Origin of the sequence: Belnapia rosea, assembly GCF_900101615.1 — a bacterium.
Classification (GTDB): Bacteria; Pseudomonadota; Alphaproteobacteria; order Acetobacterales; family Acetobacteraceae; genus Belnapia; species Belnapia rosea.
On sequence record NZ_FMZX01000019.1, the window covers coordinates 1 to 55,866 of the forward strand.

52 protein-coding genes (1 of these 52 only partly in view) are annotated in these 55,866 nt (G+C 70.3%); 34 read left to right on the top strand and 18 right to left on the bottom strand.

All coding sequences use genetic code 11. The annotated features are described in order from the left end of the window. The 3 genes from BLR02_RS22050 to BLR02_RS22060 form a co-directional block, all read left to right on the top strand. Positions 1-292 (top strand): transposase (locus BLR02_RS22050; RefSeq protein ID WP_176849735.1); only part of this gene is annotated, 292 nt, incomplete at its 5' end. A gap of 160 nt (positions 293-452) precedes the next feature. Then, positions 453-1,799 (top strand): oxygen-independent coproporphyrinogen III oxidase, encoded by a 1,347-nt coding sequence (gene hemN / locus BLR02_RS22055; RefSeq protein ID WP_090664666.1) that lies wholly within the window; start codon positions 453-455, stop codon positions 1,797-1,799. A 678-nt stretch (positions 1,800-2,477) separates the two neighbouring features. Beyond that, entirely contained in the window at positions 2,478-3,500 is a 1,023-nt protein-coding gene (locus BLR02_RS22060; RefSeq protein WP_090664667.1) for an LLM class flavin-dependent oxidoreductase, read from the top strand. Between the two features lie 273 nt (positions 3,501-3,773). Here BLR02_RS22060 and BLR02_RS22065 read toward each other — a convergent pair whose 3' ends face one another. Further along, entirely contained in the window at positions 3,774-4,724 is a 951-nt protein-coding gene (locus BLR02_RS22065) for an MYG1 family protein (protein WP_090565905.1), read from the bottom strand. A 274-nt stretch (positions 4,725-4,998) separates the two neighbouring features. Next, positions 4,999-6,486 (bottom strand): phospholipase D-like domain-containing protein, encoded by a 1,488-nt coding sequence (locus tag BLR02_RS22070; RefSeq protein ID WP_245704898.1) that lies wholly within the window; start codon positions 6,484-6,486, stop codon positions 4,999-5,001. 230 nt (positions 6,487-6,716) lie between these two features. On the opposite strand from BLR02_RS22070, the gene BLR02_RS22075 reads away from it, so the two are divergent. From BLR02_RS22075 to BLR02_RS22090, 4 genes are all read left to right on the top strand, one after another. Continuing rightward, positions 6,717-7,034 (top strand): hypothetical protein, encoded by a 318-nt coding sequence (locus BLR02_RS22075; RefSeq protein ID WP_143018236.1) that lies wholly within the window; start codon positions 6,717-6,719, stop codon positions 7,032-7,034. Between the two features lie 49 nt (positions 7,035-7,083). Further along, a complete protein-coding gene (locus BLR02_RS22080; RefSeq protein ID WP_090664669.1) occupies positions 7,084-7,662 on the top strand; it encodes a glutathione S-transferase family protein in 579 nt (192 codons plus the stop codon). Between the two features lie 29 nt (positions 7,663-7,691). Continuing rightward, positions 7,692-8,228: an MOSC domain-containing protein gene (locus tag BLR02_RS22085; protein ID WP_090664670.1), complete on the top strand. Its 537-nt coding sequence runs from the start codon at positions 7,692-7,694 to the stop codon at positions 8,226-8,228. A 127-nt stretch (positions 8,229-8,355) separates the two neighbouring features. Next, the gene (locus BLR02_RS22090; RefSeq protein ID WP_090664671.1) at positions 8,356-9,552 is read left to right on the top strand and encodes a CaiB/BaiF CoA transferase family protein; all 1,197 of its coding nucleotides are present in this window, start codon (positions 8,356-8,358) and stop codon (positions 9,550-9,552) included. A 40-nt stretch (positions 9,553-9,592) separates the two neighbouring features. On the opposite strand, the gene BLR02_RS22095 is transcribed toward BLR02_RS22090, so the two are convergent. The 6 genes from BLR02_RS22095 to BLR02_RS22120 form a co-directional block, all read right to left on the bottom strand. Next, positions 9,593-11,164 carry an ABC transporter substrate-binding protein gene (locus tag BLR02_RS22095; RefSeq protein ID WP_090664672.1) on the bottom strand — a complete coding sequence of 524 codons (1,572 nt, stop codon included), beginning with the start codon at positions 11,162-11,164 and terminating at the stop codon, positions 9,593-9,595. 31 nt (positions 11,165-11,195) lie between these two features. Next, complete coding sequence (locus BLR02_RS22100; protein WP_090664673.1) at positions 11,196-12,614, bottom strand: amidase; 1,419 nt, start codon at positions 12,612-12,614, stop codon at positions 11,196-11,198. 453 nt (positions 12,615-13,067) lie between these two features. Then, positions 13,068-14,549: a class I adenylate-forming enzyme family protein gene (locus tag BLR02_RS22105; protein WP_218128025.1), complete on the bottom strand. Its 1,482-nt coding sequence runs from the start codon at positions 14,547-14,549 to the stop codon at positions 13,068-13,070. Further along, positions 14,546-15,787, bottom strand: a complete 1,242-nt coding sequence (locus tag BLR02_RS22110; protein WP_090664674.1) for an acyl-CoA dehydrogenase family protein — start codon at positions 15,785-15,787, stop codon at positions 14,546-14,548. The genes BLR02_RS22105 and BLR02_RS22110 overlap by 4 nt, the downstream gene beginning before the upstream one ends. Positions 15,788-15,789: 2 nt before the next feature. Beyond that, on the bottom strand, positions 15,790-16,572 hold the full coding sequence (locus tag BLR02_RS22115) for an alpha/beta fold hydrolase (protein ID WP_090664675.1): 783 nt from the start codon (positions 16,570-16,572) through the stop codon (positions 15,790-15,792). Continuing rightward, positions 16,569-17,606 (bottom strand): M29 family metallopeptidase, encoded by a 1,038-nt coding sequence (locus tag BLR02_RS22120; protein WP_090664676.1) that lies wholly within the window; start codon positions 17,604-17,606, stop codon positions 16,569-16,571. Before BLR02_RS22120 ends, BLR02_RS22115 begins: the two co-directional genes overlap by 4 nt. 140 nt (positions 17,607-17,746) lie before the next feature. On the opposite strand from BLR02_RS22120, the gene BLR02_RS22125 reads away from it, so the two are divergent. Beyond that, a complete protein-coding gene (locus tag BLR02_RS22125; protein WP_176849736.1) occupies positions 17,747-18,214 on the top strand; it encodes a MarR family winged helix-turn-helix transcriptional regulator in 468 nt (155 codons plus the stop codon). A 168-nt stretch (positions 18,215-18,382) separates the two neighbouring features. Here BLR02_RS22125 and BLR02_RS22130 read toward each other — a convergent pair whose 3' ends face one another. Further along, on the bottom strand, positions 18,383-19,414 hold the full coding sequence (locus tag BLR02_RS22130; protein WP_090664678.1) for a hypothetical protein: 1,032 nt from the start codon (positions 19,412-19,414) through the stop codon (positions 18,383-18,385). 100 nt (positions 19,415-19,514) lie between these two features. Here BLR02_RS22130 and BLR02_RS22135 point away from each other — a divergent pair, with 100 nt between their 5' ends. From BLR02_RS22135 to BLR02_RS22145, 3 genes are all read left to right on the top strand, one after another. After that, positions 19,515-20,498, top strand: coding sequence for a Bug family tripartite tricarboxylate transporter substrate binding protein (locus BLR02_RS22135; RefSeq protein WP_176849737.1), 984 nt, complete (start codon positions 19,515-19,517; stop codon positions 20,496-20,498). Positions 20,499-20,618: 120 nt separating this feature from the next. Continuing rightward, positions 20,619-20,846, top strand: coding sequence for a hypothetical protein (locus BLR02_RS22140; protein WP_143018237.1), 228 nt, complete (start codon positions 20,619-20,621; stop codon positions 20,844-20,846). 52 nt (positions 20,847-20,898) lie between these two features. Continuing rightward, complete coding sequence (locus BLR02_RS22145) at positions 20,899-22,032, top strand: MFS transporter (RefSeq protein ID WP_245704899.1); 1,134 nt, start codon at positions 20,899-20,901, stop codon at positions 22,030-22,032. A 61-nt stretch (positions 22,033-22,093) separates the two neighbouring features. Here BLR02_RS22145 and BLR02_RS22150 read toward each other — a convergent pair whose 3' ends face one another. After that, positions 22,094-23,725, bottom strand: coding sequence for a GMC family oxidoreductase (locus BLR02_RS22150; RefSeq protein ID WP_090664681.1), 1,632 nt, complete (start codon positions 23,723-23,725; stop codon positions 22,094-22,096). Positions 23,726-23,831: 106 nt separating this feature from the next. Between BLR02_RS22150 and BLR02_RS22155 the strand changes: the two genes are divergently transcribed. Next, positions 23,832-24,815, top strand: a complete 984-nt coding sequence (locus BLR02_RS22155; RefSeq protein ID WP_090664682.1) for a Bug family tripartite tricarboxylate transporter substrate binding protein — start codon at positions 23,832-23,834, stop codon at positions 24,813-24,815. A 15-nt stretch (positions 24,816-24,830) separates the two neighbouring features. On the opposite strand, the gene BLR02_RS22160 is transcribed toward BLR02_RS22155, so the two are convergent. Further along, complete coding sequence (locus BLR02_RS22160; protein WP_090664683.1) at positions 24,831-25,739, bottom strand: LysR family transcriptional regulator; 909 nt, start codon at positions 25,737-25,739, stop codon at positions 24,831-24,833. 151 nt (positions 25,740-25,890) lie between these two features. Here BLR02_RS22160 and BLR02_RS22165 point away from each other — a divergent pair, with 151 nt between their 5' ends. The 4 genes from BLR02_RS22165 to BLR02_RS22180 are packed head-to-tail and all read left to right on the top strand — an operon-like array spanning position 25,891 to position 30,503. Continuing rightward, positions 25,891-26,505 (top strand): glutathione S-transferase family protein, encoded by a 615-nt coding sequence (locus BLR02_RS22165; protein ID WP_090664684.1) that lies wholly within the window; start codon positions 25,891-25,893, stop codon positions 26,503-26,505. Further along, a complete protein-coding gene (locus tag BLR02_RS22170) occupies positions 26,495-27,478 on the top strand; it encodes a pyridoxamine 5'-phosphate oxidase family protein (RefSeq protein ID WP_090664685.1) in 984 nt (327 codons plus the stop codon). Before BLR02_RS22165 ends, BLR02_RS22170 begins: the two co-directional genes overlap by 11 nt. A 54-nt stretch (positions 27,479-27,532) precedes the next feature. Beyond that, positions 27,533-29,197, top strand: a complete 1,665-nt coding sequence (gene mdoH / locus BLR02_RS22175) for a glucans biosynthesis glucosyltransferase MdoH (protein ID WP_090664686.1) — start codon at positions 27,533-27,535, stop codon at positions 29,195-29,197. 31 nt (positions 29,198-29,228) lie between these two features. After that, complete coding sequence (locus BLR02_RS22180; RefSeq protein WP_090664687.1) at positions 29,229-30,503, top strand: phospholipase D-like domain-containing protein; 1,275 nt, start codon at positions 29,229-29,231, stop codon at positions 30,501-30,503. Here BLR02_RS22180 and BLR02_RS22185 read toward each other — a convergent pair whose 3' ends face one another. Both BLR02_RS22185 and BLR02_RS22190 read right to left on the bottom strand, forming a co-directional pair. After that, positions 30,504-31,931, bottom strand: coding sequence for an enolase-like domain-containing protein (locus BLR02_RS22185; protein ID WP_090664688.1), 1,428 nt, complete (start codon positions 31,929-31,931; stop codon positions 30,504-30,506). After that, positions 31,928-32,749 (bottom strand): sugar phosphate isomerase/epimerase family protein, encoded by an 822-nt coding sequence (locus BLR02_RS22190; protein WP_090664689.1) that lies wholly within the window; start codon positions 32,747-32,749, stop codon positions 31,928-31,930. Before BLR02_RS22190 ends, BLR02_RS22185 begins: the two co-directional genes overlap by 4 nt. Before the next feature lie 539 nt (positions 32,750-33,288). Here BLR02_RS22190 and BLR02_RS22195 point away from each other — a divergent pair. Then, complete coding sequence (locus BLR02_RS22195; RefSeq protein ID WP_090664690.1) at positions 33,289-33,984, top strand: family 16 glycosylhydrolase; 696 nt, start codon at positions 33,289-33,291, stop codon at positions 33,982-33,984. A 253-nt stretch (positions 33,985-34,237) separates the two neighbouring features. After that, positions 34,238-34,582, top strand: a complete 345-nt coding sequence (locus BLR02_RS22200; RefSeq protein WP_090664691.1) for a hypothetical protein — start codon at positions 34,238-34,240, stop codon at positions 34,580-34,582. Between the two features lie 116 nt (positions 34,583-34,698). On the opposite strand, the gene BLR02_RS22205 is transcribed toward BLR02_RS22200, so the two are convergent. Continuing rightward, positions 34,699-37,020: a xanthine dehydrogenase family protein molybdopterin-binding subunit gene (locus tag BLR02_RS22205; RefSeq protein WP_090664692.1), complete on the bottom strand. Its 2,322-nt coding sequence runs from the start codon at positions 37,018-37,020 to the stop codon at positions 34,699-34,701. A 169-nt stretch (positions 37,021-37,189) separates the two neighbouring features. Here BLR02_RS22205 and BLR02_RS22210 point away from each other — a divergent pair, with 169 nt between their 5' ends. Both BLR02_RS22210 and BLR02_RS22215 read left to right on the top strand, forming a co-directional pair. Beyond that, positions 37,190-38,242, top strand: a complete 1,053-nt coding sequence (locus BLR02_RS22210; protein ID WP_090565977.1) for an LLM class flavin-dependent oxidoreductase — start codon at positions 37,190-37,192, stop codon at positions 38,240-38,242. Positions 38,243-38,249: 7 nt separating this feature from the next. Then, a complete protein-coding gene (locus tag BLR02_RS22215) occupies positions 38,250-39,233 on the top strand; it encodes a Bug family tripartite tricarboxylate transporter substrate binding protein (protein ID WP_176849738.1) in 984 nt (327 codons plus the stop codon). 236 nt (positions 39,234-39,469) lie between these two features. Here the strand turns inward: BLR02_RS22215 and BLR02_RS22220 are convergent, their stop codons facing one another. Together BLR02_RS22220 and BLR02_RS22225 are read right to left on the bottom strand one after the other, a co-directional pair. After that, complete coding sequence (locus tag BLR02_RS22220) at positions 39,470-40,597, bottom strand: FAD-dependent oxidoreductase (protein ID WP_090664694.1); 1,128 nt, start codon at positions 40,595-40,597, stop codon at positions 39,470-39,472. A 164-nt stretch (positions 40,598-40,761) separates the two neighbouring features. After that, positions 40,762-42,033, bottom strand: a complete 1,272-nt coding sequence (locus BLR02_RS22225) for a UbiH/UbiF/VisC/COQ6 family ubiquinone biosynthesis hydroxylase (RefSeq protein ID WP_090664695.1) — start codon at positions 42,031-42,033, stop codon at positions 40,762-40,764. A 197-nt stretch (positions 42,034-42,230) separates the two neighbouring features. Between BLR02_RS22225 and BLR02_RS22230 the strand changes: the two genes are divergently transcribed. The 5 genes from BLR02_RS22230 to BLR02_RS22250 all read left to right on the top strand — a co-directional run bounded on the left by BLR02_RS22230 (position 42,231) and on the right by BLR02_RS22250 (position 48,112). Continuing rightward, the gene (locus BLR02_RS22230; RefSeq protein WP_090565988.1) at positions 42,231-42,569 is read left to right on the top strand and encodes a P-II family nitrogen regulator; all 339 of its coding nucleotides are present in this window, start codon (positions 42,231-42,233) and stop codon (positions 42,567-42,569) included. 37 nt (positions 42,570-42,606) lie between these two features. Further along, positions 42,607-43,938: an ammonium transporter gene (locus BLR02_RS22235; protein WP_090664714.1), complete on the top strand. Its 1,332-nt coding sequence runs from the start codon at positions 42,607-42,609 to the stop codon at positions 43,936-43,938. An 85-nt stretch (positions 43,939-44,023) separates the two neighbouring features. After that, positions 44,024-44,833 (top strand): TorF family putative porin, encoded by an 810-nt coding sequence (locus BLR02_RS22240; protein WP_090565991.1) that lies wholly within the window; start codon positions 44,024-44,026, stop codon positions 44,831-44,833. 133 nt (positions 44,834-44,966) lie between these two features. After that, positions 44,967-47,510, top strand: coding sequence for an FtsK/SpoIIIE family DNA translocase (locus BLR02_RS22245; protein ID WP_090565994.1), 2,544 nt, complete (start codon positions 44,967-44,969; stop codon positions 47,508-47,510). A 29-nt stretch (positions 47,511-47,539) separates the two neighbouring features. After that, entirely contained in the window at positions 47,540-48,112 is a 573-nt protein-coding gene (locus BLR02_RS22250) for a DUF4412 domain-containing protein (protein ID WP_218128026.1), read from the top strand. Here the strand turns inward: BLR02_RS22250 and BLR02_RS22255 are convergent. Beyond that, entirely contained in the window at positions 48,042-49,142 is a 1,101-nt protein-coding gene (locus tag BLR02_RS22255; RefSeq protein ID WP_090664697.1) for a hypothetical protein, read from the bottom strand. The genes BLR02_RS22250 and BLR02_RS22255 overlap by 71 nt on opposite strands. Positions 49,143-49,275: 133 nt before the next feature. On the opposite strand from BLR02_RS22255, the gene BLR02_RS22260 reads away from it, so the two are divergent. The 6 genes from BLR02_RS22260 to BLR02_RS22285 all read left to right on the top strand — a co-directional run bounded on the left by BLR02_RS22260 (position 49,276) and on the right by BLR02_RS22285 (position 53,836). Then, positions 49,276-49,920 carry a LolA family protein gene (locus tag BLR02_RS22260; protein ID WP_090566125.1) on the top strand — a complete coding sequence of 215 codons (645 nt, stop codon included), beginning with the start codon at positions 49,276-49,278 and terminating at the stop codon, positions 49,918-49,920. A gap of 69 nt (positions 49,921-49,989) precedes the next feature. After that, a complete protein-coding gene (locus tag BLR02_RS22265) occupies positions 49,990-50,763 on the top strand; it encodes a gamma-glutamyl-gamma-aminobutyrate hydrolase family protein (RefSeq protein ID WP_090664698.1) in 774 nt (257 codons plus the stop codon). Positions 50,764-51,119: 356 nt separating this feature from the next. Then, complete coding sequence (locus BLR02_RS22270) at positions 51,120-51,806, top strand: fumarylacetoacetate hydrolase family protein (RefSeq protein WP_090566004.1); 687 nt, start codon at positions 51,120-51,122, stop codon at positions 51,804-51,806. 109 nt (positions 51,807-51,915) lie between these two features. Next, a complete protein-coding gene (locus BLR02_RS22275; protein WP_090664715.1) occupies positions 51,916-52,743 on the top strand; it encodes an exodeoxyribonuclease III in 828 nt (275 codons plus the stop codon). A 2-nt stretch (positions 52,744-52,745) separates the two neighbouring features. After that, complete coding sequence (gene tsaB, locus BLR02_RS22280; RefSeq protein ID WP_090566007.1) at positions 52,746-53,411, top strand: tRNA (adenosine(37)-N6)-threonylcarbamoyltransferase complex dimerization subunit type 1 TsaB; 666 nt, start codon at positions 52,746-52,748, stop codon at positions 53,409-53,411. After that, the gene (locus BLR02_RS22285; protein ID WP_090566010.1) at positions 53,408-53,836 is read left to right on the top strand and encodes a GNAT family N-acetyltransferase; all 429 of its coding nucleotides are present in this window, start codon (positions 53,408-53,410) and stop codon (positions 53,834-53,836) included. The genes tsaB and BLR02_RS22285 overlap by 4 nt, the downstream gene beginning before the upstream one ends. Here BLR02_RS22285 and BLR02_RS31015 read toward each other — a convergent pair. Next, on the bottom strand, positions 53,823-54,077 hold the full coding sequence (locus BLR02_RS31015) for a sulfurtransferase TusA family protein (RefSeq protein ID WP_456303766.1): 255 nt from the start codon (positions 54,075-54,077) through the stop codon (positions 53,823-53,825). The genes BLR02_RS22285 and BLR02_RS31015 overlap by 14 nt on opposite strands. A 91-nt stretch (positions 54,078-54,168) precedes the next feature. On the opposite strand from BLR02_RS31015, the gene BLR02_RS22295 reads away from it, so the two are divergent. From BLR02_RS22295 to BLR02_RS22305, 3 genes are all read left to right on the top strand, one after another. After that, a complete protein-coding gene (locus BLR02_RS22295; RefSeq protein WP_090566016.1) occupies positions 54,169-54,639 on the top strand; it encodes a MucR family transcriptional regulator in 471 nt (156 codons plus the stop codon). A 154-nt stretch (positions 54,640-54,793) separates the two neighbouring features. Next, a complete protein-coding gene (locus tag BLR02_RS22300) occupies positions 54,794-55,285 on the top strand; it encodes a Fur family transcriptional regulator (RefSeq protein WP_090566019.1) in 492 nt (163 codons plus the stop codon). Then, a protein-coding gene (locus BLR02_RS22305) for a GNAT family N-acetyltransferase (RefSeq protein WP_090566021.1) crosses the window boundary here: on the top strand, positions 55,282-55,866 show its 5' portion. Its footprint extends 270 nt past the window's final position; the window shows 585 of its 855 coding nt (coding positions 1-585); it begins with the start codon at positions 55,282-55,284; its stop codon lies off the right edge, out of view. Before BLR02_RS22300 ends, BLR02_RS22305 begins: the two co-directional genes overlap by 4 nt.

Genomic DNA, 55,866 nt, shown 5'->3' on the forward strand with positions numbered 1-55,866 from the left:
TGTGGCGCCGAACGCGCATGCCGTGCTGCTGCTCGACCAAGCCGGATGGCACCTATCGGACAGGCTCGAGGTGCCGCCGAACATCACCCTCGTCCCGCTGCCGCCCAAGTGTCCCGAATTGAACCCGGTGGAGAACACCTGGCAGTTCCTGCGGGACAACTGGCTCTCGAACCGCGTCTTCCACTGCTACGACGACATCGTCGACCATTGCTGTCGGGCCTGGAACCGCCTCGTCGAGCAGCCCTGGACTATCATGTCCATCGGACTGCGCGATTGGGCGCATCGGTTCTGATCAATGGGATTTGGTATGAATCCCGCGCTGCAGCCCGGCGGTCGACCTGGAGCCCTCGGTTCCTGCCGTGAGTTGCCGTGCCGAGGCGGGCCCAGCCCTGGAGCCAAACGATTTGCGTTGGCGCAAGGCGGGGCGCCGGGTGTGGCGCTAGGCATTCCGCATGACCGATCATGCCATGCAAGCGCGCCTGCTTCTCGCGGAGGCGCGGGTGCCCCGCTACACCAGCTACCCGACCGCTGCGCAGTTCGGCCCGCTGGAGGAGGCGGTCTACCGCCGCTGGCTGCAGGAGGAGATCGGCGCCGGCGACCCGCTCTCGGTCTATGTCCATGTGCCCTTCTGCCGCGAGCTTTGCTGGTACTGCGCCTGCCATACCCGGCCGACGCGGTCCGATCGGCGGATCGAGGCCTATGCGGCGGCGCTGCTGGCCGAGGCGGAGCTGCTCGCTGCCGCCCTGCCCCCGCATGGTGGCATCATGCATCTGCATCTCGGCGGCGGCACGCCGTCGATCCTCGGACCTGCCGGGCTGCAAAGCCTGTTCGCCACGTTGCGCCATAGGTTTGGCTTCCGCCCGGGCGCCGAACTGGCGATCGAGCTTGATCCCCGGATGCTGGATGCGTCCTGGCGCGATGCGCTGGGCGAGCTTGGCATCACCCGTGCCAGCCTGGGCGTGCAGGATATCGCGCCGGACGTCCAGAGGCGCATCGGGCGGCTACAGCCGGTGGAGCAGGTGGCGGATGCGGTGCGCCTGCTCAGGGAGGCAGGGGTCGGTGGGGTCAATCTCGACCTCATGTATGGGCTGCCGGGCCAGACGGTGCGGCATGTGGCGGACAGCGCACGCTTCGCCGCACAGCTCAATGCCGACCGGCTCGCGGTCTTCGGCTATGCGCATCTGCCAGCGGCGCGCCCGCATCAAAGGGCGATCGATACGGCAACCCTGCCCAATGCTCAGGAGCGACTGGAGCAGGCCGAGCAGGCCGAGACGGTTTTGTGCAGCGAAGGCTATGTGGCACTCGGCCTCGACCATTTCGCTCGCCCTGGGGACGAGTTGGCGCGGACCGCCGCGGCCGGGCGGCTGCGAAGGAACTTCCAGGGCTACACGACAGATGCGGCACCGGTGCTGCTGGGGCTCGGCGCTTCGGCGATCGGCTCGCTGCCGGGCGGCTTCGCGCAGAATATCGTGGATGAGCGTGCCTATGCCGAGGCGGTCGCCGCCGGGCGGCTGCCCATCATTCGCGGCCTTGCGGTGACGGCGGAGGACCGGCTGCGGGCTGGCCTCATTGAACGGCTGATGTGCGACTTCTCGCTCGACCTGGCCCAGCCGGCAGCCCGCGCCGTCATCAACACGGCATTGCCTCGCCTGATGCCGCTGGAAAGGGATGGGCTGGTGAGGCGCGAAGGCACCCGACTGCTGGTGACGCCACTGGGCCGTCGCTATATCCGGCAAGTGGCCTACTGCTTCGACGACTATGTAACCCCGGCGGCCACCCGCTATTCGGTGGCTGTATGATGGGACGGTTGGCCGGGGTCTGATTGGGTAGACCGGCAGCGACCAGGCACCCAGCCAGCGGCATCGCGCAATTCGCGTCCGCGCCAACATGTTCTTGCTTCGGCCAACCTAGCGCCGATTGTCGAACGCCCGTGGCGCTCGTTCATGGGCTGGGTGTCTCGAGCCGCTACACGCGCTCGACCTGCCGGGCTTCGATCACAGCAACAAGCCGCGGTATGTACTCTCCGTCCCCGAACTCGCAAACGCGCTCGCGGCCTGGGTGGAGGCTACGGGACCAACCCTCCGCTTCGCCGATCGGCAATTCGCTCGGCTGCGCGATTCTGGTGGAACCAGACGTCCGCCACACCGAGCAGGTCGTGCGCTTGGCTCAGCAAGACCCGGCACCCAAGCCTGGAACCCGCACCGCCCGTTGCCTTGAAGGGCCCACATGCTGAGCCGGACCATGCCGCCGAAGCACCGAACGGCGCTTGTTCCGGTCTCGTGGGCCGTGAGGCCGTTCCCGAAACCTCCAGCCTAAACCCTCATGATGGTCTCCCACTATGATGGTCATTCGCCCTGATGATGGCACGGCGCGCGACGCACAGCCCATATCCCTGAATAACGGAACTCCAGGGACCACTCCGGCCCGAACTCCCCCCTCTTGGCGGGTCGCCCCGCCTATCTGGACCATGACCCATCATGAAGAAGATCGGTTTCCTGTCCTTCGGCCACTGGACGCCTTCGCCCCAATCCGGGACCCGCTCCGCCGCCGATGCGCTGCTGCAATCCATCGACCTCGCCGTCGCGGCCGAGGAGCTGGGCGCGGACGGCGCCTATGTCCGCGTCCACCACTTCGCTCGCCAGCTTGCCGCGCCTTTCCCCCTTCTCGCCGCCATGGGCGCGAAGACCCGCCGGATCGAGCTTGGCACCGCCGTCATCGACATGCGCTATGAGAACCCCCTCTACATGGCCGAGGATGCCGGCGCGGCCGACCTCATCAGCGGTGGTCGCCTCCAGCTCGGCCTCAGCCGCGGCTCACCGGAACAGGTGATCGATGGCTGGCGCCACTTCGGCTTTGCCCCGCCCGAGGGCCAGACCGATGCCGATATGGGCCGCCGGCATGCCGAGGTCTTCCTGGAGGTCCTACGCGGCCAGGGCTTCGCTCGCCCCAACCCGCGCCCGATGTTCCCCAACCCACCCGGCCTGCTCCGCCTCGAACCCCACTCGGAGGGCCTGCGCGACCGCATCTGGTGGGGCTCCGGCTCCAACGCCACCGCCGTTTGGGCAGCGGAGCAGGGCATGAACCTGCAAAGCTCCACCCTCAAGGATGACGAGACCGGCGAGCCATTCCACGTCCAGCAAGCCGCCCAGATCCGCGCCTATCGCGCGGCCTGGAAGGAAGCCGGCCACACTCACACCCCCCGGGTGTCGGTCAGCCGCAGCATCTTCCCGCTACTGGACGACCGCGACCGGGCCTATTTCGGCCGTGGCGGAGCGGAGCAGGACAAGGTCGGCTTCATCGACGAGCGCACCCGCGCCATTTTCGGCCGCGGCTATACCGCCGAACCCGAGGTCTTGGTCGAGCAGCTGGCTGCCGATGAGGGCATCGCCGAGGCTGACACCCTTCTCCTGACCATCCCCAACCAGCTCGGCGTCGGCTACTGTGCCCATGTCATCGAGGCGGTCCTGAAGCACGTCGCACCCACACTTGGCTGGCGCTGACTCCACCGGCCGAAGCACTCCGTGGTGGTCCAGGCATGGGCGTCGTTCGGCAGGTAATGCCCGTGCGGGGCGGAGGCAACAGCCTCCGTTCCCATGGCGGGTTGGCTGAATGATCGGCCCGGCTCCGTCCGAACCGTTCCTGCCGGAAAGGCATCCTGGCCGTAGTGCAGCAGCGACCGGCGACATGCAGGCCGTTCGAGCGGCAGCATCAGCCCAGCGCCGACCGCTTCGATACCAGGTTAGCTCTCGAGACTGCTATGGATCTGCACAGGCCTACAGCTCCATGGCCTTGCGGGCCAACTCGACCGCGCCGGCGCGAGACTTGGCCGCGCCCACGAAGCGACGGAGATGCACGAACACGGCATCCGCTATGCCCGTCTTCGCCACGAGCGCCGCTTCCTGCAATCCTGCCCAGGCTTCGGGTAGCGGCAGTCGCTGCTCGAACGAGCCTGGTTCCGGCGGCATCGTATCCACCATCCAATTCCCGTTCGAAGCGGGGGAGACAGTGAACAGGATCGGTAGATCGTGCGAGAAGGCCACGTTCTTCCAGGGCATCCCGCGATCCAGCACCAGGATGCGCGGATCTTCGCCGGCCTTGTACGCGGCGAGGACATTGGCCTCGGCTGCAAGGCGTGCCCGCAACCCATCGATGCGGCGGCGCAGGATGCCTGAGACCAACGCGGCCGCTTCCTGGAAGGCGGCATCGCCGGCCGTGGGTCCAGCCGCCGCCGGGTCGTCCCAGGACGGATTGAAGTCGCCGACCAGCGTTGCCATGCCAAGCGTGTCGCGCTGGGCCGGGCCGGCGGCCGACACGCCGTTATCGATCTCGTCGATCTTCCGCACGACAGTCTCATCGAGTTCCGCGGCAATCGCGGCGGCGAAAGCCTCGGACCCGCTCTCCCGCAATACAGCGGCCACCGCGCCTTCGCCATAGACCTGCCAGATCAGGCCGGCGGAGGAGAAGGGTGTTGCATCGGCACGCAGCGGCGCGCCGCGCTGGTGATGGTCAAAGCGGCTCGAGGCCGCATCGAACACGAATCCCACGTCCCACACGATATCGGCCGTGTCGATCAATCCTGGCTTGCGGGTACGCAGCAAGATGTGGTCCCGGCCGGGTTCGCTCAGGCCCAGCGCCAGGCACAGCACGGCATAGGCAAACACCTCGTCGCAATGGAACTTGCCGCCATGGGTTGCGAGTACAGGAAGCGGCTGGTCGCGTGTCATAATCAGGATCCGATATGAGGATGATCCGGCGCTGGCAGGCGCCCTTGACGAGGTGCCTACCCCAGCAGCCCCAATGAGTCGACGGCTCGAGCCAAACGGTGGTGATGCGGGCACGCATTGTGCCGGCCACCAGTCACCGTGAGCCGCCGTTGAGGTGAAAGGGCGGATGCGGTCTCGGCGAAGCCGTCGCTGATCCTGCATTATGGAGCAGGAAAGGTGGCGGTCCGTCCGGCGGAGAGCGGCAGGGTGATGCCGATGTGGACGGGACAGCCTCTCAGCTCTTTTTAAGAAGGCTGAACCTGCGAAACAGGCCACGTCTTTCCAGCGGCTCGAACATCTCGCCCGGGCCTTCCGGGTCGAGGATCTCGTTGTCGGCCAGCCATGCCTCGACAGCGGTCAGGTCGGGTGTTTCATAGGGTTGAAGCGTCCGCCCCTCGCATCGCATCGCCTCGATTGCGGCGATGATGGAGCCGGTTTCGGCAATGCGCTGCGCCACCTCCTCCGCCTCCCGTCCCAGATGCTCCGCCAGCAACCCGTTGCGTATGGCAATGATGGCCGGCCCCGCACCGGCATTGGCCGGAAGGGCGGTGTCGACCACCACATCGCATTCCGTGTCCAGCCGCATCGAGCGGTTGTTCATGTTCGAGGACCCTATGCGGAGCACACGGTCGTCGACGATCAGCACCTTGGCATGCACATAGATCGGCTCTCCGCCTTCGGTCACCGGATGATAGATCCGGAAGCGTTGATGGGCGTCGATTTTGCGCAGCGCTTCACGCAAGCGGGCGCGTGCCGAGTCCATGGCGATCGGCTCGAGCCAGCCCTGGGCCGAGAGCGGGTTGACCAGCACGATCTCCGGCCCATGCGGTTCCGCCAGCCGCCGGGCGATGGCCTCGGCGATGCGCCTGGACGCGAAGTACTGGCTCTCCGCATAGATGCAATGCCGTGCCGTGGCGATCAGGTCGAGATACAGCTGCTCGATTTCGTGAATCGGGGGGCATTCCGGCATTTCCGGGCGGGTGCGGGCGATGCCGATATCGATGTCGCGGAATTGGGCCGGGAGGTCGGTGGGCCAGCAGTCGGTCCGCTGGGCAACAGGCTCGAGGGCAGCCCCGCCGGCGAGACGCCAACGCTCCCTTGCCAACTCGCCCAAGGCAGCCGCGACGGGTCCCTCGAGTGCCGTCGTCGCATCGTGCCAAGGCTTCTCGGCGGTCCCGCCAGGTGTCCGGCGGTTCGGCTCGTCATCGCGATGCGCGCGGGTATCCCAGCGCGCGCTGGTCATATCAATGCCACCACAGAAGGCCAGGCAGTCATCCAGCACGACGATCTTCTGGTGATGCGATGCCGCGGGCGGATGCATGCCGTCAAGCCGCGCCGTGATGCGGGGATGGGCCTTCCAGCGCAGCAGGGTGAGCAGCGTGGTGCCTCGGAACAGTGCCTTGAATGCGCCCAGGTCCCAGCGAAGCACGTAGATTTCCAGCTCCGGCCGGCGGCGAACCAGCCAAAGGATGAAATCGCCGAGGCGGCTTGGCATATCGGGGGTGTCTTCGCCGGGCACCAACTCGATACGGGCATCAAAATCCCAGCCGATGAGCATGATCCGGTGTCTTGCCGCCAGCATGGCCGAGCGTGCAGCGCGAAAATAGTCGGCCGCATCGATGATGACCGTGGCGCGGCTGGCTTGCTCGATGCGCCAGCAATTCTCGCCGGGGTGCAGCACCGAAGCCAAGGGCACAACCATGTCGTGACGTACGGAATTCATGGATCCATTGTCGCTGATGGCGGCACCCCGGCAAGCCTCCGTGCCGCGGCTTGCCGCCTTGTGTTCTGTTCGGTCAGGCGGTGGTTGTGGTCCGGCATATTGCAGTAGGGGTTGTCAGACGCCGGCACGGCTTTCAAGGTGATTGACGGCTCGTGCCGATCAATTGCGAGAGTGGGATGAAAGGCAGGCCGCTGGCCTCCGGTGGCGTCAGACAGGCAGGGACAGGACCGATGGCAGATGCACTGCCCGAGACGGAACTTCGCCCGCATAGCTCAGGTTGGGGTGCCTCTTCCGCCGGCTGGCGGGGTGGCCAGCTGATGGTGGCGCTGCACCATCCAGCGCGCACCACCCGGCCGGTGGTCCGCCGTGGCTGGCCGGAGCGCGGGCCGGGTGCCGACCCGAGGCGCGGCCATGACGATTTCCAGGGCTGCACCGGGCAACTGACGGCCATCGAGGTGGAGCATTTCGAGGGCGACCTGCCGCCGATCCGCACCTTCGAGCCCCCGCATGCCGCAGCCGTGGCTGAACAGGACGGACCGCATGGATGATGGCATCACCTTGTTCGGCAGCTTCACCTCCAGTTCGACCTAAAAGCCGATGCTGTATCTGTCGCTGGCGCGGCTGCCCTTCTCCTTCCGCACGGTGAACCTCAAGCATGGCGTCCAGAAGGCGCCGGAGCATCTGGCGCGCAACCGCTATGGCCAGGTGCCGGTCCTGCGCCACCGTGGCCTCACCATCGTGCAGTCGAACGTCATCCTTGATCATCTTGCCCGCAGCACCGGGCATTTCGAGGGACGTACGGAGCAGGAGTGCTGGACCGCGCGCGAATGGCTGTCCTGGGAAGCAGATGCCATCACCAATGTCGCAAAGGTGCGGCACTACAGCCGGTTCCGCAGCGTGGACCCGGCCGTGATGGCGTATTTCCGACCATTGGCCGAAGCGGCGATCGGCTTCGTCGACCAGGCCCTTGCAGGCCGGGACTGGTTGGTGGGCGAGGCCCCGACCATCGCCGATATCGGCTGCTGGGGCCGCATGGTCTTCATGGCGGAGGGCGGGTTCGACATCGCCCGCTGGCCCAATGTCGAAGCCTGGTCCCGGCGCCTGGCCGCCATGCCGGGCTTCGCGCTGCCCTATGATCTCATCCCGAAGCGGGACCAGGAGATCGTGCCGGCCTGATCGGGACGCAGGGAGTGATCTGACGCAGCATGAAGGATCAACCTCGCCACGGCTTTCCCGCATCCTCGCCCCTGGCCCGCCTGCTCGACGGCCCGATGGCGCCCGGGCGGCTGACCTGGATCGGGCTGCGCCCAGCACGGCGTGCCGCCATGATCGCCGTGGGCGAGGCCATGCTCGCACCCGGGCAGGGGCTGGAGGGGGACCGCTGGCGCGGCGCCGCGGATGGGGCACGGCAGGTGACCTTGGTGGCCCAGGAACATCTGGCCGCCATCGCCAGCTTCCTCGGCCGGCCCGAGGTGGAGCCATCACGGCTTCGGCGGAACCTAGTGGTCGCCGGGTTCAACCTCTTCGCCTTAAAGGGCAGGCGGTTCCGGATCGGCGGGGCCCTGCTGGAATGGACCGGCGAATGCCATCCCTGCTCGCGTATGGAGGAGGAATTGGGAGCCGGCGGCTATAATGCCGTCCGCCATCATGGCGGCATCACCGCCCGGGTCGTGGCGGCGGGCGTGATCCGCGTCGGGGACAGCGTCGAGCGGGTGCCGCTTGACCAGCAGGCTCCCGGATAGGCCTGGGGCGCCCATCGATGTGAAGGGCATGCGCCGCTGCCCCCTTGGGGTGAAGGCACTTCGATGGTTGCCGCATCACCCACTCCGCCGCAGCATGCGGACAACGATAAAGGGAGGGATGCCGCGCATGGCCGGAATCTTCGCGGGCCTCAAGGTGATCGATGCGGCCACCTATGTCGCCGGGCCGTCCGCGGCCACAATCCTCGGTGATTTCGGTGCGAGTGTCATCAAGCTGGAGCCGCCCGGTGGCGATGCATACCGCATGCTGGCAACTGCCCCCGGCCAGCCACAAGGCGAGACGAATTACCCCTGGACGCTCGACAACCGCAGCAAGCGGAGCCTCGTGCTGGACCTCAAGCGTGCCGATGCGCAGGCGGTATTGCAGCGGATGGTCCGCTCCACCGATGTCTTCGTGACCAATACGGTGCCCCGGCTGCGTGCCAGCCTCGGCATCGAACCCGGCACGCTGGCGGCATTGAACCCGCGGTTGATCTACGCCGCGCTCACAGCCTATGGCGAGACCGGGCCGGAGGCCAGCAAGACCGGCTTCGACGCCACCGCCTATTGGGCCCGCAGCGGGCTGATGGATCTCGTGAAGTCGGATGCCGCTGCCCCGCCCGCCCGCTCGGTGGCCGGCATGGGGGACCATCCGGCGGGCGTCGCCCTCTATGGCGCGATCGTCACGGCGCTCTACCGCCGGGAACGGACGGGAGAGGGCGGCTTCGTCCACACCTCGCTCCTCGATGCCGGGCTCTGGGCCAACAGCTTCATGGTGCAGGCGGCACTGGACGGGGCGCGATTCATTCCACGCCCTCCACGGGACCGGGCGCCGAATGCCATGGTCAACCTCTACCGGGCCGGCTGCGGCCGCTGGTTCCTGCTTGCCCTGCTGAACGAGGCCCGGCAATGGCCGATGCTGGTGCAGGTGCTTGGGCAACCAGCCTGGAGGGACGACCCTCGCTTTGCCAGCCAGGCGCTGCGCCGGGTGAATGCCTCCGCCCTGGCGGCCATGCTGGATGCCGCCTTCGCATCCCGCAGCCTGGCCGAGTGGCGGCCGTTGCTGGATGCGGCCGGCCTCACCTTCGATGCCGTGGCAACCACGGAGGAGGCCGCCGCTGCGGAGCAGCCGCGCGCGACCGGTGCCATCCGCCCGGCCGCGGATGGGCGCTGGACGGTGGACAGCCCGCTGCATGTCGCGGGCGAGGCCAAGTCGGCCGCAGGGCCGCCACCGGCCCTGGCCGCGGATGCGGATGCAATCCTGGCCGAGCATGGCTACTCGCCGGCGGAGGTCCTGGCGCTGCGCGAGGCCGGGGCCCTGGGCTGATGCCCCATCCGACGCGCCATGTCACCGCGAGGGCCGCACCTTAGCCCTTGCGGATATTATGGAAGAGCGGAAAGCCGTTGAGCATGCCGGTGATGTTGCGCCGGAAGGCGAAGGGCTGCATCCAGGCACCGGTCGGGATATAGGGCACGTCCTGCCAAGCCTGCATCTGGATCTCGCGGCTGAGGCGTTGCTGGTCGGCGAGCGAATCTGCATCCATGAACTGGTCGCGCAGCGCCTCGATGCGTGCCGACTCCGGCCAGCCGAAGGGGCCGTTCCGCCCAAGCCCGCGGACATAGGATTGCGTCGCCGGCGAGGTCGCGATGATACCGGGTATGTAGTTGCACCACAGGTTCCAGCCGCCGCGCTCGATGCCCTCGCGGTTGTTCAGCCGTGGCAGCACCGTACCCCAATCCATGGCCTGGTAGTCGAGGTTGATGCCGACCTTGCGGAACATGTCCGCGGCAAGCTGGCTCATCGCATTCAGCGCCGGCAGGTCGGTCGGCACCACGAAGACCACGCGCTCGCCCTTGTAGCCGGCGGCATCAAGGTCGCGCTTCACCTTCTCGAGGCTGCGCGGCCCGGTCATCACCTCAAGCCCGGCATTGGTCGCCATGGGGCTGCCCGGCAGGAAGAAGCCGCAGCGGTCATTCCACAGCGACCGTTCCTCCCCCATCACCGCCTGCATGTTCTCGGTCTGGCTGACGCCGGCGAGAAAGGCACGGCGGACCGCTGCATTGTCGAAAGGCGGCAGCAGATGGTTGAAGCGGATCATGCCCATGAGGCCGCCGCGCTCCTTGGCCTCCACCCGGATGTCCCGATGGCGGCGCAGGAGCGGCAACAGGTCCGGCTGCGGCTGCTCCCACCAATCCACCTCGCCGGCCTGCAGCGCCGCCGCCGCCGTCGCCGCATCCGGCAATGTCACCCATTCGACGCGATCGATATAGGCAAGCTTCGGGCCGGCCGCGAAGCTTGGTGTCCCCGAGGGACGCGGCACATAGCCGGCGAATTTCTCGTAGACATTGCGCGAGCCGGCCACGCGCTCGCCCGCCAGGTAGCGGAAGGGGCCGCTGCCGACCATCTCGGTCACCTGCACATTCGCCGGCGTGCTGGCCAGGCGTTCCGGCATCACCGGACAGAAGGCCGAAGGCTTGGCGAGTGCCGCCGGCAGCAGCGGAAAGGGCTTCTTCAGCCGGAATTGGACGACCTTGTCTGAGACGGCGCTCAGCTCCTCCGTCGCCGCGCGCAGGTTCTGGCCGAGGGCATCGGTCCTGGTCCAGCGGTCGATGCTTGCCACCACATCGCGCGCCAGCACCGGCGTACCGTCATGGAAGCGCAACCCGTCCCGCAGCGTCAGCTTCCAGGTCCTGCCGTCATTCTCCACGACATGGCCCTCGACCATCTGTGGCTGCGGCATGAAGTCGTCGTCGAGGCCGTAAAGCTGGTCGAAAACCAGGAAGCCGTGGTTGCGGGTGACGAGGCCGGTGGTGAAGACGGGGTCAAGCAGTGCCAGGTCGGCCTGCGGCACGAAGCGCACCGTGCTGCGCTGCTGCGCCGCAACCGGTGCCGAGAGCGACGTGGCAGCAGCGGTGGCAAGAAAGGCGCGACGCTTCATGGCATTCTCTCTCCGCTGGTGGGCTTGGGGCCTATTGCGCGAGGGGCGGCCTGTGCTGCGCCCAGGGGCGGGCTTCCTCGAAGGCGGCGCTCGCCTGCAGCACGCCGAGATCGTCGAAGCGGCGCCCGACGATCTGCAGGCCCACCGGCAGCCCCGCCGGCGTGAAGCCGCAAGGCAGGCTCGCGGCCGGGCTGCCCGACCAGTTGAACGGATAGGAGAACTCAGCCCACATCAGCCAGTCCCACTCATGCTGCGGCCAATGTGCCGGCTGCAACCTGTCAGCGGGAAAGGCAGCGACGCTCACCGCCGGCGAGAGCAGGAAATCATAGCCTTCCATGAAGTCATGGATCTGCTGGATGTAGTCGAAGCGGCGCAGCCGCATCTGCATGAATTGCGGCACGGTGAAGCCTGCGGCGGATTTGATCATCGCCACGAAGCCCGGGTCCATCCGGCTCTCGAATTCCGGCACGCTGTCGATGCGGCCGCTGAAGGTGGCGGGCCAGAAGAAGCGGACGAGTTCCGGCCCGAGCGGGCCCCAGGCCGGCGTCACCTCCTCGACATGCGCGCCCATCTCCTCGAAGGCCCTGACCGCATGCTCCACAACCTCGGCGATCTCGGGATCGACGCGCGCATGGCCGAGGTCGCGCGTATAGGCGATCCGCTTGCCCTTCAGGCTCGCGGCCCTGAGCTGGCCGGCATAGTCCTGCGGCGGCGCCTCGAGCGAGGTGAAGTCCCAAGGGTGCGGCCCGGCCATGGCCTGGGTCATGAGCGCCGCATCCTCCACCCGGCGCGTCAGCGGGCCGATATGGGTGGCGAGGTCGTTGTTCGAGACCGGCCAGTTCGGCACCCGCCCATGGGTCGGCTTCAGCCCGTAGACGCCCGAGAAATGCGCCGGCATGCGGATGGACCCTGCCCCATCGCCGCCTTGGTGCAACGGCCCATAGCCGCAGGCCGCGGCGACGCCCGCGCCGGAGGAGGAGGCGCCCGCATTCAGCCCGCGACCCCAGGGATTATGCGTAATGCCGGAGATCGGCGCGTGGCTGACACCTTTCCAGCCCCATTCCGCGGCCGAGGTCGTCTTGCCCAGCATCATGCCGCCGGCGTCGAGCAGGCGGCTGACGCAGGGCGTGTCCACATCCGGGACAGTGCCTTGCAGGATAGCCGTGCCGAAATCGGTCTGCACGCCCTTGGTGTGCTGCAGATCCTTGATGGTGACGGGAATGCCCTCGAGCAACCGCGGTGCCTCGCCCTGCAGGAACACCGCCTCGGACCGCCGCGCGGCCGCCATGGCCAGTTCGGGGGTCAGGCGCATCATCGCATTCACCCGGGGCTCGATGCGCTCGATGCGGTCCAGCAGCGCCCGTGCCACCTCCACCGGCGAAAGCTGGCGGGACCGGTACAGCGTGCCGAGCTCGGTCACGCCGAGATAACCGATCTCGTCGATATCCATGGTCACGACGCCCCTCCGCCAGCAGCTCCTTGCCATTTGGCCCGATGACCGGCGAGTTGCATAGGCGAATAGGGAGGCCGGCCTTTGGGCCTGATCCGCGCTGCCAGGCGATTGGCAAGCCTGATCGCAGCTTTGCGGCAATCGCGTGCCGCGCCCTATGTTTCCAAGTCCTGGCCGGATTGTACCAGGCTTCGATGACAGCACCGTGTCTGTCCTGCCGATGCAGCCAGGCCGCGTACCGTAGCCACGACTATCCGGCATGGCACCACGGACCTGCATCGTCCATGACCGGCGGCTCAAGCGTCCGCTCTGGCACCTGCTGTCACGTCCGCCTCGCCGTCCTGGCTCGGTTCAGGCCAAGGCTGAGCCCAGGCCTTTCATCCCGACCAAGCCTGCCGACGGCATCCTCATCAGTGTCAGGCGGCTCTGCCAGGAGATTCCCGGGTCAAAGCGTCAGCCCTGGTCGACCTGCGCCAGCAGGCGCAACGCCTCGAGCTGGATCTTGCCGAGAGCGGTGCGGGGCAGCTCCTTCACCGCGACCACCGCATGCGGATGCTTGAAGCGGGCGAGGCGGCCCTCGCAATGCGCCAGCAGGCGGGCTGCGTCGAAGCCCGGCCCGGGCACCACCACAGCCACCGGCACCTCGCCCCAGCGCGGGTCGGGCCGGCCGCAGACGGCGCATTCGATGACGCCCGGGTCGGTACGCAGCACGCGCTCCACCTCGGCCGGGTAGATGTTCTCGCCGCCCGAGATGATGAGATGCTTCAGCCGGTCGGCGAACCAGAAGCGGCCTTCGGCATCACGCCAGGCGAGGTCGCCGGTGGCGAACCAGCCCTCGCGCCAGGCCTCCTCGCCTCCTTCCGGCTCGTTCCAGTAGCTGCGGGCGACATGGCGGCCCTGCACCTCGATCTCGCCGACCATGCCGGGTGGCAGCACCTCTCCTTCCGCATCCACCACGCGCGCCACGCCATGCAGCGCCTGGCGGCCGATGGAGCCGGGATAGGCCAGCGCCTCGGCCCGGGTCTGGTAGATGGCGATGGGGCCCGTCTCGGTCGCGCCATAGACCTGCTGCACCGGGATGCCGCGGGCGTGGAAGGCCTCGATCAACGGCAGCGGCACCTCGGAGGAACCGGCGCCGATGGCGCGCAGGCTGGAGAGGTCGGCCGTGGCCCAGCCGGGATGGGCGATGAGCGCCTGCATCACCGCCGGCACCAGCAGGGTGAGGCTCGGGCGCAGCCTGGCGCAGGCGGCGAAGAAGGCCTCCGGCTCGAAGCGCGGCAGCAGCACTACCTCGGCGCCGAAGAGCAGGGCCGGCATGGTCTGGATGTTGAGGCCGCCGAGATGGAACATCGGCAGCACGGTAAGCACCCGGTCAGTCTCGGCCAGCCCGTGCATGTGCTGGCTGTTCATGGCGTTCAGCATCACGGCGAGATGGTCGAACGGCACGCCCTTCGGGTCGCCTGTGGTGCCGCTGGTATAGGCCAGCAGCACCCGGTCCTCCATCTCCGTCACCAGAGGGAGGCCCTCGGGGCCGAATTCGGGCGCCTCCGGCCAATCGGCGGCGGCGTCCAGCACGGGGCAGTCCTCAGGCGCGGCGCTGCGGGCCAGCACCACCATCTCCGGCAGAGCCAACAGCAGGGCGGCGCCGGAATCCTCGATGATGCTGCGCAGCTCGGGCGGGGCGAGGCGCCAGTTCAGCGGCAGCAGCACGGCGCCGAGCCCGGCGCAAGCGACGAGCAGCACGATCTGGCTTGGATGGTTATGCCCGAGAAAGGCCACGCAATCGCCATGGCCGACGCCCTCCTCCTCCAGCATCGCCATGGCGGCGCGGATGCGGCGGGCCAGCTCGGCATAGGTGATGCGGTCCTCGCCGTAATGCAGGGCGATCGCGCCGGGCCGGTGCTCGGCATGGCGGAGGATGGTGCGGGCAATCAATCGGTCTCGCCTTTCTCGTAGAGGCAGTCTCGGCCGAGCCGGTCCACGCAGAGCTCCGCCGTCCAGGGCAGCATGAGCGAGCCGCAACGCGCGTCCCGGTAGAGTCGCTCGAGCGGGAGCGACTTCAGCATCGCCTGGCCGCCGCAGGTGCGGACGGCCTTGGCGGCAATGGCGGCGGCATTCTCCATCACCGTGTGCTGCGCCGCCCAGGCGCGCTGTACCTGCTCGCGCGAGGGGTCCGGGCCGGCCTCGGTGATCGCCTGGAACCAGAGCGCCTTGGTCTGCTCCAGCATTATACGCATCTCAGCGACGGCGATCTGTTTCGTAGGGTACATCCGCCGCTTCACCGGCGGCGTGCCCGGCTGCTCGCCGCGCAGATAGGCGATGGTGAAGTCATAGGCCGCCTGAGCGATGCCCATATAGGTCGGGCTCAGCGTCATGAACATGTGCGGCCAGCGGCTGGCGGCCTGGAAATAGAGGCCGGGCGGCATCAGCGCCGCATCCTCCTCGACGAAGACATCACGGAAGACAAGGGTGCGCGAGACCGTGCCGCGCATGCCGAGCGGGTCCCACTCGCCCTCGACCGAGACGCCCTCGGCCTCGCGCGGGATGGCGAGGTAAAGAGTATCACGGCGGGACAGCCTGGCATCCTCGTCACGGACCTCCGTGCAGAGGATGCCATAGAAGTCGGCATGGCCGGCGAGGCTGGCGAAGATCTTCCGGCCGGAGACGCGATAGCCGCCGGGGACGCGCCGCGCGGTGGTCCCGAAGGCCGTGCCGCCGGCCGCGGCCGCACCCCCTTCGGAGAAGGGCTGCGAATAGATCGCGCCGTCCTGCAGGATGCGGTCGTAATGCAGGCGACGGCGGCGACGGTGCCCGGCACGCACCGCCTCGGGCATCTCCAGGTCCTCGGTCAACGGGCCGCTCCAGAGCGTGGAGCAGACATGCATGTTCCAGGTAAGCGCGGTCGCGCCGCAGAAGCGGCCGAGTTCGGCAGCGGTGAGGCAATAGGCGCGGAAGCCTGCGCCGAGGCCGCCGTCATCCTTCGGGATGCCGATGCCGAGCAGGCCGTTCGCCTGCATGTCGCGGTAGTTCTCGGTCGGGAAGCTCGCCTCGCGGTCCCAGCGGGCGGCGCGAGGGGCGAGCACGGCCTCGCCGAACTCCCGGGCCTGTGCGGTGAGCGAAGCTTCCTCCGGCGTCAGGCGGAAGGCCCCGGGGTCGAAGAGGGGTGCCGGCATGCTCAACCCTCCTCCACCCGGTCGAGGAAGCCGGTGAGCATGGCGTTGAATTCGTGGGGACGTTCGAGATGGGCGAGATGGCCGGCATAGGCGATGAGGGCGAGCCGCGCCTCGGGGATGGCGCCGGCCATGGCGTGCATGACGGGAAAGGGCGCGAGCGGGTCCTCCTCGCCCACCATGACGAGGCAGGGCATGGCGAGGCGGCCGAGATCGGCGCGGCGGTCGAAGGTGACAAGGGTCGAGAGCGCGGCGCGGTAGCCGGCCTCCGGCACCGCCGCCATGCTGGCGATGGCGGCGGGTGCCGCAGCCGGGTCCGGCTCGGTGCCGAGCAGCGACGCGACCACGTCGGGTGCGATGTCGGCGAGGCTGCGGCCGGCCTCGAGCGGCGCCAGGCGGCTGGCGAGGAAGCGCTCGCGGAAGTCCGGGCCACGGCCGCCGAAGGCCGGCGGGCTGGCGTAGAGGGTGAGGCTGCGCACCCGCTCCGGTGCGGTGAGGGCAAATTCCAGCGCCACCATGCCGCCGATGGAATGGCCGACGAGATCCGCCCGCTCGACCCCGGCCGCGTCCAGCATGCGGCCGAGCGCGGCGGCGAGGGCGGGGAAGCCGGGCTCCACCAGGGGCGAGGCGCCGTAGCCCGGCATGTCCCAGGCCAGGGCGCGATACGCGTCGAGGGCCGGGAGGGTCGGCGTCCAGAGGCCGGCATTGCCGCCGAGGCCGTGCAGCAGCACGACGGCGCGGCTGCCCTCGCCATGCTCCTGCCAATGGGGCGTGGAGATGTCGGTCATGGCACCAGCCTGCCCTCGATCACCACCGGCTCGCCGTCGAGGGCGATGGTGCAGTTGCGGACGGGGATGTCGAAATGCCCCTCGGTGAACCGGCCGGCGAATTCATTGGCCCCGGTCGAGAACAGGAAATTGCCGGCGAAGGCGCGCAGCTCCGTGCCGTTGGTGTCGCGCTGGTCGTACATCGCCAGCGCCTCGTAGCGGGCGCGCGGGTTGAGGCCCCAGCCGACATGGGAGACCGCATAGGCGGCGCGATCCCCCCAGGCGGCGAGGTAGCGGCGCATCAGCTCGGCATCCGTGCCCTCGCCCTCGATGGCCGTGATGTGGTCACTCTCCAGGGTCAACCGCACCGGGCGCTCCAGGTAGCGCTTGAAGGTGAGGTTCACGTCGCCCGCATCGAGCACGAGGATGCCCTCGACGCTGCCGGCGCGGGGGAAGGAGACGACGATGCCGCCCGGCCAATGGGCGATGGTGCCGGGCCGGTCGGTCCAGCCCCAGACGCCGGCGGTGGCCGCACCCTCCATCGCCACACGAAGGTCGGTGCCGGCGGCGGAGGTGACGGTCATCCGCCGCGCGGCGCGGGCGCGCTTGACCGCGGCGCGGACCGGCGCCTCATCCTCCGGCCGGGGAACGAGGCGAGCCAGCGCCTCCGGATGCTCGTTCGAGATCATCAGCACACGGCTGCCCGCCTTCAGGATGGCGGGCAGTTCCGGGGCATGCAGCAACCCCTCCACGGTGAGGTCGAGGATGAGCGGGGCGGCAGCCAGCGCCGCCAGCACGCCGGGATGGCCGCCGATGGCGCGCGAGGCGCCGGTCGAGCGCACCGGTACCGGCGCGGCGGGAGGTGGCGTCGGCAGGATGCAGCGGAAAGGGCGGCAACCAAGGCGGAGCGCGGCGAGCTCGGCCAGGTCGATATTCAGGGCGCGCGACTGGCTCTCCGCCAGCAGGCAGAGGGGCAGGCCCGGCGTCGCGCCGCAAAGCCGCAGCACCGCCTCGAAGGCGTCGATCCAATGGGCCTCGATCCGGTCGGCGAGCATGGCGTCTCCTGTCCCTGAGATAGGGATGGGCAGCGGTTTATATGAAGCCGCACTTATGGCTGTCTCGTATTATTTCGCAGATTTCAATCGCTGGAATTGGTACCGTATCGAAAGCTCCAAGATGGCGTTACGATCTCGACATGAACATCCCTCCCCAGCCCTCCGGGGTTCGCTTCATCGATGACTATCTGGTGTATCTGCTGGCCAGGGCCGCGCACCAAGTTTCGAGCGAATTCCACGAGCAATTGCGCCGACGTGGCATTTCCGTCGCGGTGTGGCGGGTGCTGAGCGGCCTGCTCGGCAGCGAGGGGGAGACAGTGACGGGGCTGGCCGAACTCTGCCTCCTGCAACAGCCGACCATGACGAAGCTGCTGGACCGCATGGCGCGGCAGGGGCTGGTGGTGCGCAGCCCGGACCTCAAGGACCGCCGGGTGGTGCGGGTGGCATTGACCGAGGATGGGCAGTCGATGGCCGATGAGCTGGCCCTGGCCGCCCGGATGCACGAGGCGGATGTGCTGGCCCGGCACCCGCCGGCCGAGGCAGAGGCGATGAAGTCCCTGCTGCGCGCGATCCTCGCCCGGCACGACAAGCCGCGCCGCGCAGGCTGAGGGTATGCGCGGCCGGGCAAGGATGATTCCACGCGGCCGGCATTTGCCCTAGGCAGTGACGGAATCGACAGGGGCCCTGGTTCATGCCGTCCATGCGGGTACTGCAGCGGATCGTCCTCCTGCTGCTGGTGGTCTCGGCCGTGGTGCGGCTGGTGCTGGCCGACCGGATCATTGCGCCGGGATGGTGACCACCGGCGTCGGCTGGTTGCGGGTGCTCTCGGCCAGGACCTGCAGGATGTAGGCGAAGGTGAAGCTCGCCTTCGAGCGGTAGTCCGCCTCCTCGATCCAGTACCAGCGCCGCCGGTAGGGCACGGCAGCATAGGCGTCGTCCGGCGCCCTGGCACCCTGGCGGACGCGGATCAGCCGGTCGCCGAAGCCGGTCTCGGTCGCCCGGGTGTCGCCCCGCGTCACATCCCCCTCCGCCACCTCGATCTGGGCACCAAGCTCGTAGAGCACCTGGAGGACGGAGCGCGTCAGGATCGCCACCTGGCGGTTGCCGCTGCGGACCCGGCCATAGGTCACCTCCACATCGCGTTCGGTCGGGCCGAGGCCGAGCAGGCTGCGGGTCTGGCGCGCGGCGGGGGTGTCGCCCTCGATCAGCAGGAAGACCCGGCCGATGCCGCCCTGCCGCTCGAAGCGCAGGCCGACCGCCCCGGCCGATTGCGCCTGGCGCATCGCCCCGATCAGGGCGAGGAAGCCGCCCGAAGCCTCCTGCGCCTCGCCGCCGCGCGTTGCGCCGTTCGGCATGCCGTTCACCGATTGAACGCCGAGGCGGAAGAGCAGGTCGATCGGCGCGCCGCTCTGGGCGAGGGAAAGCAGCTCCGCCGCCGCCAGCGGCCGCAGGTAGGACTGGGCGAACTGCTCGCCGGTCATCGGAGTGAAGGTGAAGGTCGGCCGCGTGGTGTATTGCATCGTGCCGGAGACGGTCGCGTAATTGCCGGGATTGGCGGTGGGATAGGCGTTCAGCCCGACCTGTCCGGTGGTCTGGAGCGTATAGCCGGTGATGACCTGGCTGACCGAGAGGAAGGTCGGCACGTCGGCATAGCGCAGCCGCACCATGTTCAGCAGCATCTGCCGCTTCAGCCCGTCGCCGAGCGCCTGGGCATAGCCGACCTGGTCCGTGTCGAGCTGCTGCGGCCCGTTGCCGGTGCAGCCGGCAATCAGGGTGAGCGCCAGGCAGAGGGAGGCAGGATGGGTCATGGACGCCTGCAAGGCAGCATCCGGCCGGGCGCTCGTCAACCAGGCCTGGGCGCGGCCGCCGCCGATGCTAGGATCGCCCCCGATACGGGAGGAATCGATCATGGAGCTCGGCAAACGAGCCTTTCTCGGCCTGCTGGCCGCACCGGCCCTGGCGCGCGCCCAGGGTGGCGGACAGGGCACCGGCAATTGGCCGGACCGGCCGCTGCGCTTCGTCATCGGCGCCGCCGCGGGTGGGGTGTCCGACATCTTCGTGCGGCTGATGGAGAACCGGCTGCGCGAGCGCCTCGGCCAGCCCTCGGTGATCGACCCGCGGCCAGGGGCGGGCGGCATGCTCGGCGCCGAGGTGGCGGCGCGCAGCGCGCCGGATGGCTACACCTTCTTCGTCAACCACATCGCCTCGCACGGCATCGGGCCGACGCTGTACCGGCGGCTCTCCTTCGACCCGTTGCGCGACCTGCCGGGCGTCTGCCGCATCGCGCGGATGCCGAACGTGCTGATCGTCAAGGGCGACAGCCCGCACCGCGACGTCGCCGCGCTGGTCGCCTTCATGCGCGCCAACCCGCAGGCGGCGACCTTCGCCTCGGCCGGCACCGGCACCTCCTCGCATCTCTCGGGCGTGCTGCTCGGGCTGCGCACGGGGATCGAGACCATCCACGTCCCCTATCGCGGCACCGCGCCGAGCATGGCGGCGGTGATGAACGGCGAGGTGCTCTTCGCCATCGACAACGCACCCGCCAGCCGGCAGCAGGTGCTGGGCGGGCTGCTGCGGGCGCTCGCCGTCTCGACCGCCGAGCGGGCGGACACCATGCCGGAGCTGCCGACGCTGCAGGAGAGCGGCATCGGCGAGTTCGACGTGGCCTCCTGGTACGGCATCGCCGCGCCGGCCGGCGTGCCGCGGCCGATCCTCGACCGGCTGGGCGGCGAGGTCCTGGCAGCACTGGCCGACCCGGCGATCGCCACGCGGATGCGGGATTTCGGCGCCGAGCCGGCACCGCTGCCGGCCGAGGCCTTCAACGACTACATGCGCCAGCAGGTGGCCGCCTGGGCGCCGGTGGTGAAGGCCTCCGGCGCCACGGTGGATTAACCGCCGCCCTGCGCAGGCCAGTGCGGCGGGCGTGAGAAACATGAAAGGGAATAAAAGAACGGTCCCGCTGCCCTGGCCCGCATGATGGCCATGGGGCAGCATCTTCCCAGGGAGGCCATCATGGCCGACTTCGTCATCGTCGTCGCTGCCGCCGCCAGCCTCGCCGCCTCGCCTCGATTGCCGCCCGCCGCGGTAGTCCCGCAGAATGCACCGACGGTCGGCTTCCACGTCTACAGGGACCTGAATGCCTGCGAGCAAGCGACCGTCCGGCTCACGCCCCGCCCCGGCCAGCGCCATGTCTGCGTCCCGGTCGAGCCCAACCTGCAGGAGCTCACCGCGGCCTATTGAGGCGCCGCCGGGGTCGAAGGCCGGCAACCTCGCCCTCATCACCCTGGCGCAGGTGCTGGCCCTCTCGCTCTGGTTCTCCGGCACCGCGGCGGGGCCGGGAATGGCGCGGGAGGCGGCGCTGCCGCCCGGCTTCCTCGCCTGGCTGACCGGCGGGGTGCAGCTCGGCTTCGTGCTGGGGACGCTGGTGAGCGCGGCGCTCGCCCTGCCCGACCGACTCGACCCGCGCCGGCTGATCGCGGGCGCCTGCCTGCTCGGCGCCGCAGCCAATGCGGCGATCCTGCTGCTGCCGCCGGGCGATCCGCTGGTGATCCTGGCGCGGGGCGTGACGGGCCTGGCGCTCGCCTGCGTCTATCCGGTCGGGATGAAGCTCGCCGCCGGCTGGGCGGGCACGCGCGATGCGGGGCTGGTGGTCGGCATCCTGGTCGGCGGGCTGACGCTCGGCTCGGCCTCGCCGCATCTGGCCAATGCGCTGGGTGGGCTCGGCTGGCGAAGCGCGGTGGGCCTCGCCTCGCTGGCCGCGTTGCTGGCGGCGGGGCTGATCCTGCTCGCGCGCCAGGGGCCGCGCCATGCGCCGGCACCGCCCTTCCGGCCGGGCCTTGCGCTCGCGCTGTTCCAGCATCGCGGCACGCGGCTCGCGACCCTCGGCTATCTCGGCCATATGTGGGAGCTCTATGCGATGTGGGCCTGGATCGGTGCCTATCTCGCGGCGAGCTTCGCGGCGGCAGGCAGCGCGGCGAGCCCGGCGCTGGCGAGCTTCGCCGTGATGGCGGCCGGCGCGGTCGGCTGCGTCGCCGGCGGGCTGCTGGCCGACCGCATCGGCCGGGCCTGGCTGACGATCGGGGCGATGGCCATCAGCGGCGCCTGCTGCCTGCTGGCCGGCCCCGCCTTCGGCGCGGCGCCCGGCCTGGTGCTGGCGCTCTGCCTGGTTTGGGGGCTGACCGTGGTGGCGGATTCGGCACAATTCTCGGCCGCCGTGGCCGAGGCCTCGCCGCCCGGCCTCGCAGGCACCATGCTGACGGTGCAGACCTGCCTCGGTTTCGCCCTGACGCTGCCGGCGATCCATCTGATGCCGCTGGCCGAAGCCTGGCTCGGCTGGGGCGGCGGGGCCTTCGCCCTGCTCGCCCCCGGGCCAGTGCTGGGATGCCTGGCGATGGCACGGCTGACCGGGCCGAATGCAGGGCGCTGAGCGCCATGCCGCCGGTCAGGGACGCCGCGTCGTCTCCATGGCGGCTGGCTTTCTAGGCCGCCTAGGCCGCCGCGCGCGTCCCGGCCCGCGCGCTCGCCTTGATCGCGTCGGCCGCCTTCTCCGCCGTCATCAGCACCGCGGGGTGGATGTTGGAGGAGGGCACCAGCGGGAAGACAGAGGCGTCCACCACCCGCAGCCCCTCCACGCCGCGGACGCGAAGCTCGGTATCGACCACGCTGCGCTCGTCCGAGCCCATGCGGTTGGTGCCGCAGGGGTGATAGACGGTGGTGCCGGCGGCACGGATGTAGTCGAGCATCGCCTCGTCACCGCCGGTCGTGGGGCCGGGCGCCTCCTCCTCTTCAATCAGCCCGGCGAAGGGCTGCGTCGCGGAGATGCGGCGGGCGAGCTTCGCGGCCTCCAGCATCACATGCACATCGGACGGCGCGGTCAGGTAGCGCGCCTCGATGCGCGGCTTGTCCTCCACGCGGGGCGAGCGGAGCGCGAGCTCGCCCCGGCTGTCCGGCCGGCACTGGCAGAAATTGAAGGTGAAGCCCGGATACTTGGCCAGCGCCGCGGCCGAGGCGGCCTGGTTGCTGAGGCTGTAATTGACGAATTGATACTGCACCTCGGCCTCCTCCGAACCGGGGAGGACGCGGGCGAAGAGGCTCGCCTCCGAGGCGCCGATCGCCATCTGCCCGCGCCGGCGGATCGCCCAGTCGAGGCCGAGCTGCGCCGTCTTGAAGGGGTTCGCCATGAACTCGTTCAGCGTGCCGCAGGGCTTGGTGCGGAAGGCGAAGCGGATCATGAAGTGGTCCTGCAGGTTCCGCCCCACCTCCGGCGCATGCACGCGCGTCTCGATCCCGAGCGCCTGCAGGGCGGCGCCGTCGCCGATGCCGGATAGCATCAGCATCTTCGGGCTCTCGATGGCGCCGGCGGAGAGGATCACCTCGCGCCTGGCGCGGTGGATGCGCTCCACCCCGTCCGGCCCGCGGACCGCGACGCCGACGGCGCGGCCTCCCTCGAGGATGATGCGCTGGCCGATCTGCTCGGTATGCACGATGAGATTCTTCCGCCCGAGCGCCGGGCGCAGATAGGCGACGGCCGGGCTCCAGCGCCGGCCGCGGTACACGTTGAGCTGGTTGGGCGCCACGCCCTCGAACCAGGCGCCGTTGTTGTCGGCGTTGCGCGGGAAGCCGAGCGCCTCGCAGGCGGCGACGAAGGCGCGGCAGCCGGCCGAAGGGTCGGGCACCTCGCCGACGCGGACGGGACCTTCCTTGCCGCGATACTCGCTGTCCGGCCCCGCGAAGGTCTCGAGCTTGCGGAAATAGGGCAGGCAGTCCTCATGCGACCAGCCACGGGCGCCCGACTGAGCCCAGCGATCATAGTCGCGCGGGGAGCCGCGCAGGAAGACGAGGCCATTGACGCTGCCCGAGCCGCCGATGACGCGGCCGCGTGGCCAGTACACGCTGCGGCCCTTCAGCTCCGCCTCCGCCTCGGTCTGGTAGTTCCAGTCGTATTTGCGGGTGACGTAGAGGCGGGCGAAGCCCATCGGGATGTGGATCCAGGGGTTGCGGTCCCAGGGACCTGCCTCCAGCAGCACTACCCTCACCGCCGGGTCCTCGGAGAGCCGGGCAGCCAGCACGCAGCCCGCCGAGCCACCGCCGAGGATCACGTAATCCGCCGCGTCGTCCATCGCCTGTTTCCCCCATTCTTGCCGGTATCAGGCCATGGGCGGCGGGGGGCGGCAAGCCGGCACGGCACTTGCCTGCAAGCTGGCTGACAGATCGGGAACCCTGCCCATGCAACGCCGCCCCCTGCTGCTGGCCGCCAGCGGCCTCGCCCTGCCCTTCCTCGCCCTGCCGCGCCTCGCGCGTGCCCAGGCCGTATGGCCGAACCGGCCGGTCACCATCCTCGTGCCCTATGTGGCCGGCGGCCCCTCCGACACGCTGGCGCGGGCCACCGGCGGCGCCCTGCAGGCGGCGCTCGGCCAACCCGTGGTGGTCGAGAACCGGCCGGGCGGCAACGGCGCGGTCGCCGCCGGCCTCGCCGCGCGGGCAGCGCCGGACGGGCATACCCTTTTCGTCGGGGCGAGCGGCATCCTCACCATCAACCCGCATATCCTCCGCAACCTGTCCTATGACCCGATGCGGGACTTCGCGCCGCTGACCATCGCCATCAGCGCGCCCAACATGCTGGTCGCCAACCCGCGCTTCCCGCCGCGCGACGTGCCGGGGCTGGTCGCCTGGCTGAAGGCGAACCCGAACCAGGCCAGCTACGGGACAAGCGGCATCGGCTCCTCCGAGCACCTGACGATGGAGCTCTTCGCCCAAAGGACGGGCACGCAGCTGACGCATGTGCCCTATGGCGGCGGCGCGGCGGCGGTGACGGACCTCGTCGGCGGCACGACGGAACTGTCCTTCCTCAATATCTCGACCGTCGCGGCGCAGGTGCAGGCCGGTGCGCTGCGGGCGCTGGCGGTCGGCAGCCTCACGCGCCACCCGCTCTTCCCCGATGTGCCGACGGTCGATGAGAGTGGCGTCGCCGGCTTCGAGGGCGGCAGCTGGCACAGCTTCGTCGCCCCGCGCGGCACGCCGGAGCCGGTGCTGGAGGCGGTGCATGCCGCCCTCGTCGCCGCCCTCCGCCAGCCGGAGACCGAGGCGCGGCTGACCCGCATCGGCTTCACCGTGACGGCGACCAGCCGGGACGCCTTCGCCACGCGGCTGGAGCGCGAGCTGGGCGAGTGGCGGGAGGTGGTGCGGAGCGCCGGCATCGTTGCCGGATAGCGGTCGGGTCCGCGCCTAGGCGATGCCGGGCCCGAGCATGGGGTTGGCGCGGAGCCGCTCCACGGCGAGGTCGATGAAGGCGCGGACCTTGGCTGAGGCCCGCCGGCCATCCGGATGCACGATATGCACCGGCACCGGCGCTTCCTCATGCTCGGCGAGCAGGATCCGCAGGCGGCCATCGGCGAGGGCGGGCGCAACCTGGTAGGAGAGCAGCCGGGCGATTCCGAAACCATCGATGGCGGCCGCGAGCACGGCATCGACGGTGTTGCAGCTCAGCCGGGGACAGAGGGTGACGGCGCCGCGCCGCTCCGGCCCGAAGCGCCACTGGGCCGAGGCATCCAGGCCGGTGGAGGCGATGACGGCATGGTCCTGCAGGTCGCGCGGCATCGCCGGCGTGCCATGCCGGGCGAGGTAGTCCGGCGCGGCGCAAAGGACGCGGCGCACCGTGCCGACGCGGATCGCGGTCAGCGCCGAATCGGCCAGGTGCCCGATGCGCACGCCCACATCCGCGCCCTCCTCGACCATGTTGATGACGCGGTCGAGGAAGAGCGCGCGCAGCTGCAGGGCGGGGTGGCGCGACAGGTACTCCGTGATGACCGGCAGCACGTAGATGCGGCCGAACTGGACCGAGGCGGTAACCGTCAGCGTCCCGGTCGGCGTGGCGTAGGAGCCGGCGGCGGCGGCCTCCGCCTCCTCGATATCGAGAAGGATGCGGCGGCAATCCTCGAGGTAGCGCGCGCCCGCCTCGGTCAGCTTCAGCGAGCGCGTGGTCCGCGTCAGCAGGCGGGTGCCGATCAGCTCTTCCAGGGCGGCGACCGCGCGGGTGACCGCGGGCGGGCTCAGGTGCAGCTGACGCGCCGCCGCGGCGAGGCTGCCGCAATCGGCCGCCCGCACGAAGATCTTCATGGCATGCCAGCGATCCATGGCGAGGCCTCCCGCGCCGGCCCGAAAGCGGCCTGACCATTCGATTTTGCGCAATGGTCGCTTGTCTGGAAAGCGCATTCCCGCAAGCTGCCGCAAGGGTGTCTCCTCGGCGGCGAGGCTGGCCCGTGTGCCGGCCGCGAGGAGAACCGCCATGAAACTCCACCATCATCCGCTCTCCGGCCATGCTCACCGTGTGCGCCTGGCCCTGTCCCTGCTCGGCCTGCCTTGCGAGCTCGTCGAGGTGGATCTCGCCCGGGGCGCCAACCGGTCTCCGGAATTCCTGGCGCTCAACCCCTTCGGCCAAGTGCCGGTGCTGGAGGATGGCGGCACGGTCGTCGCGGATTCCAGTGCCATCCTGGTCTATCTGGCGAAGCGGTCCGGCCGGACCGACTGGCTGCCGGAGGACCCGGCCGGAGCGGCCCGGGTGCAGCGCTGGCTCTCCGTGGCGGCGGGGCAGATCGCCTTCGGACCGGCGGCGGCCCGGCTGGTCACCATCTTCGGCGCCGCCTTCGACGCCACGGAGGTGATCGCCCGCGCCCATGCGATCCTGCAGCGCATCGAGGCGGAGCTGGCGGCGCGGCCCTGGCTTGCGGCCGATCGCCCGACCATCGCGGATGTCGCGCTCTACAGCTACATCGTCGCCGCGCCGGAGGGGAATGTGGACCTGGCGCCCTATCCGGCGGTCCGCGCCTGGCTGGGGCGGATTGAGGGGCTGCCCGGCTTCGTGCCCTTCACGCGGACGGAGGCCGGCCTCCATGCGGCCTGACCCCACCCCGGCGGCACCCTCGCCCTGGCATGCCGGCGAGCGCGCCCTGCACCAGGGGCTCGGCCTCGGCGCGCGCATGGAGGAGATCGGCCGGCACGCTCTCCGCGACCACATGCTGCCGCAGCATCAGGGCTTCTTCCCGCGGCTGCCCTTCCTGGTGATGGGGGCCGTGGATGCCGAGGGCGATGCCTGGGCGACGCTCCGGGCGGGCCCGCCGGGCTTCCTCCGGGTGCCGGACCCGTACCGGCTTCGGGTCGAGGCCCGGCGCGACCCAGCCGATCCGGCCGAGGCGGGGCTGGAGGATGGGGCGGCGGTCGCGGTGCTCGGCATCGAGCTCGCCACGCGTCGGCGCAACCGGCTGAACGGCATCCTCCGCCGCGGCGGCCCGGAGGGCTTCACGGTCGAGGTGGAGCAGAGCTTCGGCAACTGCCCGCAATACATCCAGCGACGGGAGGTGGCCCCGCCGCGCGACCCGCCTGCCGCCACCGCGCCGCCGCAGGTATCGCGCAGCCTGGGCAAGCGGGGCCGGGCGATGATCGCGGCCGCCGACAGCTTCTTCGTCGCCACCTATGTCGAGCGCGAGGAGGGGCGGCGGCAGGTCGATGTCTCGCATCGCGGCGGCCGCCCCGGCTTCGTGCGGGCCGATGGCGGGGGCGTCCTCACCATTCCCGACTTCGCCGGCAACCGCTTCTTCAACACGCTGGGCAACATCGTGGCGAACCCGCGCGCCAGCCTCGTCTTCGTCGATGGCGCCAGCGGCGACCTGCTGCAGATGACCGGCCGGGCGGAGGTGATCCTCGACTCGCCGGAGATCGCGGCCTTCCGGGGCGCCGAGCGGCTGTGGCGCTTCACGCCCGAGGCGGTGGTGCTGCGCCCCGGGGCCTTCCCGCTGCGCCTCACCCTCTCCGAGGGGGGCTGGGCGCCGAGCACGCTGGCGACGGGGAGTTGGGAGCATGGCGGCGTCCCGTCCTGACGGACGCCGGGGCACCTCCGCATTTCCGCCACGCTGGCGGAATAGCCTGGGACCATGCCGCTGCGCCGCCTTGCCTTCGCCCTGCTCTGCCTGGCCCTGTGCGGGCTGCTGCTCTGGCTCGCCGCGCGGGTGATGGCGCCGGGCGGCTGGACCGCCTGGGAGGTGCTGGCCTTCCTCTGCTTTGCCGGCACGGCGCCCTGGACGGCGCTCTGCGCCGGGAACGCGCTGGTCGGCCTCGCCATCCTGCTGGGCACACGGCATCCGCCGGCTGCGGTGCTGCCGGCGTTGCGGCATGCGCGGCCGCCAAGTGGGCGGCTGCACACCGCCATCGCCGTCTGCATCCGGAACGAGGAGATGGCTCAGGTCCTGCCGCCTCTTGCCCGCCTGCTGGACGGGCTGGCCGTGGCGGGGGCGGCACAGCATTTCACCCTCTGGTTCCTCTCCGACACCCAGGATCCGGCGCTGGCGACGGCGGAGGAGGCGGCGATCGAGGAGTTCCGCGCCCGCCATCCCCGCACGCGCTACCGGCGGCGCAGCCGCAATGCCGGGTTCAAGGCCGGCAATGTGATGGATTTCCTCGACCATCACGCCGAGGGAGCGGCGCTGATGCTCTGCCTCGATGCGGATAGCGAGATGTCGGCGCAGGCGGTCCTCCGCCTCGTCGGCTGCATGGAGGCAGACCACCGCATCGCCATCCTGCAGCAGCTCATCGCCGGGCGGCCGGCGGCGGCGGCCTTCCCGCGGCTGTTCCAGTTCGGCATGCGCGCCGGGATGCGCGCCTGGGCGATGGGGCAAGCCTGGTGGCAGGGGCCGGATGGACCGTATTGGGGGCACAATGCCCTCATCCGCATCGAGCCCTTCCGCCGCCACTGCCGGCTGGAGGCGCTGCCGGATGGCAGCCCCATCCTGTCCCATGACCAGGTGGAGGCGGTGCGGCTGCATGCCGCCGGCTGGAAGGTCTGCTGCCTGCCGGACGAGGCGGGGAGCCTCGAGGGCAACCCGCCGGCCCTGCCCGAATTCATGGCGCGCGACCTGCGCTGGGCGGCGGGCAACATGCAGTATTTCGCCCTGCTCCGCCTGCCAGGCCTCACCTGGATGGGGCGCTGGCAACTGCTGCAGGCCATCCTGCTCTTCCTCGGGGCGCCGCTCTGGACCGGCGTGCTGGTCTTTGCCGCGCTGAATGCCGCGAATGGCGGGGCGGTGGCGACGCCGGGCGGTTCGCTGCTGGCGCTGATGGCCGTGACCTGGACAATGCTGCATGCGCCGAAGCTTTGCGGCTATGCCGAGGTGCTGCTCAAGCCGGGGCTCGCCGAGGCCTATGGCGGGCGGGGCGCCCTGCTACGTGGCGCGGTGGCGGAGCTTGTCTTCACCACACTGTTGGACCCGGTCAGCATCCTCAACAAGGCGATGTTCCTGGCTGCCCTGCCCTTCGGCGCGCGGCAGGGCTGGGCGCCCCAGAACCGGGCAGCGCGCGGTATCTCTTGGGTGGATGCGGCGCGGCTGCTCTGGCCGCACACGCTGTTCGGCGCGGCGATCTTCGGCCTGCTGCTGGTGGCGGCGCCGGGGGCGCTGGCTTGGGCGCTGCCGCCGGCGGGCGGGCTGCTGCTCGCCATTCCCTTCTGCGTGGCGACCGCATCGCCCCGCCTGTCGGACCGGCTGCGCCGCATGGGCCTCGCCGCGACGCCGGAGGAGAGGGTCACAGAAGCGTTGCCGCATTGAAACGGAGTGGCAGCGGCGGCGTTGTCTCGCAATGAGCATCACCCGCCGCGGCCTCGGCACCATCGGGGCCGCCACCCTGTCAGCCTGCGCGCAGATCCCGGTCCTGCCGGAGGGCCCCTCGGACCCGATGGAGCGGCAGATGCTGCTGGCCGAGGTGCTGGACGGCGCCCCGCTGCATGCCGGCAACTGGGTCGAGGTACTGGACGGTGGGGTTGCGATGTTCAATGCCACCTTCCGGGCCATCGCCGGGGCGACGGATCATGTGAATATCGAATTCTACATCCTCCAGGATGTTCGCCTCCCCGGCCTCGAGGGCCCCTCGCTGTTCGAGCTGCTGCTGGTGAAGCTGGCGCAGGGCGTGGCGGTGAACATCATCCATGACGGCTACGGCTCCTCCGGGACCGACTTCCGGGCCTTGCGGGCGGCCGGCGCGCAGACGCTGGAATTCCACCCGCTCGACCCGCTGGCGGCGAAGCGGGGCTGGATGCCGAATGACCGGGACCACCGCAAGCTGCTGGTGGTGGATGGCCGCATCGGCATCATCGGCGGGGTCAATCTCGATCGCGTCTACCAGAACCCCTGCGGCACCGGCGCGACGCCGACCGATCCGGAGGCGGCCTGCTGGCACGACACCTCCATCCGCATCGAGGGGCCGGCGGTTGCCTCGCTGCAGCGATTGTTCTTCGAAACCTGGGAACGGGAGGAGGGGGCACCGCTGCCGCGGCGCGACTGGTATCCGCGCCTGGCGCCGGTGGGGCCAGCACGCATCCGCATCCTCGGCAGTGCGCCCGGCGAGCGGAAGCCGCGCTACTACGTCACGCTCGTCTCGGCGATGGAGGCAGCGCGGGAGCGGATCTGGCTCTGCACCGGCTATTTCGTGCCGACCTGGCAGCAGCGCCGCGTGCTGCGTGCCGCCGCGCGCCGCGGGGTGCAGGTGCGGCTGCTGCTACCCTCCGTCAGCGACAGCCAGGAGGCGCTGAACGCCCAGCATGCCGCCTATGACGACATGCTGGAGGCCGGCGTCGAGATTCATGAAGTCGTCGACGGCGTGCTGCATGGCAAGATCGTCGTGGTGGATGGCGTGTGGTCGGCCGTCGGCTCCTCCAACCTCGACCGGCGCAGCGTCGCCTGGAACAACGAGGCGGATGCGATCGTGCTCGGCCGCGAGACGGCGGTGACCCTGGAACGCATCCTCGAACGGGAATTCGGCCGGTCCAGGCCGGTGAAGCTCGATGAATGGGAGCGGCGCGGCCTCGGCGCGCGGCTGCGCGAGCAATCCTCCCGGCTGTTCCTCGACCTGCTCTGATCAGCCGGGCCGCGGCCAGCTGGCCGGCGGCATGGGCTGCATCGCCGTGTAGTCCGGCTCCTCCCGCGCGCCGAGGCCGGGCAGGTCGAGCGAGGCGAGTTCCAAGGCACCGTCGCGGATGCGGAGGCGCGGGCCGCGTGGCGTGTCGGCATAGAGGTCGGGATGGGCCTCCATGAAGCGCACCGCCTCCGCCTTGGGGCGGCCGTTGAAGCCATCGACGAAGTGGTGTCCGTTGCGCTCGACATGGGCAAGGCCGAGCAGCGCCACCAATGCGAGGTCCTGCTGCACGCAGACGCCCGCGAGCGTCGTCAGGTCCTCGCCGGTCATGAAGTACTCGCCGCCTTCGGCGTTCCAGGCCCGGCAGCGGGCAGCATTCAGCAGCGAGCGCCAGATCCCTTTGCAGGATTTGGAGGAGACGCCGGCATAGCCGAGGTCTTTCGCCTGCACGAAGGCGTCGAGTGCGCCGTCGCTCTCGTCGATGATGACGGGACGCATGGCGGCCAGCGCGGCCATGCCCGTTTCCAGCGCACGAGCCCGCTTCACCGGCTGCTCAATGTAGCGGACGGAGGCCGAGAGGCGGCGGAGGCGCGGCTCCGCCTCCATTGCCCGCCACAGCTCGGCAGCGCCCTCGGCATCGGCATATTGCTCGTTGCCGTCGAGCGAGACATGGTAGTCGTGCTGCCGATCGAGCACCGCGGCGATGCGGCACAGCCGGTCCAAATCCGCGGCGACGTCACCGGCGACCTTCAGCTTCCACCAGCCATGGCGATAGGTGGCGGCGACCTCCTCCAGCGTCTCCGGCAAGCCGTCCCCGACGCGGCTGCGCTGCTCGGCGGCGGCAATGGGATCGACGAGGCCGACGGTGTGCCGGGCCTGGATGCGGCGCGCCGGGCGCAGCCCCGCCAGCATCGCGCCGAAGTCGAAGCCGGCGAGGTCGGGCGCCACGGCATGCGGCGCCATGCCGCCGATATTGCCCTGCATGCCGGTGAAGACGGAGGTGCCCCGCAGCTTCAGCAGCGCATCCAGCGCGGCGCGATCAACCAGCGCACGGCCATAACTGGCGACCAGCGGGTTCAGCCCCTCCTCCCCGCAGGCCGCGACATGCGCGGCATGCGTGTCGGCGAAATGGCCGAAGGCCGTATTGGCGCCGGCAGCGAGCGAGGCCTCGGCGGCCAGTTCCAGCGCGCGGCGAAGCTGGTGCTCATTCTGTGCATCGCTCAGCGCCGGGTCCTTGTCGAACCATTTGGCAGCGAGGGATTCCGCGGCGATGCCCCAGCCTTCCCGCCCGGCCTCGTCGCGGATGCGGGCGCGCAGCACCGCCTGCCGCCCCTCGGTCACGGTGATGACGCCGAAGCGGAAGGGCAGGCGCAGGGTGAAGGGCCATTCCCGCCGCTCGATCTCGAGGATGCGGAAGCGCGGCGCCGTCATGCCAAGCTCTCCAGCACGCCACGCAGGTAGCCGGCGGCGAATGCGGCGCAGCCCGGCCCGTCGGGGCGGTAGTCGAAGGGCTCCACCCCGCACCAGCCGGCATAATCGTGGCGGTGCAGCGCGGCGAGGATGGGGGCGAAGCGGTCCTCCCCCTGCCCCGGCGCGCGGCGGTTGCGGTCGTTCAGGTGGATATGGGCGATGAGGCCGCTGGGCAGCCAGCGCTCAAGCAGCGCGGCGGCCGGCTCCGCCTCGCCATTCCCGGCGGCCGAGACGTCGAGCATGGTCCGCAGCGCCGGGCTGCCGATGCGCTCTACGATGGCCACCGCCTCGGCGACGGTCGTCGCCCAGTTGGTCTCGCGTGCAGCCAGCGGCTCCAGGCAATAGGTGACACCGGAGGCAGCGGCCCAGCTGGCGATGCGGGCCACGCACTCCTCGGCCCGGGCCGCATCTCCCGTCGCCACGACCTGCCGCTGCGCGGGAGAGCCGTGCACCAGGAGGCCGGCGCCAAGATCGGCGGCAAGGCCGATCAGCCGCTCGATCACGTCAAGGGTGCGGGCACGGATGGCCGGGTCGGCCGTGGTGATGGAGAGGCCAGCCGGCGCCACCAGCAACCAGTGCAGCCCGCTGATCGCGATGCCCGCCTCGGCAGCCGCGCGGCGCAACGCCAATCGCTGCGTGGCGGGCAGGCGATGCGGGGCCTCCGCATCGAGGGTGAAGGGGGCGATCTCCAGCCCGGCATAGCCGAGCGAGGCCGCCATGTCGCACTGCGCGCCAAAGGGCAGCGCACGCAGGACCTCGTTGCACAGGGCCAGTCGCATGGCGGTCCGTCTCCCCTTTCGGGGAATGCTAGAGCGGATCCACCAGCGCCGTACACGGGCGAGAATGGCGTGACGATCAGCAGCACCTCCCGGTCCGCGCTGCCCTGGCGCAGGCGGCGGAACCGGGCGTCACCGAGCGGACGGGTCGGATGGCGAGGCGATCCTCGCTGCCTGCCGGCGGTGCTGAACGACCCCACCATCACCAGAAGCATGAATAACATTCAACCTTATGGACAATTGAAAACGTCACATTCGTGCGTTTTGATTCCGCAATATGCAGGGTATTCTTGAGTTTCCAGGCGGATTTTGAATTTCCGTATCAGCAACATATAATATATTCAACGCTTGTAGTTGGTAATCTTTATCGCTTAGACCGGCGCCACCGGCGGGACAGAGCCGGGCCGGGGCTGGCCGACGCCACCCGGACATCGCCAGCCGCGGAGCCAGGAAAGGGACCATTTCCGGCTGTGGCCCGGCGCGGCCGTAGGGTCGCCGGGCCTCACCTTCGCGGCGTGTTTCCATTTGGGGGTTTGCAAATTATGGCCGCGACATTCGTCGAGACTTTCGACAACGGGGTTGGTGCGCTTAATCACGTCTGGGGCAATGCGCGCATTGACACCAGCACCAAGGGCGAGATTACGATCACCGGCCCCGGCGGGTTCATGCAACGCCCGCATGATGATTCCGCGGGCCATGGCTACGGGACCTATTCGGTCGTCGCCTCCATCGAGGGCAATGCCAAGGGGCCGGCGGCGCTGCTTTGGCCGGGCGATGACGTGTGGCCGGGGCCGGAATACGACATCCTCGAAGTCATCAACGGCAAGCCCTATGGCACCGTGCACTACAAGGGCGGCGATGGCGGCGACGGCTATTCCTCGGTGTTCTACGAGGATATCGACGAGAGCAAGGTGCATACCTACACGCTCGACTGGCAGCCCGGCAGCATCACCTACGCCGTCGACGGCAAGACGATGGGGACCATCACCAAGAATGTCGGTGCCGACCATGCGCATGGCGGCGTCAACGAGGTCTTCGGCCTGATGAACACCAATTGGCACACCTCGATGACGGTTTATGAGGTGTCCTACACGCCGATGGGGCAGGACAGTGGGGCCGCCCCCTCCGCCAATGCCGCACCGGACAGCGCGGTGGCTGGGACGGAGGCGATCGACTGGCACGCGCTGGCCGCCATCGCCACCGCGAATTACGAAGCCACGGGCATGTGGTTCATCTGAGCCGTGCCACGCGCCCCGGGGTCAACCCCGGGGTGCTTCCGCCCGGGCAGTCCTGTCCGCATCGCAGCAGGCTGCCCTCCAGTGCCGGGGTTGCCTCGGCTGCGCCGAAATCGCCCTGGCCGTCTGCACGGGGAAAGTTGCGTAGCGTCGCCGGGACGACATCCGGTCAAAACGCTGCCGTGATACTGATCACACCCGCATCAAAACGCCCTTCGGCCCGGCGACCGATGGCGCAGCGCCGCGTTACGGCGCCATGAACAAGATCATTCCGCGACTGCGCTCCGAAACCTTCAACGAGGCATTCGAAGCATTCGAAAATGCGTTCCTCAAGGCACTGACGAGGCCACATCCGCTCGTCTTCGAGACGCACGAGACCGTCATGGGCGCCCTGCGGGACATGGCGGACGACGATGCCGCGGCGAAGCTGCGGAACGCCGAGCTCAGCCTGCTGCGGCATGCGAGTGGCGAGCGGCCGCTTCGCGCGCCCGACGTCGAAAGGCTGATCAGCGTGCTGGAGCTGGATGACATCGAGGCCTTGCAGAGCGCGGCGATGCGCTATCGGTCGGCCATGGCGCACCAGGTCCATCGCGCCGCCTGAGCCAGTGGTGGTCCGTCCCGTCCCGGCGACACCCGGAGGATGTCGGCATCGGGGCGCCGGGGCATGATCCAGCCTGATCACCGGGCCGCGTGCCTCGCGCGCCCGGCGATCAGGCCTTAGTCCCCTTGCAGCGCCGCCCAGACGCGCGGCGGCGTCAGTGGCATCTGCAGCCGGTCGACTGCCGCTTCATGGCCGGCGCGGACCAGCGCATCGGCCACGGCGCTGACCAGGGCGGGCGTGGCGCCGATGGTGCCGAGCTCGCCGACGCCCTTCACCCCGAGCGGGTTAGTGCGGCAGGGGATGGACTGGTCGAGCGCGGTGACATAGCCGGTGGCGAGGTCGGCGCGTGGCATGGCGTAGTCCATGAAGCTGGCCGAGAGCGGCTGCCCATTCTCCGGGTCGTAGGCCACCTGCTCGCAGAGCGCCTGGCCGAGCCCCTGCAGCGCTCCGCCGACGATCTGCCCCTCGACGATCATCGGGTTGACGACGCGGCCAGCGTCATTGGCCGAGACATAGGAGAGCACATCGACGGCGCCGGTCTCCGGGTCGACCTCCACCTCGCAGACATGGCAGCCATTGGGCCAGGTCGGGCCTGAGACCGAGTGGCTGATATCGACGAAGATGCGCCCCTCGGGCTGGCGGGCGGCGAGGTCGAACAGGCCGATCCGCCGGTCGGTGCCGGCGACGCGGATCACCGCATCCTGGTATTCGAGATCGGCCGCGGCGGCCTCGAGCGCCTCGGAGGCGAGGTCCTTCGCCGCCTCCACCGCACGGTCGGAGGCGACGCGGATGGCGGAGCCGGCGGTGAAGAGCGAGCGGGAGCCGGCGCTGCCGAAGCCGCTGCCGCGATCGGAATCGCCAAGCACGACCGTGATCTGCTCGATCGGCACGCCGAAGGCATCGACGACAAGCTGGGCATAGCTCGTGGCGATGCCCTGGCCCATGGCCTGGGTGGTGGCATAGACCTCGATCTCGCCCTCACCCTTCACCGCGACGGTGACGCGCTCCTCGAAGACATTGCCGCCGGTCCATTCGAGGAAGGTGGCGATGCCGCGCCCGCGCAGCTTGCCCGCCGCGCGCGAGGCCCCGGCGCGGCCATCGAATCCGGCCCAGTCGGCGGCGGCGAGGCCCTCGTCGAGGATCTGCGCGAAGCTGCCGCTGTCATAGGTCTGGCCCATGGCGTTGGTGTAGGGCATCTGCTCCGGGCGGATCATGTTGCGCCGGCGCAGCTCGGCGGGGTCGAGCCCCATCTTGCGGGCGGCGGCGTCCATCAGCCGCTCGATCAGGTAGATCGCCTCCGGCCGCCCGGCGCCGCGATAGGGCGCGGTCGGCGCAGCGTTGGTCAGCAGCGCGGTGAAGCGCAGGTCGATGGTGCGGATGTCGTAGATGCTGGTCGAGACCCAGGGGCCGATCATCAGCTGGATGGCGACGCCCGAGGCGCGCTGGTAGGCGCCCATATCGGCCAGGGTGCGGACGCGGAGGGCGAGCACGCGGCCCTCGGCATCGAGGGCCAGCTCCGCCCGGCTCTCCGTGCCGCGGCCATGGGTTGCCGAGAGGAAATCCTCGAGCCGGGTCGCCGCCCATTTCACGGGGCGCTGGAGCTGGCGGGCCGCGAAGGCGACGACGCCGTCCTCCGGGTAGAGGCCGGTCTTCATGCCGAAGCCGCCGCCGACATCGCCGACCAGCACGCGCACTTGCGAGGGATCGATGCCGAGGATCTCCTTCGCCAGCGTGTCGCGCGCGCCGGAGGGCATCTGGCTGCTGAGGCGGAGGGTGATGCGCCCGCTCGCCGCGTCGTAGTCGGCGAGGGCCATGCGCGGCTCCATCGATGCCGGAGCGAGGCGCTGGTTCACCAGGTCGAGTGCCACGGTATGCGCGGCGGCGGCGAAGGCCGCTTCGGCCGCGGCGGCATCGCCGTAATGCGTCTCGGCGACGACATTGCCGGTGGCCGCCGGCCAGACCAGCGGCGCGCCCGGCGCGGCGGCCTGGGCAAGGCCGATAACGGCGGGCAGTTCCTCGTACTCGACCTCGATGGCCTCGGCGGCGTCGCGGGCCTGGCCGGGGCTCTCGGCGATGACCGCGGCGACCGCCTCGCCAGCGAAGCGCACCATGTCGGTGGCGAGGATCGGGCGTGGCGGCGCGGCGAGCGGCGAGCCGTCCGGCCGCTTGAAGGGCAGCGCGACGCCGAGCGGCTTCACCCCGGCGGCGGCGAGGTCGGCGCCGGTGAGCACCGCCAGCACGCCGGGCATGGCCGCCGCCGCCGCGGTGTCGAGGCCACGCAGGCGGGCATGGGCATGGGGCGAGCGGAGGAAGACGAGATGCGCCTGGCCCGGCAGCGACACATCGTCGGTGAAGCGCCCGGCGCCGGCGAGCAGCGCCGCATCCTCGATCCGCCGCACCTTCTGGCCGCTGCCGAAGCGGCCGAAGCCGGAATCCATGCCGTCTGCCAAGATCGCCCACTCCCGCTGATGGTCCCGAGATGCGAAGCTTAGCAGCCCGGCCAGGGGGCGGTAGCCCCGCCGGGCGGCGGGGTGACCGGCGGAGGAGTCTTCGCCAAGAACGGGACGGATCGGGGTCCGACGCATCCCAACCAGGAGAGGAGACGGCATGACCCATCCGCTGCGCATCGGCATCTGGGCCCTGGTCCATGGCAACCGCGCCGCCCTGCAGGACCCGGAGGAGCCCTATGACGCCTCCTGGCGGCGCAACCGCGCCCTGGTGCTGGAGGCGGAGGCGCTCGGCTACGACTGCGTGCTGGTGGCGCAGCACACGATGAACCCGCACCGCCCCGATCTCGGCCAGCTCGAGGCCTGGACGGCCTCCGCGGCGCTGGCGGCGGAGACGCGGCGCATCGAGATCATCGCCGCCATCAAGCCTATGCTCTACCACCCGGTAGTGCTGGCAAAGATGGCCCTGCAGATCGAGGAGATCAGCGGCGGCCGCTTCGCCATCAACCTGGTGAACGCCTGGAACCGCAAGGAGATCGAGGATGCCGGCCTCGTCTTCCGCGAGCATGACGAGCGCTACGCCTACGGCGCCGAATGGCTGGCGGTGGTGGAGCGGCTGATGCGCGGCGAGGCGGTGGAGCACGACGGCCGCTACTTCCAGGTGCGCGACTACATCCTCCGCCCCGCCGCCGCGACGCGGCCGCGCCCGCGCATCTATGTGGGCGGCGAGTCCGGCCCGGCGCGGGACCTGGTGGCGGCGCAGGCGGATGTCTGGTTCATCAACGGCCAGCCGGTGGAGGATGTCGCAGCGCTGATCGCCGATGTGCGGCAACGCCCGCGGCCCGGCGCGCCGGTGCGCTTCGGCCTCTCCACCTTCGTCATCGCCCGCGAGACCGAGGCGGAGGCGCGGGAGGAGTACCAACGGCTGCTGGCCCTCGCGCGGCAGGATGCCGAGATCAAGGCCTATGTGAAGGCGAATACCGACCCGGCGGTGGCGATGCGCAAGACCCAGGCGAGGTTCGAGAGTGTCGGCACCAATGGCGGCACGGCCGGCGGCACGGTCGGCAGCTATGACCAGGTGGCGGCGCGCATCGCGGAGTTCCACGCCGTCGGCATCGACACGCTGCTGACGCAGTTCCAGCCCTTCGAGCGCGAGATGCGGCGCTTTGCCGAGCATGTCATGCCGCGCCTCGCCCGGCTGCGGGAGGGCTGAGCGGCCGATGCCCGCCACCGCTCCGCGCCGGGCGCTGATCGGCGCCGCGCTCGCCGCGCCCCTGCTCCGCCGGCCCGCCGCCGCCCAGTCGGACTGGCCGAGCCGGCCGCTGCGGCTGGTGGTGCCCTTCCCGCCCGGCGGCGCCTCCGACCTGCTCGGCCGGCTGATGGCCGAGCAGCTTGCCACGCGGCTGCGCCAGACGGTCGTGGTCGAGAACCGCGGTGGCGCGGGCGGGCTGACGGCCGCCGAATACGTCGCGCGGCAGCCAGCGGATGGCTACACGCTGCTTCTCGGGACGCAGGCGACGCAGGTCTTCAACAAGTACCTCTACGCCCACCTGCCCTATGACCCGGACCGCGACTTCACCCCGCTCGGCACGGTGGCGGCCATTGCCTATGTGCTGGTGGTCACGCCCTCGCTGCCCGTGGCGGACCTGCCGGGGCTGATCGCCCATGCGCGCGCCCATCCGGGGCGACCGAATTACGGCTCCTCCGGCACCGGCGGGGGGATGCACCTGGCGACGCATCTCTTCGCCGAGCGGGCCGGCGGCGGCATGGTGCACGTGCCCTATCGCGGCGCCGCCGCGGCCGTCACCGCCCTGGTGCAGGGCGAGGTGCAGCTGATGGTGGACCTGGTGCCGAACAGCCTGCCGCTGGTGCGCGGCGGGCAGCTCCGCGCCCTCGCCGTCGGCCTGCCGGAGCCGACGCCGCTGCTGCCGGGCGTGCCAACCTTCCGGCAATTCGGCATCGCCGATTTCGACGTACCCTCCTGGTTCGTGCTGCTGGCGGCGGGGCAGGTGCCGGCGCCGGTGGCCGAGGCACTGCAGAGGGCCACAGCAGAGTCCGTCGCCGACCCGGCATTCGCCGCGCGGCTCGACGCCGTATCCGCCCGACCACTGGCGCTGTCCGGCCCGGCGCTGCGGGACTTCCTCGCCGAGCAGGCCGCGCGGTGGGAGCCTGTGATCCGCAGCGCGAATGTAAGGCTGGACTGAGGCGGCCGGTCAGCCTGCGAGGCGGATGCGCGGCGGGCCGGGCAGCACCTCGCCGATCTCCCGGCCAACGCCTCCAGGCAGGGCGCCACGGCGGCAGCAGGCAGGCCGGCGAGGAAGCCGCCCGCCGTCTGCGGGTCGAGCAGCGCGGCGACCGCCGGGGCGGCGGGGTGGGCGCCGTCCAGCAGGCCGGTGATGGTGGCCGCGTTGCCGTCATGGAGCGTCGGCAGCTTGCCGCCTCAGCGCATGGGCGGCATGGCGGGCAGCTCGGCGAAGCGGGTGACCCAGCGGCGGTCGATCCGGCGCTTCAGCCACCAGGCCCAGGCGCCGCGCAGGGCGAAGCGGCCCCAGAGGGCGATCGCCTCGCCATCCGCCGTGCCGATTAGGGCGAGGGCACGGCGCTGCGGGCGCCAGGGGCGCGGCGCCCGGCCCGCCATCAGCCGGCGGATGGCATCGGCCAAGGGCGGGCCCTGGCGGACGGCATAGACCCCTGCCTTCTCACGCGGATGGGCCGCCATGGTGGCGACATCGCCGGCGGCGAAGACCTCCGGATGGGAGACAGAGCGGAGGGTCTCGTCGATGAGGATGAAGCCCTCGGCATCAAGGGCGAGGCCGGTCTCGCGCAGCCAGGGCGGCGCGGCGGCGCCGGTGGTCCAGAGGGCGAGGTCGCAGGGGACCTCCCGGCCATCCGCCAGCAGCAGCGCCCCCGGCGCGGAGCGGGACACGGGTGCCCCCTCGAGGATGGCGATGCCGCGCCCGGCCAGCGCCCGCCGCACCAGGGCGCGGGCCGCACCACCGGCATGCGGCAGCAACCCGGCGCCGGGCAGCAGCGTGACCTCGGCCGCGGGGCCAAGGCGATGGCGGAGGGAGAAGGCGAGCTCCACCCCCGCGGCGCCGCCGCCGACCACGGCGGCACGCGCCGGACCATCCAGCAAGACGGCGGCCAGCCGCGCCTCCAGGCTGCCAATCGGGCGGACGGGCAGCACCCTGCCCTCCCCCGGCGGCAGCGGGCGGGAGACGGAGCCGATATCGAGCGAGAGCAGGTCGTAGCGCAGCGCCGGGTGCCGGGCGCAGGCGAGGCGGCGGGCGGCGGGGTCGAGGCCGGTGGCGCGGTCATGGATCAGCCGGGCGCCGGCGGCGGTCGCCAGGCGCAGCAGGTCCACCCGGCTCTCCTCCGGCCTGTAGAGCCCCGCCACCAGGCCGGGCACCATGCCGGAATAGACCGGCGCCAGCTCCTCGGCGAGGAGGGTGACGCGCAGGCCGGGAACCGGCCGCATGGCCAGCGCCCGCAGCAGGCCGAGATGCGCATGCCCGCCGCCGACCAGCACCAATTCCCGGCTCTCGGCAGGCAGCACGTGTTTCGGCATGGCGGGATGTCTATGGCATCGCGCGATGGCCGCCAATCGGCGGAGGCGGGCGGGAATCGGACCCGCTGCTCGCGATGGGCGTGCCACCGGCCTGGAAGACCGGAAGGGCCCCAGGCTGGAGACGAGCCTCCGCTTCGCTCAGCCGGACAACCTGCCAGGCGCCTTCAGCCAGTCTTCAACAGGCCCTGGCCAGCCAGCAGGCCGGTGACGCCGGGGCCGAGCCCCATCGCCTGCCGGGCGAAGGCACGCTTCAGCCCCGGCAGCCGGTCGACCGCGGCGATGCCGAGACGGCGCGCGATCCGCACCGGCGCGAAGTCGTTGCCGAAAAGCCGCTCCAGCGCATGCATCCCCGTCAGCATCAGCAGCGTGTCGGGCCGCCGCCGGGCCTGGTAACGCGCCAGCACCGGCGATGCGCCGGGATCGGCGCCGGCATGCCAGGCGGCGATCATCTCCTCGGCCAGCGCCGCCACGTCGCGGAAACCGAGGTTGAGCCCCTGCCCGGCGATCGGGTGGACCCCATGCGCCGCATCGCCGATCAGGGCGAGGCGGGTATCCGTCCAGCGCTCCACCAGCAGGGCGGAGAGCGGATAGGACCAGCGCCGCCCGATGGGCCGCACCGCACCAAGTTGCGGGCCAAGGCGCCGCGCCAGCTCCCGCCCAAAGCCCTCGTCGTCGAGGGCCAGCATCCGCCGGGCGACCGGGGTGCGATCGGCCCAGACGAAGGCGGAGGCATGCGGATAGGCCGCGGTGCCGAAGCGGTCCGGCCCGGCGAGGGGAAGCTGGGCGAAGGGGCCGTTGGGCAGGAATTGCTCGAGCGCCACGCCCTCATGCGGCCGCTCATGGGCGAAGGCCCCGACCATGCCGATCTGGTGGTAGTCGAGCGTGGTCGCGCGGATGCCGGCCTGGCGGCGGAGCGGGCTGTTGCGCCCCTCGGCGGCGACCACGAGGCGGGTGCGCAGCACCTCACCGGTCGAGAGCCGCACCGTGGCGCCCTCGGCCTGCCGCTCCACCGTGGCGGTGGCGGGGGCGAAGACGCGGAGGTTGGGCATCTCCGGCAGGGCGGCGTTCAGCGCCATGCGCAGGCTTCGCGCCTCGACCATGTAGCCGAAGGGCTCGGCCGAGACCTCCTCGGCATCGAAGGCGAGGGAGAGGGCCGAGGCGGGCTCGCCCGGGCGGCCATCGGCGACGCGGATGCGGCGGATGCCGCAGGGTTCGGCCGGCAGGCGCTCCCACACCCCCGCGGCCTCCAGCAGGCGCTTCGAGGTGAGGGCGATGGCATAGGCGCGGCCGTCGAAGTCGGGCAGCGCCATGGGCGGCAGCGGCGCGCTGTCCACCACGGCTGTGGGCAGGCCGGCGGCCGCCAGAATCGCGGCGAGGGTGGCGCCGACCGGGCCGGCGCCGATGATGCAGGCGGCCATCTCGGGTGTGGATGTCATGCGTGGCTCAATCCCATGCCCCCGGCCGTCCGTCCATGCCCCGTGCAGCACTTGCCCAAGTCTCGCACTTTCGGCCCAGAAAACAGGCAGGGTCGCAAACAGTCGCGACAGATTCTCTGGTCCCGCCCAGAGTTCCCTTGTGGCACGGGATTTGTAGGCAGAACCAAGCCGGGACCATCAAGGAGGATAATGGGCAGATGAAGCTGGTGATGGCGTTCATCAAGCCCTTCAAGCTGGACGAGGTGCGCGAAGCGCTCACCCCGCTCGGAGTGCAGGGGCTGACGGTGACCGAAGTGAAGGGCTTCGGTCGCCAGAAGGGGCAGACGGAAATCTACCGCGGTGCCGAGTACCAGGTCAGTTTCCTGCCGAAGATCAAGATCGAGGTCGTGGTGCCGGACGAGCTGGTGGACGCGGTGATGGAAGCCGTCGCCAAGGCCGCCCGTACCGACAAGATCGGCGACGGCAAGATCTTCGTGCTGGAAGTGGAGCGCGCGCTGCGCATCCGCACCGGCGAGACCGACACCTCGGCGCTCTAGGCGCCGCGACGCACACAGGAATGCAGGGGAACACATGATGAGGATGCCCGCACGCGCGCTGGCGCCGTTGGCTGTCGCGCTGCTCGCCGCGACACCGGCCCTGGCCCAGGACGGCCCGAAGATCGACACCGGCGACACCGCCTGGATGCTGACCAGCACCGCACTGGTGCTGATGATGACCGTCCCCGGCCTCGCGCTCTTCTATGCCGGCATGGTGCGCAAGAAGAACGTGCTCTCCACCATGATGCAGAGCTTCTCGATCGCCGCGCTGGTGACGGTGGTCTGGATGGTGGCCGGCTACAGCATCGCCTTCGGCGAGGGCGGCCCCTGGGTCGGTGACCTCTCCAAGCTGTTCCTCTCGGGCCTCGCCGAGAACTGGGACAAGCCCTTCACCCTCGGGTCCGGCGACGGGGCGGTGGCCTTCACCATCCCCGAGACGGTCTTCCTGATGTTCCAGATGACCTTCGCCATCATCACCCCGGCCCTCATCACCGGCGCCTTCGCCGACCGCATGAAGTTCAGCGCCATGGTGCTGTTCACCGTGCTGTGGTCGCTGCTGGTCTATTCGCCGGTCGCCCATTGGGTCTGGCACCCGAATGGCTGGATATTCGCCCTCGGCGCGCTCGACTTCGCCGGCGGCACGGTGGTCCACATCAATGCGGGCATCGCCGGCCTGGTGGCGGCGCTGGTGCTCGGCAAGCGGCTCGGCCTCGGCCATGACAACATGGCACCCTACAACCTCGCGCTGGCCGTCATCGGCGCCGGCATGCTCTGGGTGGGCTGGTTCGGCTTCAATGCGGGCTCGGCCGGCGGCGCGGGCGCGCGCGCAGGCATGGCCATGCTGGCCACCCAGATCGCGGCGGGCGTTGCGGCGCTCAGCTGGCTCTTCGCCGAATGGGCGACGAAGGGCAAGCCGAGCGTGCTGGGCGCCATCTCCGGCGCGGTCGCGGGCCTCGTCGCCATCACCCCGGCCAGCGGCTTCGTGCTGCCGGTGCCGGCGCTGATCATCGGCGTGGTGGCCGGCCTCGGCGGCTTCTGGGGCGCGACGGGCCTCAAGCATCTCTGCGGCTATGACGACAGCCTCGACGCCTTCGGCGTGCATGGCGTCTGCGGCATCATCGGCAGCCTGCTGACCGGCGTCTTCGCCTATGGCGCCCTCTCCGCCACCACGGCGACGCCGGATGGCTACAGCGGGTCCTTCGACCAGTTCCTGATCCAGCTCTACGCCACCGCCGCGGTCGTCGCCTACACCGCGATCGGCAGCTTCATCCTGCTGAAGATCACCGATGTGATCGTCGGCCTCCGCGTGCCGGAGGAGGAGGAGCGCGAGGGCCTCGACGTCACCCAGCATGGCGAGCGCATCGCCTGACATCAGGGCCGGAGGGGTGACACCCCCTCCGGCCTTTTTTGCGCCCACTCACGTTACGAAACCAAAACCTGGGGGTCATCCTTCCATGAAGAACAAGCCCGGCTTCCTCGCCCGGCCCCTTGCTGCGCTCCGCCATGCCTGGATCGCCGCCGCGGCCCTGGTGCTGCCGGCGCTGCCGGCCACCGCGCAGACCAATATCGAGTCGCTCGGCCTGACCGTCACGCTGACGCCGGCGATCTCGAACGACTACCTGTTCCGCGGCATCAGCCAGACGCGGAACAACTGGGCCTTCCAGGGCACCGTCGACGTCCAGCACGACAGCGGCTTCTATATCGGCGCCTTCATCAGCAACGCGAAATTCCTTGCCAGCCCCTGGAACGACACACGGCAGGAGCTCGACATCCTCGCCGGCTACCGCCTCACGCTAGGGGATGTCGCGCTCGACCTGGGCTACATCGCCTATTTGTATCCAGGCCAGGACAAGGCGCCGGGCACGCAGCTGAACGAGTACCAGGAAATCGCCCTCAAGGCCTCCTACACCATCGACATCGTCAAGCTGCTCGGTGCCTTCAACTATTCGCCCAACTTCTTCGGCCGCTCGGGTGACGGCTTCTACGTCGAAGGCGGCGCCGACGTGACGCTGCCCTACGGCTTCACCGCCTCCGCCCGCCTCGGCCACCAGTGGATCGAGCGCAACCCGCTCTTCGGCACGCCGGACTACCTCTGGTACTCGATCGGGGCCTCGCGCGAGATCTATGCCGGCGTGACCGCGACGGTCGCCTGGTACGGCACCGACATCAGCAAGCGGGACTGCATCCCCGTCGCCGACCGCGCGACGGGCGGCCAGCGTGCCTGCGACGGCCGCGTGCTCTTCACCCTGAGCAAGGTCTTCTGAACCACCCGCGGAACAGCCGTGGCCGAGTGGGGGGCGCCGACCGCAAGGTCGGCGCCCTTTTTCGTGATTCCGTGGCCGGGCAAGGATTTGCGCGCTATCCTTGGGGCCTGTTCTGAACCGGACCCCGCGACCTATGCCCGCGCCCCGTATCGCTGCCGCCGACCGCCCGACCGCCACCTCCGCTGCCCGCCCCTTCGCCGGGGTCCGCCGCTTCGCCTCGCCTGCCGTGAAGGCGGCGATGCGCCGCCGGCTTTTCGAATGCCTTGGCCTGCTGGCGGCGCTGGCCGGGCTCGGCCTGCTGGTCGCCCTGGCCAGCTATGATCCGGCTGATCCCTCCCTCTCCACCGCCACGGGCCGGACGCCGACCAACCTGGCCGGGCCGGCCGGCGCCGTCGTGGCCGACCTGCTGTTGCAGGGCTTCGGCTGGGCCGGGGCGTTGCCGGGCCTCGCCCTGCTCGGCTGGGCCTGGCGCCTCGGCACGCATCGCGGCATCGGCCTGTTCCCGGCACGGCTGGCGGCACTGCTCGCCGCCCTTCCGCTGCTGGCCGGCACCTTGATGCTGGCGCCCTTACCAGCCGGCAGCCCGGTCGAGTCGGGCGCCGGCGGTGCCGCAGGGGCCATCGTCGCCGGGGCGGTCAGCCATCAGGCGGGCGCCCTGTTCGGCCCCTTCGGCGGGATGATTGGCGATGTGGCGCTGGTTGCTCTCGCCCTCGCCCTGTCTGCCGCGGCGCTCGGCCTCTCGCCGGGTGAGTGGCTGGGGATCGGCCGGGCCGCCCGGGCCGGCGCCGGCGGGGTCGCCCGATTCGGCGCGGCGGGGCTGACGCGCGCCGGCGGCGCCGGGGCGCGCGGCGCCCGCGGTCTGCTCGGCCGAATCGGCGGCAGCATCGTCAGCCTGTTCCGCATCCGCCGGCGCCGCCCGGCCGGCCCGCCGCCGAACGACCTCGCCAGCGTGCTCCGCGCCGCCGATGCCGCGGCGGAGGTGCCGCGCATGCCCCGCCGCGAGCCGCGCGTGGCCGAGGGCCGGATGGAACCCGCGGTCGGACCAGCGGTCGAGCCCGGGCCATTCATCGCCAGGCAGCCACCCAAGGTCGTCGCCCCGCCAGTGCCGCAGAAGCGGAGCGAGGCCAAGCGCCAGCCGCAGCCCGACCTGCAGGACAACCCCTGGCGCCTGCCGCCCCTCTCGCTGCTGCAGGAGCCGCCCGCCAAGCGCACCGGCCGCCCCTCGGAGGAGGCGCTGCAGTCCAATGCCCGGCTGCTCGAGCAGGTGCTGGAGGATTACGGCGTGCGCGGCCGCATCGCCGCCATCAATCCCGGCCCCGTCGTCACGCTCTATGAGCTGGAGCCGGCGCCGGGCACCAAATCCGCCCGCGTCATCGGCCTCGCCGACGACATCGCGCGCAACATGCATGTCACGGCCGTCCGCATCGCGACCGTCCCCGGCCGCAACGTCATCGGCATCGAGCTGCCGAACGCCAAGCGCGAGACGGTCTATTTCAGCGAATCGATGGCGGCCGAGGAATGGGTGCGCCATCCGGGCCGCCTGCCGCTGGCGCTGGGCAAGGATATCGGCGGCAACCCGGTCATCGCCGACCTCGCCCGCATGCCGCATCTGCTGATCGCGGGCACCACCGGCTCGGGCAAGTCGGTCGCCATCAACACCATGATCCTTTCGCTGCTCTGGCGCTTCAGCCCGGAGGAATGCCGCTTCATCATGATCGACCCGAAGATGCTGGAATTGTCGGTCTATGACCGCATCCCGCATCTGCTGGCCCCGGTGGTGACGGAGCCGCCCAAGGCCATCGGCGCGCTGAAATGGACGGTACGCGAGATGGAGAAGCGCTACCGCGCCATGTCCCAGCTCGGCGTCCGCAATATCGGAGGCTACAACGAGAAGGTGGTCGAGGCCCGCCGCCGCGGCGAGGTGCTGACCCGCAAGGTGCAGACCGGCTTCGACCCGGAGACCGGCAAGCCCGTCTTCGAGGAGCAGCCGCTCGCCCTCGCCCCGCTGCCGATGATCGTCGTCGTCATCGACGAGATGGCCGACCTGATGATCGTCGCCGGCAAGGAGATCGAGGCGGCGGTGCAGCGCCTGGCGCAGATGGCCCGCGCCGCCGGCATCCATGTCATCATGGCGACGCAGCGCCCCTCGGTGGATGTCATCACCGGCACCATCAAGGCGAACTTCCCGACCCGCATCTCCTTCCAGGTGACCAGCAAGATCGACAGCCGCACCATCCTCGGCGAGCAGGGCGCGGAACAACTGCTCGGCCAGGGCGATATGCTGCACATGGCGGGCGGCGGCCGCGTCGCCCGCGTCCACGGCCCCTTCGTCTCCGACACCGAGGTGGAGAAGGTGGTGGACTTCCTGCGCGAGCAGGGCGAGCCCGCCTATATCGAGGAGGTGACCGAGGCCGAGGAGGATCTCGAGGGTGGCGATGGCCTCTCGCTCTCCGGCATCGCCGCCGGCTCCGATGGCGAGAAGGGGTTGTTCGACCAGGCTGTCGCGCTCGTGAGCCGCGAGGGCAAGGCCAGCACATCCTTCATCCAGCGGCATCTCAACATTGGCTACAACCGGGCCGCCAAGCTCATCGAGCAGATGGAAAAGGAAGGCGTCGTCGGCCCCGCCAACCATGTCGGCAAGCGGGAGGTGCTGACGCGCCGTGTCGAGGAGGATTGATGCATAGATTAGTACCGGCATTCCTGGCCGTGGCCATCGCGGCCACGCCCGTCATGGCCTTCGCGCAGGACCGCCCGCTGCTCGTGCCGACGCGCGATGTCAGCGTCACCTACCGCGTGGTCGGCGGACAGGCCGGACAGGAGATGCGCATGTCCTGGCGCGTCGCGGACCAGAAGCTCCGGGTCGACATGCCGGGCGGCATAGGCTGGTCGGTGATGGATCAGCGGTCGAAGAAGATGTTCGTGGTCATGGAGCAGCAGCGCATGATCATGGAGGTGCCGCTCAACAACGGCCCGGGCGGGGTCTCTGTCCCGACCCAGCCGCCGGAGACCGCGCGCTTCACCCGTGGCGGCACCGCGACCATCGCCGGCCAGGGCTGCACCGTCTGGCGCTACGAGAATGAAGGCGTGACCGGCGAATCCTGCCTGACCGCCGATGGGGTCATGCTCCGCAGCACCGGCACCCATAACGGCCAGACCGCAAGCATGGAGGCGACCGAAGTGGCCTATGGCCCGCAGGATGCCGCCCGCTTCAACGCCCCCAGCGGCTATCAGCAGATGCAGATGCCGGCTGGGGCACCGGGCGCTCGCCCGGCGCGATAGGGCCGGTGACGCCGTGGAGCGCCCGCCAGGCGGCGGCGCTCGAAGGCGCCGCTTCCGTCCGTCCCCTGACCGGGCGGAGCCTCAGGGCAGCCAGCAGCAGGCGGGCCCGCCGATGCTCCCCAGCCAGGGCCTGCGGCGGCACCGCCTGCCTGGCGAGGCGCGGACTGGCTGCCTCGACCGCATCCCACACCGCGCCGAAATGGCGGAGGCGGAGCAGCCCGGCCAGGGCGCCGGCCGGCAGGCCGAGTTGCCGCGCCAGGCGGCGCAGGGCCGCGGTCTCCGGCGCCACCGTGCCGACCCCCTCATCCCAGAGCCGGCGCAGCATTGCGCGCGCCCGGATCCGCCGGCATGCCATGACGAGGCGCTCCGGCACCGGCGGTGCCGACATCCCGCTCACGACCGCCGCCGGGGCGCTGCGCAGGCGAAGGTCGCGCCGGCGCAGGCTGGCAAGCAGGGCCTGGGGCCCGGCGATCGGTCCATCGTGGTCCAGCAGCGCTGCCCGCAGCGAAAGATTGCAGACGGCCTCGGCATCAAGTCCGGGCCAGGGCGCCTGCTCCAGCGGATCGAGCCGGCAGGCGATCTCGGCCAGCAGCCGGGCATAGGCATGGGCGGGTGTCGGCGGAACAAGGCGTCCGACCACGGCCTCGGCGCCTCCGGCAAGGGCCGCGAGATGAGCAGCGAGCCAGCCCGGTGCCGGCAGCGCCCCGGCCTCGGCCAGCATCACAACGCCCTTGGGGCCGACCCAGTCGGCCGCAGCCAGCAGCCCCTCGCGCCAGCTCCCGGGGCCTGGCGCTGCGATCCGCAGCGAGAAGGGCAGATCCTCCGGCATATCGTCGCGCTGCAGCGGGCGACCGGCCGGCAGCATCACCACCCCGATCGCGCCGGCCGCCGGTCGCAGCCCATCCGCCAGCCGCTGATCGCCAAGCCGGCGCAACCAGCCCGGCATGGCGGTGGCAGCCCCGGTCAACAGGATGGCCAGCCGCGGCCGCGTAAGGGCGGCTCGGGCAGGGGCATGGAGGGTTTCGATCATCTCACAAGGTCACAACGCCAGTGCGGCCCTAGCGTCGCTGCTCAGGCGGCGTAACGGGCATCACGGCATCGATATGATCGTTCACCTTCCAGTGGGGGTTCCCCTGCATGCGCTTCCGGTCCACATGCCGGGGATGGATCGCCGCACGCTGCTTGCCCTGCTCCCCGCCGCCCTGCTCTCTCCCGGGGCCGCGGGCCCTGCCTGGGCCCAATCCCCTGCCCTCACCGAGCGCGACCGCGCTGACATCGCCCGGGCGGAAGCCTGGCTCGGAGCGCTTCGGACCTTGAAGGCGCGCTTCCTGCAGATCGCCCAGAACGGCGCCGCGGCGGAGGGCACCGCCTGGATCCAGCGTCCCGGCCGGATGCGCTTCGAGTACGACCCACCCGAGCCCCTGCTGCTGGTCGCCAGCTACGGCCAGTTCTTCTACTTCGACCGCCAGCTCAAGCAGGCGACGACCCTGCCGCTCTCCTCCACGCCGCTCGGCATCCTGCTGCGCGACGAGGTGCGGCTGGCGGGCGATGTCACGGTCAGCCGCGTCGAGCGGAGCGGGGGGCTGCTGCGGATCACGCTGTTCCGCACCGGCCAGGCGGCCGAAGGGCGCCTCACCCTCGTCTTCAACGAGAGCCCCGTGGAGCTGCGGCAATGGGCGGTGGTCGATGCCCAGGGCCACGAGACGCGGGTGACACTCTACCAGCCTGAATATGGCGGCCGCTTCCCGGCGATCCTCTTCGACTTCAACGATCCACGCTTCCGTGACGAGCTGGGCATCCCGCAATGACGAATTTAAGTCCGCTCACGCAGTCATCGTCTTGATCGCGCCGCATTGGCGCGCGATTTTCAGGAGGTGATGAAACCCCTCATCGGTATCTCCTGCTGCGTGAAGGCGTTCGGCATCTTCGCCACGCCGAACCACGCTGCCTCCGACAGCTATGTTCGCGTGACGCTCGGCCCCGTCGGCGGCATCCCTGTCCTGTTGCCTGCGGCGGGCGAGGCACTGGTGCCCGAGATCCTGCCGCGGCTCGACGGGCTGATCCTCACGGGCAGCCGCTCCAATGTCTGCCCTGACTTCTACGAGGGCCCGCCGCATGCCGAGGGTACGCCCGAGGACATCGCACGGGATTCCACCACCCTGCCGCTGATCCGCGCCGCCATTGCCGCCGGACTGCCGGTGCTGGCGATCTGTCGCGGCTTCCAGGAGTTGAACGTGGCGCTCGGCGGCAGCCTCGACCAGCGCATCCAGGACCTGCCTGGCCGCCTCGATCACTCGACCCCTTCGGACCAGAAATACGGCCCGATCCGCACGGCAAAGGCGCATGGCGTCCGGCTCGCACCCGGCAGCCTGCTCGCCACCATCGCCGGTCACTGCGAGGTCCCGGTGAACTCCCTGCATAACCAGGGGATCGCACGCCTGGCACCAAGGCTCGTCGCCGAAGGTTGGGCACCGGACGGTACGATCGAGGCCGTGCGGGTACGGGATGCATCGGGCTTTGCCTATGGTGTCCAGTGGCATCCTGAATACGATTGGGAGACGGATGCCGTCAGCCGCGGCCTTCTCGAAAATTTTGGCCGTGCGGCGGAAGCCTGGGCAGCCCGGCGGCGTTTACCGCAGGCAGCGGAATAAAGTATTCTTCACGCTTGCGTGAACTCAGCCTCACGGGACAGTCGCATGGCTGGCTCGCGCAAACGCCTTTTGCGTATGGCTCCATGAGTCGCTAATCTTCCGATGCTGGCTGCCTTAAAAGGCCAGCGGTGATGTCCGGTCTCCCCTACCGGCTCGCCCGACCATTCCGATCGGAACTCTAGCGTAAGGCGCCCGGACACCCCCCTGTCCGGGCGCTTTTTTTGGGTTACTCATCAACTTACGGGCGATATCTTTACGCCTCCATGAAGAGCATGGCGCAAGCCCCCGCTTTCGGGGCGGGGCGGTCGCTGCTATGCCCGATGACCCAGCGCCAGATCCGAGGAGACCTCCAGGGCATGTCCGATTACGTCATTGTGCCGCCCGTGGTGGCGGCTGTCCCCATCAAGGGCAGCAGCCAGATGTTCCCGGTGCGCCGCATCTTCTGCGTCGGCCGCAACTACGCCGAGCATGCGATCGAGATGGGCAGCGACCCGACTCGCGAGCCGCCCTTCTACTTCGCCAAGCCCGCCGATGCGCTGGTGGTGAACGAGGCCGACATGCCCTACCCGCCGATGACCAAGCAGCTCCACCATGAGATGGAGCTGGTGGTGGCGATCGGCTCGGCCGGCGCCGATATCAGCGTCGCCGATGCCATGGGCCATGTCTGGGGCTATTGCGCCGGCCTCGACATGACGCGGCGCGACCTGCAGAACGAGGCGAAGAAGACCGGCCGCCCCTGGGACATGGGCAAGGGCTTCGACAATTCCGCCCCCATGGGCGCACTGGTGCCGGCCAAGGGCATCGATGTCTCCAAGGGCAAGATCGAGCTCAAGGTGAATGGCAAGGTCACCCAGACCTCCGACCTCTCGAAGCTGATCTGGTCGGTGCCGGAGGTGATCTCGAACCTCTCCCACCTGGTCCGGCTCGCCCCTGGCGACCTCATCATGACCGGCACGCCCGAAGGCGTCGCCGCGGTGCAGCGGGGCGACCTGCTGGAAGGCTTCGTCGAGGGCGTCGGCGAGGTGCGGACACGGATCGTCTGAACCTTCGTCCGAGGCTGCGCCGAATGGCGCAGCCTCGGCGGCGGTGGCAGGACCGGAGGCGGATCGCCCCGCTATTGTGGCCCCTGCCCCGCCCGTCTATCCCTCGGCGATGCCGCACACTGCCCCGGGCCGAACCCTTCGCATCGCCACCTGGAACATCAACTCCGTTCGCCTGCGGCGCCCGTTGCTGAGTGAGCTGGTCGCCGCGCTCGATCCCGACGTGCTCTGCCTGCAGGAAACCAAGTGTCCGGACGAGTTCTTCCCGCTGGAGGAGATCCGGTCCCAAGGCTTCCCGCACATCGCCCATCGGGGGATGAAGGGCTATAACGGCGTCGCGGTACTGTCCCGCATTCCCTTCGAGATCCGCCATGACGACCCGGATTGGTGTTCCAAGGGCGATTGCCGCCATCTCGGCGTCGCCCTCGACGTGCCGGGCGGGCCGATCGAACTGCACGATTTCTACGTCCCTGCCGGCGGCGACACGCCGGACCGGGCGGTGAACCCCAAATTCGCCCATAAGCTCGATTTCGTCGCCGAGGCCACGGCCTGGACCCGGGCGCGTGGCGCTGCCCGCCGCAGCGTGCTGGTCGGCGACCTCAACATCGCCCCGCTCGAGCATGATGTCTGGAGCCACAAGCAGATGCTCGGCGTCGTCTCCCATACGCCGGTCGAGGTCGAGGCGCTGACCGCTTGGCAGGCGGCGGGCGAATGGCACGATGCCCTCCGTCACTTCGTCCCACCCGAGCAGAAGCTCTACACGTGGTGGTCCTACCGGGCGAAGGACTGGGAGGCCTCGGATCGCGGCCGCCGGCTGGACCATGTTTGGGTCAGCGGGGACCTGGCCGGGGCCCTGACCCGCCATGCCATCCTGAAGCCGGCCCGCGGCTGGCCGCAGGCCAGCGACCATGTGCCGGTGATGATCGAACTCGCCCTCTGACGATGGCCCTGATCCTCGCCCTCGACGCCGCGTTGGCCGGCTGTTCCGCTGCCCTGCTGGAGGGCGAGGCGGTGCTCGCCGTCCGAGCCGCCGCCGGCGACCGCGGCCATGCCGCCCTGCTGCCGCCCATGGCCGAGGCGGTGCTGCGGGAGGCCGGCCGCGCTGCCACTGCGCTCGATGCTGTCGCCGCCGTGGTCGGGCCGGGCGGCTTCACCGGCATCCGCGCTGCCCTCGCCCTGGCGGAGGGGCTGGCGCTCGGCGCCGGGCGCCCAGCCATCGGCGTCACCACCGGCGAGGCGCTGGCGGCCGCCCTGCCGCCCGAGCTCCGCGCCGGCCGCGCGGTCTGGGCGGTGGTCGACAACCGCCGCGGCCGGGTGCTGCTGGAACGCTTCCCCGCCGGCAGCCTGGTCGCCGAGGGCGCGCCTGAGGCTGTGGCCGAGGCTGATCTGCCCCGCCCCGCCGGCCCGGTTGCCCTCGTCGGGGATGCGGCCGCGGCCGTCGCCGCCCGCCTGGCGGCCCGCGGCGTGGATGCGCTCCTGAGCGATTCCCGCCTCCCTGGCGCTGCCGCCGCGGCCCGGGTGGCCGCGATGCGCCTGGCCGGGGCGCTCCCTCCGCTCGCCGCCCGGCCACTCTATGTCGAGCCCCCGGCGGTGCGGCTGCCGGGATGAGGGCCGTCCGGCCGGAGGATGCCGCGGCGCTGGCCGCCCTGCACGCCATGGCGTTCCCGCCGGCCGAGGCCTGGGGCTCGGATGCCATGGGGCTGATGCTCGGCATGCCGGGCGCCTTCGGCCTGTGGCGCCCCGGGGACGGGCTGGTGCTGGCCCGCGCGGCGGCCGGCGAGGCGGAAATCCTGACCCTGGCCGTGGCGCCGGCGGCACGACGCCAGGGCCTCGGCGCCATGCTGCTGGCCGGTGCCATGCAGGGCGCCGTGTTGCGGGGGGCCGGGGAGATGTTCCTCGAGGTCGCCGCGGGAAATGCCGCGGCGCTGGCGCTCTACCGCTCAGCCGGCTTCGCCGAGGTCGGCCGCCGCCGCCGCTATTACGCGGATGGCAGCGACGCACTGGTGCTCCGGCGGGCGCTCAGCCCTTCCTGAGCAGCAACAGGACGATCCCGTCCGCTGCCTCGGCCTCGCCGAGGACCGCATGCCCCTGCTCGGTAGCCGTGCGGGGAATGTTGCGGCGCGGCTCCTCGCCGCGAAGCCGGACGAGCAGCGTTTCACCACTTGCCATGCGGTCGAGCGCCAGTCGGGTGCGGACAAAGGTCATCGGACAAGTCTCGGCTGTGATGTCGAGGTGCCGGTCACCGGTCAGTTCTTGCGCGCTTACAAAACTCAAGGTTTCTTGCCCTTCAATCACCCGAAACGGATTGCGAAACGGCTGCAACAGGCACTATAGGGCGGAGACTAGAAACAGGAAGACGCGTCAGATGGCTGAAGATACCCCCTCAACCGAACTGCTTGGACTGACCGCTGAAATCGTTGCGGCGCATGTTTCCAACAATCCGGTCGCTCTGGCTGATCTGCCGAACCTGATCCAGGAAGTATACAAGACACTGGCCTCGGTTGGTCAGCCGATGGTGAAATCTCAGCCTGACCGGCCACAACCAGCGGTGCCGATCAAGAAGTCGATCACCCCCGAGTACCTGATCTGCCTTGAGGACGGAAAGAAACTGAAGATGCTGAAGCGGCATCTGCAGACCTCCTACAACCTCACCCCCGAGCAATACCGGGAGCGTTGGGGCCTCGGCTCGGATTATCCCATGGTTGCGCCGAATTACGCCAAGCATCGCTCGTCGCTCGCCAAGAAGATCGGCCTCGGCACCAAGCCGCGCGGCCGTCCGCCGCGGGCTGGCCGGCGCGAGACCGCCCCTGCCGCGGCGGCTGCCAAGACGGCCTGACCTGCCGAGAGCCGTTCCCGCATCGAGGGGCGGCACCGGGGGCTGCGTCCGCCATGGTCGCGGACGCGGCATCGGTCTATGGTCGCCCTCCTGATCTCAGCGACCCGTGGCAGGCCCGGCCTGCCACCCCCAGGAAGGGCAGACTGCCAGCCGCATGGATACGCCCGCTTCCGCCGACCGAGAGACCATCTCCCGCATCGAGCGGCTGTGCATCGAGCGCGGCCTCAAGATGACCGGGCAGCGCCGGCTCATTGCCCGCGTGCTCTCGGAAAGCGAGGACCACCCCGATGTCGAGGAGCTGTATCGCCGCGCCGTGGCGCAGGACAGCCGCATCTCGATCGCCACCGTCTACCGCACCGTCCGCCTGCTGGAAGAGAAGGGCATCCTCGAGCGGCGCGATTTCGGCGGCGGCCGCGCCCGGTACGACCAGGCCGATCGCGGCCAGCACTACCACCTGATCGACGTCGATACGGGCAAGGTGATCGAATTCGCCGACCCCCGCCACGAGGCGCTGGCGCAGGAGATCGCCGCCCGGCTGGGCTTCGAGCTGGTGGACCACCGGCTGGAGCTCTTCGGGCGCCGCTTCCCCGAGCCGAAGCCCGGCCTTCCCGCGCGCCGCCCGCCGAAGCGGCAGGACGAGGCATGAGCGGGGGCTTCCTCGCGGCAAAGGCCAAGCCGGCAGACCCATCCAGCGGCCCCGGCTTCGGCGAGCTACGCGCCGGCAATCTCGGCGTCCGCATTGCCGAGACGGTGGAGGAGGTGGATGCCGCCCAGGCGCTCCGCTTCCGCGTCTTCTACGAGGAGATGGGCGCCCATCCGGATGCCGAGACCCTGGCCAGCGCCCGCGACCGCGATGGCTTCGATGCCGTGGCGGACCATCTGCTTGTCATCGACCATGACCTGGGCGAGGGGCCGGAATCCGTCGTTGGCACCTACCGGCTCATCCGGCGTGAGGCGGCCAGGGCCGTCGGCGGCTTCTACTCGGCCTCTGAATACGACATCGCCCCGCTCGTGGCCCTGCCCGGGCCGATCCTTGAGCTCGGCCGCTCCTGCGTTGGTGCCGGCCATCGCACACGGGGCACGCTGCAGCTGCTATGGCGTGGCATCGCCGCCTATGTCTTCCGGCACCGCATCGATGTGATGTTCGGCTGCGCCAGCCTGCCAGGCACGGATCTCGACGCGCTGGCGCCGGCGCTCACCTATCTCTATGCCCATCACCTGGCGCCG

Bases quoted from the DNA above. Each gene is read 5' to 3' on its own strand.
- BLR02_RS22060 (WP_090664667.1), top strand. From the start codon at position 2,478: ATGAAGAAGATCGGTTTCCTGTCCTTCGGCCACTGGACGCCTTCGCCC.
- BLR02_RS22130 (WP_090664678.1), bottom strand. From the start codon at position 19,414: ATGACCCATCCTGCCTCCCTCTGCCTGGCGCTCACCCTGATTGCCGGC.
- BLR02_RS22100 (WP_090664673.1), bottom strand. From the start codon at position 12,614: ATGGATATCGACGAGATCGGTTATCTCGGCGTGACCGAGCTCGGCACG.
- BLR02_RS22270 (WP_090566004.1), top strand. From the start codon at position 51,120: ATGTCCGATTACGTCATTGTGCCGCCCGTGGTGGCGGCTGTCCCCATC.
- BLR02_RS22090 (WP_090664671.1), top strand. From the start codon at position 8,356: ATGGCCGGAATCTTCGCGGGCCTCAAGGTGATCGATGCGGCCACCTAT.
- BLR02_RS22180 (WP_090664687.1), top strand. From the start codon at position 29,229: ATGAGCATCACCCGCCGCGGCCTCGGCACCATCGGGGCCGCCACCCTG.
- BLR02_RS22230 (WP_090565988.1), top strand. From the start codon at position 42,231: ATGAAGCTGGTGATGGCGTTCATCAAGCCCTTCAAGCTGGACGAGGTG.
- BLR02_RS22120 (WP_090664676.1), bottom strand. From the start codon at position 17,606: ATGCTCGCCGACCGGATCGAGGCCCATTGGATCGACGCCTTCGAGGCG.
- BLR02_RS22300 (WP_090566019.1), top strand. From the start codon at position 54,794: ATGGATACGCCCGCTTCCGCCGACCGAGAGACCATCTCCCGCATCGAG.
- BLR02_RS22195 (WP_090664690.1), top strand. From the start codon at position 33,289: ATGGCCGCGACATTCGTCGAGACTTTCGACAACGGGGTTGGTGCGCTT.
- BLR02_RS22070 (WP_245704898.1), bottom strand. From the start codon at position 6,486: ATGAATTCCGTACGTCACGACATGGTTGTGCCCTTGGCTTCGGTGCTG.
- BLR02_RS22185 (WP_090664688.1), bottom strand. From the start codon at position 31,931: ATGACGGCGCCGCGCTTCCGCATCCTCGAGATCGAGCGGCGGGAATGG.
- BLR02_RS22160 (WP_090664683.1), bottom strand. From the start codon at position 25,739: ATGGATCGCTGGCATGCCATGAAGATCTTCGTGCGGGCGGCCGATTGC.
- BLR02_RS22190 (WP_090664689.1), bottom strand. From the start codon at position 32,749: ATGCGACTGGCCCTGTGCAACGAGGTCCTGCGTGCGCTGCCCTTTGGC.
- BLR02_RS22115 (WP_090664675.1), bottom strand. From the start codon at position 16,572: ATGACCGACATCTCCACGCCCCATTGGCAGGAGCATGGCGAGGGCAGC.
- BLR02_RS22150 (WP_090664681.1), bottom strand. From the start codon at position 23,725: ATGGACGACGCGGCGGATTACGTGATCCTCGGCGGTGGCTCGGCGGGC.
- BLR02_RS22295 (WP_090566016.1), top strand. From the start codon at position 54,169: ATGGCTGAAGATACCCCCTCAACCGAACTGCTTGGACTGACCGCTGAA.
- mdoH (WP_090664686.1), top strand. From the start codon at position 27,533: ATGCCGCTGCGCCGCCTTGCCTTCGCCCTGCTCTGCCTGGCCCTGTGC.
- BLR02_RS22255 (WP_090664697.1), bottom strand. From the start codon at position 49,142: ATGATCGAAACCCTCCATGCCCCTGCCCGAGCCGCCCTTACGCGGCCG.
- BLR02_RS22225 (WP_090664695.1), bottom strand. From the start codon at position 42,033: ATGACATCCACACCCGAGATGGCCGCCTGCATCATCGGCGCCGGCCCG.
- BLR02_RS22285 (WP_090566010.1), top strand. From the start codon at position 53,408: ATGAGGGCCGTCCGGCCGGAGGATGCCGCGGCGCTGGCCGCCCTGCAC.
- BLR02_RS22170 (WP_090664685.1), top strand. From the start codon at position 26,495: ATGCGGCCTGACCCCACCCCGGCGGCACCCTCGCCCTGGCATGCCGGC.
- tsaB (WP_090566007.1), top strand. From the start codon at position 52,746: ATGGCCCTGATCCTCGCCCTCGACGCCGCGTTGGCCGGCTGTTCCGCT.
- BLR02_RS22265 (WP_090664698.1), top strand. From the start codon at position 49,990: ATGAAACCCCTCATCGGTATCTCCTGCTGCGTGAAGGCGTTCGGCATC.
- BLR02_RS22110 (WP_090664674.1), bottom strand. From the start codon at position 15,787: ATGCCGGCACCCCTCTTCGACCCCGGGGCCTTCCGCCTGACGCCGGAG.
- BLR02_RS22200 (WP_090664691.1), top strand. From the start codon at position 34,238: ATGAACAAGATCATTCCGCGACTGCGCTCCGAAACCTTCAACGAGGCA.
- BLR02_RS22155 (WP_090664682.1), top strand. From the start codon at position 23,832: ATGCAACGCCGCCCCCTGCTGCTGGCCGCCAGCGGCCTCGCCCTGCCC.
- BLR02_RS22260 (WP_090566125.1), top strand. From the start codon at position 49,276: ATGGATCGCCGCACGCTGCTTGCCCTGCTCCCCGCCGCCCTGCTCTCT.
- BLR02_RS22220 (WP_090664694.1), bottom strand. From the start codon at position 40,597: ATGCCGAAACACGTGCTGCCTGCCGAGAGCCGGGAATTGGTGCTGGTC.
- BLR02_RS22065 (WP_090565905.1), bottom strand. From the start codon at position 4,724: ATGACACGCGACCAGCCGCTTCCTGTACTCGCAACCCATGGCGGCAAG.
- BLR02_RS22135 (WP_176849737.1), top strand. From the start codon at position 19,515: ATGGAGCTCGGCAAACGAGCCTTTCTCGGCCTGCTGGCCGCACCGGCC.
- BLR02_RS22125 (WP_176849736.1), top strand. From the start codon at position 17,747: ATGAACATCCCTCCCCAGCCCTCCGGGGTTCGCTTCATCGATGACTAT.
- BLR02_RS22215 (WP_176849738.1), top strand. From the start codon at position 38,250: ATGCCCGCCACCGCTCCGCGCCGGGCGCTGATCGGCGCCGCGCTCGCC.
- BLR02_RS22080 (WP_090664669.1), top strand. From the start codon at position 7,084: ATGCTGTATCTGTCGCTGGCGCGGCTGCCCTTCTCCTTCCGCACGGTG.
- BLR02_RS22085 (WP_090664670.1), top strand. From the start codon at position 7,692: ATGAAGGATCAACCTCGCCACGGCTTTCCCGCATCCTCGCCCCTGGCC.
- BLR02_RS22140 (WP_143018237.1), top strand. From the start codon at position 20,619: ATGGCCGACTTCGTCATCGTCGTCGCTGCCGCCGCCAGCCTCGCCGCC.
- BLR02_RS22235 (WP_090664714.1), top strand. From the start codon at position 42,607: ATGAGGATGCCCGCACGCGCGCTGGCGCCGTTGGCTGTCGCGCTGCTC.
- hemN (WP_090664666.1), top strand. From the start codon at position 453: ATGACCGATCATGCCATGCAAGCGCGCCTGCTTCTCGCGGAGGCGCGG.
- BLR02_RS22275 (WP_090664715.1), top strand. From the start codon at position 51,916: ATGCCGCACACTGCCCCGGGCCGAACCCTTCGCATCGCCACCTGGAAC.
- BLR02_RS22095 (WP_090664672.1), bottom strand. From the start codon at position 11,164: ATGAAGCGTCGCGCCTTTCTTGCCACCGCTGCTGCCACGTCGCTCTCG.
- BLR02_RS22075 (WP_143018236.1), top strand. From the start codon at position 6,717: ATGGCAGATGCACTGCCCGAGACGGAACTTCGCCCGCATAGCTCAGGT.
- BLR02_RS22205 (WP_090664692.1), bottom strand. From the start codon at position 37,020: ATGGATTCCGGCTTCGGCCGCTTCGGCAGCGGCCAGAAGGTGCGGCGG.
- BLR02_RS22245 (WP_090565994.1), top strand. From the start codon at position 44,967: ATGCCCGCGCCCCGTATCGCTGCCGCCGACCGCCCGACCGCCACCTCC.
- BLR02_RS22240 (WP_090565991.1), top strand. From the start codon at position 44,024: ATGAAGAACAAGCCCGGCTTCCTCGCCCGGCCCCTTGCTGCGCTCCGC.
- BLR02_RS22165 (WP_090664684.1), top strand. From the start codon at position 25,891: ATGAAACTCCACCATCATCCGCTCTCCGGCCATGCTCACCGTGTGCGC.
- BLR02_RS22210 (WP_090565977.1), top strand. From the start codon at position 37,190: ATGACCCATCCGCTGCGCATCGGCATCTGGGCCCTGGTCCATGGCAAC.